Raw genomic sequence first — 48928 nt, forward strand, 5'->3', positions numbered from 1 at the left:
AGGTGGTTATTGCATCGGGGTTCCACCTCTTCCCATCTCGAACAGAGAAGTTAAGCCCGATAGCGCCGATGGTACTGCGATAGTGGGAGAGTAGGTCGCCGCCGATTTTTAAAAGGGATTGTCTAAAGTTAGGCAATCCCTTTTTTATTCGTTTAAAATCAATATAAAAATATACACTTTTTAAGACACCATCTTTGTATGTTTTTATTGCGTATATTTGAGCAATAAAAAAATTGTATCATGAACGACATTTCAATCGACGGTTATTTTCATAAATCAGAAATATCCTATTGTTTGCCACTGGTTGAGGAGCGTATAGCCAACCAAAAAGTTGACAAAACTTTTTGGCATCGCGAAGAGATAGAAGAGTGTGTCCTGCACGATTTCGATCACCAAAAACTTGAAAAAACGCTGTCATCATTAATTCCGTATAAATTTCAACCTTACACGCTATATCGCGTTGTTACGAATAGAGACAAAAACTATATGATGACGGTCTTTTACAGCGATATAACATCGGCAATTCATGCAAAAGTTCAACTTCCTGACCTTAACGAGTCGGTTGCAGAAATGAAAGCCGATGTAAAAGGGTTTAAGTTTGATTCCCATATTGAAGAAGGTAAAACCATAATAATCCTGAAAAGTATCAACTCTGCACGAAATACCGTTTTGAATAATGTTGTAGAGACGTTTCAGAAGCACAATATCTTTCCGCTATATATGGAGATATGGTACATGAAATCGCGCGACAAAGTTGTTAAATCACTCTATTTTGTTAAAACTGTTTTTGATAGTAAAATCGACAGAGCCGAAATAGATTCTCTTAAAGATGATTTTGAGAGGTATCTACATCGCTATATTAAGCCAATGAGTGTGTTTGATATTGTCGGACCGTCTATGGTTGGACCTTCAAGTTCACATACGGCAGGTGCAAACAAAATAGGTCAGATAGCACGAAATATAATTATTGCCCGCGCTAAATTTGACAATGATCCTGCGAAATTAGTTACTGTAAAATTATTGGCTTCGTTTCGTGATACAGGACCGGGGCACTATACACCATCTGCTATTGGTGGTGGTCTTTGGGGTTTAGAGCCCGATCATCCGCAGATGCTACAACATGGAGACCCGGCTTTTGTGAACGAGCACGGTATAGATTTTGGTGAATTTAAGGCCGCTTTCGGGGGATATAAACGTGGGTCAGTTGAGGAGGAGCAGAAATATGTAAACGAAAACAATAACAATATCGCCGAAATCATTGTAGAAACAACGCAAACCTCTTATACTATTACAGGATTCTCGATTGGTGGGGGTAACGTAGAGGTTAGGTATATGGATAAGCGTCTATCTTCGCCAATTAATGGCAAGGAGAATTTTTACTATTACAATCAGGAGATAATATCTCAAAATGAAGCAAAGAGACACGCTGAAGCTGTTTTAATTCCACCAATTGTTGAAGCAGAAGGCGTTGGAAAGAAAAATTATCGTATGCCCTTTAATACTTTTGAGGAGTTGAGTGCCTATATCCGTGCAGAGAAACAAGAGCTTATTGATGTTATTATCGAGGTTGAGAAAAACTTGCAGGGATCTTCCCCCGACGATATTTTAAGTAAAGCAGCAGAGTATTGGCGCATTATGAAAGCATCGGCAAAGAAAGGTGTTAGAAGTAGTGAACTGTCGCTATTGAAGCTCACAGGGAAAGATGCTTCGCGCATTAACAGATATGTTCATAAAAACCCGCTGTTCAACAATGTTTATGGACGTGCTGCAGCATACGCTGTTGCTGTTAATGAAGTGAATGCAAAATGTGGTGTTATAGTTGCCTGTCCTACAGCGGGTTCGTGCGGAATTTTGCCGGGTGTATTGCAAGCCTATTCTGAAATATCTAAACCAGACCGTAAAAAAATTAACGAAGCTATTTTAGTTTCAGGATTTATGGGAATGATTTTATTTAATGACGTAACAACAGCTGGAGCAGATTACGGCTGTCAGGCAGAGGTAGGAGTAGGCGCAGCAATGGCTGCAGCTGCATTGACTTATTTGGAAAACGGCTCATCAACTGAAATAATTCAAAGCTTTATTTTGGCAGTTAAAAACTCTCTGGGCTTGATTTGCGACCCTGTTGCAGGCTTGGTTGAGGTTCCTTGTGTTAAACGAAACGGTATCTTTACCTCTGTTGCCATTACAGCTTCAATGATGGCTTTAAGCGGAGTGCGTTCGTTTATATCTCCTGATGAGGTTGTCCTTACAATGCGCGAAGTTGGCGATAAACTTAATCGTGACTACAAAGAGACAGCCGGAGGAGGATTGGCAAAAACACGTGATGGAAAAGCAGTCGATAGAGCATTTGCTTCTGAGGTTAGACGATTCTTCGGAGAGGAGTAGTAAATTTGAAGGTAAAAGGTGCAAGGTACAAGGTAAAAGTTTTTTCCTCTTTTCCCTTGCTCCTTGTACCTTGTTCCTTAAAAACACATTGCATTATTCTTAACTTTGCCACCCGAAAACAGTTATAGATTGGACACTAAAAGCAAAAACATAAAGTTACTAGGCGAAGCCCCTATTCGCAAGGTTTTATGGAAATTTTTCCTACCTGCGTTTACAGGTGTGGTTGTCAATTCGTTATATAATATTGTTGATAGGATTTTTGTAGGACAAGGCGTTGGAGCAATGGCACTTACCGGACTTAGCGTGGTTTTTCCGATTATGATAATTATTAAGGCTTTTGGGATGCTTATAGGCGTTGGTTCGGGAGTTAGGGTATCAATATTTCTTGGGAAGAAAGATTTTGTAAGTGCAGAACGAGTACTAGGTAACTGTTTTATATTGCTGATTATCGTCTCAATAGCTTTGACCATTATAGGATTTTTAATCAAAGAACCACTTTTAGTATTTTTTGGAGCTAGCAAAGAGACTATAGAATATGCTAACGATTATCTTGATATTATACTTGTAGGAACGATCTTTAGTATACTTGGGTTTTCTCTCAACAGTGTTATACGCTCAGAGGGAAATCTCCGTGTTGCTATGAATTCAATGCTTATTAGTGCAGGAATGAACATTGTTCTAGACCCAATATTTATTTTTGGTTTTGGTATGGAAGTAAAGGGTGCGGCTTGGGCAACGGTTATCTCAGAGTTTGTGCTTTGTGTTTGGGTTCTACGACACTTTTTTAGATCAAAAAAATCAATAGTAAAACTTAAAGTTCCGAATTTTAGGCTTGACAAAAAAATCGTATATGCAATAGTCTCAATTGGTTTTTCTTCATTTGCGATACAGTTTGCTTCCAGTTTTGTACACGGTATTTACAACGTGCAGCTTATAAAATATGGTGGCGATGTTGCGGTCGGAGCCATGGGAATTATCAATAGCGTTGCAACAATTATTGTGATGTCTATTGTTGCCTTAAATATGGCTGCACAACCTATTATTGGTTATAATTATGGAGCCAAAAATTTTATTCGAATCAGGCAAACACTCTTTATATGTATTAAAGCTGCTACCTTGGTTGCAGTTGTAGGCACAATTTTTATACAGGCATTCCCTTCGATATTGATAAAAACGTTTAATGTTTCAAGTAAAGAGTTGTTGGAAATCGGAACAGAAGGTTTACGTATTTTTATGCTCGCAATGCCAATAGTTGGTTTTCAGATTATTGCGGGGAGCTATTTTCAGTCAATCGACAAGGCAGCAATATCGGCAACCGTTTCGCTGTTACGACAGGTTATTGTCTTGATACCCATTCTTTTAATTCTTCCGAATTATTGGGGACTTACAGGTGTTTGGGCTTCTGCGCCAATATCAGATATTATTGCAGCAGTAATTTCATTTGTTTTCTTGCAACGTGAAATTAAAAAACTCAACAGAGCTGTTGGCATTTCGTAATCTGAAAAGTCTATGATTTTGATTGCTGGCAAGCATTAATAGTTATAAATTACGTTTGCCTTTTCTCTTCATAAGTCTTCAAAATCACTTGTTGTTAAAATTGTTCATGGTGTGTTGAATGCCCATTAACACAAAGTTTTCTATTGCATTTACGCATATATCAAAACGTGGGGCTATTATTTCATACTCTTCTTGGCTCCACCTGCTTAAAACGTAATCGACTTGAAATCCCTTGGGGTAATCGTTTCCAATTCCTAAACGCAGGCGAGGGAAGTTATCTGTTCCGAGTGTCTCGATGATATGTTTCAGACCGTTATGTCCGGCATCGCTTCCTTTCATGCGTAGGCGGATAGTTCCTAAGGGGAGTGCGATGTCGTCTGTTATGACTAAGATGTTTTCTATTGATATATCTTCTTTTCGCATCCAGTATCTCACGGCGTTTCCGCTTAGGTTCATGTATGTTGATGGTTTCAACACTGTTACATGTCTTCCCTTTATTTTAAATGTTGATATGTCGCCGTAACGTGCAGATTGAAACGTAGTTTTGAATTTTAGCGCGAAAGCGTCAGCAACATCAAAACCCACGTTGTGTCGTGTGTTCTGATACTCTTTTCCAATATTTCCCAACCCGATAATTAAGAATTTCATCAACTAACAGTTTGATTGTTAAAAGAGTATTGTTGTTTGTATGTTTTATAAACACAACTCCCGTTTAGTTACAAATTGGTCTAACTCAATTTGTTATAAACGGGAGACGGTTGTAATATAATTTATAAGTGATTGCTATTATTCTTGTTCTTGTTCTTGTCCCTCAGTTTCAGCAGTAGTAGTACGACTAGCATAAACTTTTACTATCAGTGTTTGTTTTGGATCAAGGAATGTTAATCCTTCAACTTTAATATCAGAAACTTTTATTCCGTGTGCAACGTCAAGATTGCTGATGTCGATTTTTATTGTTGGAGGAAGGTCTTTCATTAACCCTTTAACGTAAAGTTTTCTTGTGATATGTCTAAGTTTTCCACCACGTATTACACCTACTGATGTTCCTGTAAGTTCAACCGGAAGTTTTACTTTGATTGGTTTTTTTTCGTTAACTGCAAGAAAATCAACATGAGTTATTTTGTCGGTAACTGGGTGATATTGAACATCTTGAACAATCGCAGTTGTTTTTGTACCTTCAACATCTATATCAAACAAATAAACATGTGGGCTAACAATACCTTTTTCAAAATCGAGGTATTTACCTTTGCAGTGCATGTTTTCGGTTGTACCATAAATTTCGCAAGGAACCATGTCTTGGTTGCGTAATTGTTTTGTAGAGCCTTTACCTACTTGGCTACGTTTTTGTAATTTAATTTCGTACCTGTTCATTTTAATATTTTTTTGTGTTACTCAAAACCTGTCTTTACCTGACAGAACAAGGTTTCCCATCACACTACAGAATAATTTCTGTTATTTTGGGGCTACAAAGTTAACTGTTTTTGATTTATATACTATATTATTATACAAGAAAATTTCCACTAATTGATTCGGAATTATATACTTTCGATATCGTATCTGCAAAAATATCGGCAATTGAGAGTACTTTTATTTTTGGAGATTTCTGTTTCAATGGAATTGAGTTGGTTACAATAACCTCTTTGATATCAGAGTTATCTATTTTTTCAACAGCATTGCTTGATAGAACGGCGTGTGTTGCTGCTACTCTGACAGATTTTGCACCCATTTGTTTCATAATGCTTGCAGCCCTGCAAACTGTTCCGGCGGTATCAACAAGGTCATCAACAATGACAACATTTTTGTCGGCAACTTCACCAATTACGGTAATGCTTTCAACACTATTTGCTTTGTCACGTGTTTTGTGTCCAAGAACCATTGGTGCTTCAAGAAATCTTGAGTATGCATTTGCTCGTTTTGCACCACCGATGTCGGGCGATCCTATTACCAAATTAGGTAGATTAAGGCTACGTATATACGGAACAAATACTGATGAGGCGTACAGGTGGTCAACGGGAACATTGAAGAAGCCTTGAATTTGATCGGCATGCAAATCCATTGTCATAACTCTTGAAACTCCAGCTGTGTGAAGAAGATCGGCTACAAGTTTTGCACCAATAGAAACACGTGGTTTGTCTTTTCTGTCTTGACGTGCAAATCCAAAGTAGGGTATTACTGCTATAATTTTGTACGCCGAGGCTCTTCTGGCTGCATCAATCATTAGAAGAAGTTCCATAAGATTGTCGCTTGGCGGAAATGTGGATTGCACAATGAAAACATGAGCACCACGAACTGTCTCTTCAAATGATGGTTGAAATTCCCCATCACTAAATTGCAGAATAGAGCTTTTGCCAAGAGGCAATTTGATTGATTTTGCTATCTCTTTAGCTAAGTAGGTTGACGCTTTACAGGTAAAAATTTTTATCGGAGCTTCCATTTTATTTAGAGTTTTGTTGTTAATTGTTTTATTGTCTGGTCATTATAATTTGTCTAATATGTTTTCAATATAGTTTAAAAGTTCGTTACGACCAAATTTTGCTTCTGATGATGTGGTAAAAATAGGGGGTAATATCTCCCAATTCTCGCTCAGTCTTTTTTTGTAAACTATAATATTTTTATTCAATCGGGAACTTGATAACTTGTCAATTTTGGTAAATACTATCGAAAATGGAATAGAGTTTTGTCCTAGCCATGAAATAAATTCTATATCGTTTTTAAGAGGTTCGTGGCGAGAGTCGATAAGGACAAATAGGTTTACAAGTTCATTTCGTTCCAAGATATATTCGCGTATAAATGCATCCCAATCCTTGCGTAGCGTGCGTGAAGTCTTAGCATATCCATATCCGGGCATATCCACTAAATACCACTGATCGTTGATATTAAAGTGGTTAATGGTTTGTGTTTTTCCCGGTGTTTGCGATGTTTTTGCTAATCCTGCATTGTCAGTGAGCATATTGATAAGACTTGATTTGCCAACGTTTGATCTGCCAATAAATGCAAATTCAGGTAATCCATTCGTAGGGCATTGGTTTACCGAAGTGGTTGATTGAATAAATTCTGCTTTGCGGATAATCATTTTGCTTTTACTCTCTTTCGTTATCAATAAATACTTCTAAGATAGAAACTTCGTCACTCGCAGGTTCTACTATAATGCTGTTAATTAATGCTGGAATCAATATTGTTTCTCCTATTTGCAAACTGTATGCTTCTTTATTATCATCACAATAAATGTTGCATTTGCCAGATGTGCATATATATATAACAAATGAATCTAAATATGCATAGTCTATTTCAGCAGGTCTCCCACACCTTAGCAAATTTACGGTAAAGTATGGACATTCAATCAATCTGTTAGGCTGATTTGGCTTGGTATTTACTTTAATTTTGGCACTGTCCTCTAATGAATAATCAATTGCTTCAAGTGCCAATTCTATATGCAATTCTCTTTTTTTGCCATTATTGTCTTTTCGGTTATAATCGTACAGCCTGTATGTAATATCGCTTGTTTGTTGAATTTCTGCAAACAAAACACCCTTTCCTGTAGCATGAACGCGTCCAGATTGTATATAAAACACATCGCCACGTTCTACGGTTTCATAAACTAATATCTCTTCTAAGGTATTGTTTTTAAGCCTGCTAATTAAATCTTCAGGTTTTGTTCCTTTTATTAAACCAGTAACGTTTTTGGCATCAGGCGCGGCATCAATAATGTACCACATTTCTGTTTTCCCGTATGCATTGTGTCTTTCTAATGCTATTTTGTCGTGAGGGTGGACTTGTACGGAAAGATTGTCATTGGAATCTATAAATTTAACAAGTAAAGGAAACTCGTTTCCAAATTTTTCAAATACTTTATCACCTACCAAATCGCCCATATAAACCTCGATTAGTTCGTTTAGTTCGTTGTCGGCTAAAAATCCTTCCGAAACAACACTTACATCATCTTCAACTGAACTGATTTCCCAACTTTCTCCACAATCAGATGGAGCATCTGTTTTCATTAACTGATCGCGAAGTTGTGTTCCTCCCCAAATCCGGCTTTTATATATGGGTCTGAATTTTAGGGGATAAAGTTGATTCATTTGAAAATAGCTTTATTTTAGCAGGTAAATTCATCATATAACTGATAGAATTTTACCAAAGCATTTGAAAACATACAAATATACAGAGAATTTATTTAATTGTTATTTTTAATTAATGTTATAGTATAAAGGTTGGTTTTTTGAATTTAATTCATAAGGAATATTCAAAAATTGTCAAAGAAAAGGAGCTGTCTCAGAACGAGACAGCTCCTTTACATAAAAAAACATAGAGAGAGTGTGAAAAAATAACTATGTTATGACTGTACTAAATCAATGCTGATTTTTTGATTAGCTTGAACTTCAATCTCTATTTCAATGGGTTGATAGGAGATAAGTTCAACTTTAACAGTATGTTTTCCGGGCTTAATATTAGAAATATTGAAATTTCCTTCTAAATCAGAATAATATTTTGTTCCATCAATAAAAATAGCAGCTCCCGCTAATGATTCGTGACTTTTTTTGTCGGTAATAATACCTGAAAAATTGACTGACTTGACATTATCGACAAATTCAGTAGCGTCAGTTTTTACATTTTTATCGGTTTTATTATCCTCTGCGTACACAGAAATTGATAAGAATGTAGCCGCTATAATAAAAAGAGTAGTTTTCATAAGTGTGCTTTTTTATAATTGTTTTACGCAACAAAAATGCTGTATAAGTATTACAGAATTATTACGTAAAGATTAAGTTTTTGTTAAGAAATTGTTACAAGAGATGTGTCAATATTTTTTTTCGTCTACCAGTGTACCTTTTTCATCCCACATGCGCCAAATTCCGGTTTTGTTTCCTTCGTAATAATTCATTTCATATCGTTGCATGCCTAGTTCATCCCAGATGCGCCAAGTGCCGTGTTTTTGCCCATTTTTGTATTCGGCTTCAGAAATTAATTGTCCCGAAATATCGTAATTCCTCCACAAGCCATGAAGTTTTCCTTCTCTGTATGAACGTATTTCTTTTGGTTTGCGATTTTCGAAATAAATGATATAAGTTCCTTCTGGCAAACCGTTTTTAATTTGCATTTCAAGTTTAAGAGTGTTGTTATCATAGTATTCGCGATAATCGCCATTATAGAGTTCGTTTTGTCCTCTATCGTGATAGTAGATACCTTCATTTTGATACAACTGAGGAGTTTTTTGAGCTTGCACGCTCAACACAATCAAAAATAGCGTTGTGAACAGAGTTATTTTATGCTTCATTTGTTTTTAAATTATTTTTATGCAAATAAAGGTATTTCGAGTGAAATCGAAATACCTTTTGTGTTTTATTAACAGATTATGCTAAAAATTAAAGTTGATATCCTGTCCAGCCAAAAAGGTTTGTTGGGCATCCTGTGTTACCGTCTTCAATTTTAACATTCTCATATGTAGTTCCTTCTTCTTTATTGATATCTTTACCACTGAATGGAGTTGTTAAAGAGTTAGTTAAAGAAATTACAGATGATTCTTGTCCGTCACCTTTTTTGTCTTTTAAATCAATTAAATCTTTAACTTGTCCTTGACCTTTTACTAATGCATTTTCGATATTAGCTATAGCTCCTCTACGAACTTTAATAACATCGTGCATATAGAATCCCTCTGTAGTGTTAGGCTCTAAGCGAAGGTCGACAGTCATATTTTTGATTGTAAAGTTAGCTTGATTTGGATATTCAGGATTTAATCCGTCTAAGTTACCGTCAGCTTCTACACCGCGCGGGTCACTTTCGCTACTTACGTATCCAGCTTCCCAAATACCATAAGCATTTTCTAATGTACCACAGTAGCCTTGTGTGAAGTCAAACATATCGTCATCAGAATTTACAACCAACAAGTTTTTCACGTTTACACAACCTCCGAAGAATTCGATACCGTCATCAGCTCCGTTAGGAATGTAGATGTTTTCAATTGTTGTTCCAGCACCTACACCGTTTAATGTAAGTCCATTATGCTCAACGTTTGCGCTTGAACGAGCTCCTGTGTATTCGAGTTTTAAATAGGTAATAGTACCCGAATTGTCGTTAGGATCGTTGCCACCGTAAACATAAGCAGAGTTAATTTCTGTGCTACCTACTTCGCTTGGATCGGCTAATGGAGCTTTACCATTGATAATTAATCCACCCCAGTGACCTTGTTCTGCATTAGCAATGTCGGCAGTCATAGTAACTGGTTTTTCAGCTGTACCATTAACATTAATTTTACCACCTTGTAAAACTAAAATGTAGCTTCCAAATCCTTTTCTCGCTTTAATTGTAGTTCCAGCAGGAATAGTCAATACTCCACCATCTTCAACAATAAGCGGACCTGTTAACGTGTAATTAATAGCAGCATCGAGCGTTCTGCTACTGTTTATAGCACCCGATAAGTTCTCGTCAGTAACTGTAGGAGGAGTTACAGGATCTTTTTTGTCTTTGTCATCTTTACATGCAGCAAAAATAACTGCAGCACTCATAATTAAATAAAGCAAATTTTTTTTCATTGTCATAAAAATTTAAATAGTTAATAATTATTCATATGTTAATAATTCTTCAGTTTATGGTCATATGGAACTCACATACTTTATAATCACGATTTTATGTATCAAGTTTATGTTGGCATGTTCGTTTCATATTAAAATTGATAGCTTATTCCTAAGCCAAAGTTTTGCCCTTTTTTAAATTCACTCAACACTATTTTTTCGCCTGTTGTTCCCTCACGTGATAGACGGTAAGGCGCGTCAAGTATATTTATAGCTTTAAAGTTTACCGAGAAGTTTTTGTTAAATCCGTATGATAAAACTAAATCTAACGTGGGAACTCCTTCTTCAATAATATCTCTAAATCCTTTTGTGCCAACGGTATGAACTCTATCACTGAAATAGTTAAATATTATTGATGCGATAAAATCTTTTTCACTTTTCTTGAAACTGTATGATAAATCGGCATTCATCAAGAATGGTGATGCTCCTTCCAATTGTGTTTTACGCGGTGTTGTGCTGGGTACATCGAGCATTAAATTAGTATAGATATAAGAAGCATTCACACCGAAAGAGAGACGGTTAGATTGCTCTAATAGAGTATTAAACTTATTGAAAATGTTTTTGCGAAGTTCTATTTCAATTCCCCCAACTGTGGCATTCTCGCCTATATTATCATATGTAAGAAGTCCTGCAGAGTTTCCTTGATCTACGCGTCCGATAGGATTTTGTATTTGTTTGTAAAAGGTTGTAATTGAGAATAGTTCACTGTTGGTTATGTAGAAATCCCATTTTAAATCTACGTTATAGTTGTCTGATGGCTTGATGTTAGTATTACCTTGACTTGCAAAAGATATATTTACGTATTGATAGGGAGAAATCTCTTTTGATTGAGGCAAAGTATATGTTTTGCTAACGCCTAACCTCAAGCTGTTTTTATCGTTTATATCGTATTTCAGGTTTAAACTTGGTAAGAAGTAGTTTTTATTTATTGTTTCGCTACCTGGTACGACATGAGTTACTTCATGGTCAACAGTTAAGTCGACTGCATCCATTCGCAATCCAATGTTTCCTGCCAAGCTTGCAGCTATTTGATACGATACTTCTGCAAAACCTGAGTGTATGTTTTTAAACACTTTGTAGGAGTTTGTCTCACCCTTCTCCATTTTTAGTAAGCCACTGCTTAGGTACTCTTCGTAAAACTCATCTAAATTCAGGTCTTCAATTGTGAAATTTGGTGTACCCAAAGGACTATAGTTATACTCTACCGCTTTGAATTTGTCGTTTGTAAATCTTCCAGCGTATCCTACTTGTACTGAGGAGTTTCCACTATTAAATCTGTCGTTCAGTTTTATCGACAGTCCAACCTTAGCGTTAAGATCGTTATTTTTCAGATCAGAGAAGAATCGTTTATTTCGGTTGCTTCGGGTTAAACTGTACAGATTTTCATCTACTTGTGTAAAATAGTTCTCGCGACGGTCAGGCTCTAATCCCTTTACCGTATTGTACGCTACACCCAAATTTAACTTTATGATGTCAGTTAGTTGCCAATCTGAAACTAATTGATTTACAAGCAGAAGATTGTCGTTTGTTTGTTGTCTTCTGATTATGCCAGACTCTGTGGGACTACCCTGAAAAGGTTCGTGATAAAAACCGCTAAACTCTCCTACATACTGGTCGTTAACGTGGATAAGCATAAAGTTGTAATTAACGTTATGTCGGTTTTTAATTTCATAATGGGCATTAGCCAAAGCAAGTTGGTTGACTGCCTGTGAATATTTGTCTCCCTCTTGGTCTTGAAACTTCGCTCCAATTGAGTTTGTTTTCCGTGCAATTTCTTTGGTACACGAATTACTTATTCCGTGAGAGGCTACTACGAAGATTGACAACTTGTTGCTGTTTCCTTCTTTGCTAAATAGCTTTCCTCCCGATACTCCGAAGCCGTGATTGAGCGGGAACGACACTTTTTGGGGAACTAAACTGTTTGGAAAATTGTGCTGACCTTGAGATGGTTGATCTGTGTTAGCAAATCCCAAATAGTTGGAACCGTCTTGGCGGACAAAATCTGCACCTACTGCCGCCACATTGACACCTGCCGATAAATCAACAGATAGCTTGCTCTCCTCAGCTAACTCTTTTGAGGAGATGTCAACAACTGCACCGCCCACATCGCCCACGTTAGATGCATTAAAAACCTTGTTTACTCCAATGTTTTGAATGACATCAGTTCCAAAAAACTCTAATGCAATGTTTTTATATTCAGGGTCTTCTGAAGGAATAGGGAAGCCATTAAGTAGTGTTGCGTTGTATCTGTCACCCAATCCGCGTACAAAAACGTTTTTAACACCCTCTTGTTTTGATATTCCAGAGACTTGTGCAACAGCGGCTTGTGCATCGGATATCCCCTTTCTGGAAAGTTCTCTTGCTCCAACAGTTTGAGTAACTAATAAAGCTTTCTTTTGTTCAAGCAACAAGATGTTTTCACTCTCCCGGTTAGCTTTCGCAACAACTTGTACTTCTTTAAGACTTATATCATCAGGTTCCAACAGAAAATCTACGATAGTTTCTTTATTTTTTTCAACAACAACTCCTTTTTTGATTGTCGACTGGTATGTTATGTAGGAGACAACAAGAGTATAAGTTCCTGGTGCAACATTTTGAATAATGTAGTCCCCATTTAAATCGGCAGCAGCTCCGGTAGTAGTACCTTGTATAATTACCGCAGCACCTATGAGTGATTCTTTGGTTTTTGAATCTAAAACACTCCCTTTTATACTCCCTGTTTGTGCTAAAATTTCTGTCGCGGTGACAAGAAAAAACAGGGTAATAAGAAATAACTTTTTATGCGTCACAAAAACAATTTTTAGTTTTTTTTAACGCTACAAAGTTGAAGTTTGATTGTTACAAAGCTGTTACATGAACGTTACGTTTTTGTTAGCAGTTTTTCGACTCTTCGGAATGCGCCAGTACTCTACAGTAACGATTGTTGTTGCAATTTTTTCTGTGTTTTTTGGTAAAGTGTTTATTAAAATAGCGCAATAAATATTGTATAAGTTTTACGTCAAATTTTTACTAATAACAGAATAAAAAAAGTACCTAAAAAATAATTTAAAAATAGTATTCAGATCAACTTATAACGGAGACATTGACATTGGTATCTTAAATCGTATTTTGTTTCTAAATTAAAAATACTGTTCTAAATCGAGTTTCTTATACGTCTCTTCTAAGGTGTCTTGATTATCAGTAATAACAAGCATTATGTCATTTGCAGCCAGTGCGGTCTTACCTGTTGGTACAATATATCTTTCTCCGCGTTTAATTAAAACCACAAGAGTGTTATCAGGTAAAGGTATATTCATTATTTGATTGCCATTTTCTAACATGCTTTCTGTAATATCAATTTCAGCCATAATGGTTTTTATATCTTCAGAAAGCTCAATATCAAACTCTTTCAGTTTGATTTCTTCTTTTGGATCATCGGCTAAGCCTAACCATCTTGCCACCATGGGTAATGCGGTTCCTTGTACCAATAATGATACTAATGTGCATAAAAATACAATATTAAAAATCAGTCTTGCGTGAGGAACACCTTCTGCAAGCGGTATAATTGCAAAAATTATGGGAACGGCGCCACGCAATCCAACCCAGGAAATATATGCTTTGTCTCTTACGGGTATTTTCCTAAAAGGTAATAATGTTAAGAAAACTGTCAACGGACGAGTAATAAAAATCATCGCAAAACTTATAATCAAGCCTGGTATAAGTATGGGAACAAGCTCGCTGGGATTAACCAATAGTCCAAGAGTTAAGAACATAAATAGCTGGCTCATCCATGCAAGACCATCGAAAAAATTCAGTGATGAGCGCTTGTGAACAAATCTTGAATTGCCAATTACCAAACCACTTATATAAACAGCCAAATATCCATTTCCTTTAATGTAGTAGGTGACTGAGTATATAAAAAGACAAAATGTAAAAAGCAGAATAGGATATAAAGACTCGTTATGGATTTTTACTTTGTTTATAACATATACTGCTAATCTTCCCAATACATATCCCGCAATAGCTCCAATAACTAACTGTAGAATAAGCTGTGTAATTACTAATAAGTAATTAGGTGTGGAACCCATTTTGATAAGGTCAATAAGTGTAACAACTAAAACATAAGCCATAGGGTCGTTGCTTCCACTCTCAAGTTCTAATGTTGGACGTAAGTTGTTTTTTAAATTAATTCCTTTAGATCGTAAAATTGAAAAAACTGAAGCAGAGTCAGTCGAAGACATTGTTGATGCTAATAAAAATGCTGTTGTCAAAGATATCGCCATATTTGGCAGAGTCTTATCTAATACCCACCATGATAAAATGCCGCTGAAGAAAGCCATCACAAACACACCTAAGGTAGCTAAAACAACACCTTGTCGTACTATGGGACGTATCTCTTCGAACTTAGTATCCAAACCACCGGAAAAAAGAATTATTGAGAGTGCTACTGTTCCTATTGCTTGAGCTGCCTGAATGTTTTCAAATTTTATCCCGACTCCATCTTGTCCAAATATCATGCCGACAGACAAAAATAGAAGTAGAGCAGGAATACCTAGTTTAGAACTTATTCTTCCCGACAATATGCTCACAAAAAACAGGATCGCAACGATTAGTAATACTAATTCTATTTGCATAAATATTAAAATTTTAACGCCGCAAAAATAGTATTTGTTTATTTAAAATCTAATATTTCATAACCATTATTTTACAAGTTTGTTTGCACGAATAAGGTTAAAAAACAGGTTTATTATTGAAATTTACTAGTAAATAGTTATTTTTGTGTTCTATATTTGAAAATAAAATTTTATAACACAAACCGTTTCATATTAAACACTTAAATATTATGATTAAAAAAACATTGTCATTAATTGTCGGTTTTTTACTTATTGCCGGCAGTTCTATTTTGAGAGCCGATGAAGGCATGTGGTTGCCAGTTTTGATTAACAAGCTAAATATTGGTCACATGACCGAGAAAGGCTTCAAACTGACCGCAGAGGACGTATATTCAATTAACAACGCATGTTTAAAAGATGCAATTGTAGCCCTCAACTATGGTAGCTGTACTGCAGAATTGATTTCAGAAGAAGGGTTACTATTAACAAATCACCACTGCGCTTATGATGATATTCAAAGCCATAGCAGTGTCGAACATGATTATTTGACTGATGGATTTTGGGCAATGACACGAGAGCAAGAGTTACCTAATGAAGGAAAAACAGTTTCGTTTTTAATTCGCGCTGAAGATGTTACAGAACGAATTTTAGAAAACGTAAACGATGAGATGTCGGAATCTGAAAGAACGTCGATTATTGACAGCATTTCGAAAGCTATTATCGAAGAGGTAAAAAAAGAGACTCCTGATTATCGCGCCAATGTGGGTTCGTTACTTCATGGCAATCAATTTATGTTGTTTGTTTATGAAGATTATAAAGATATCCGTTTAGTTGGTGCTCCACCAGAGTCAATAGGAAAATTTGGTGCAGATACCGATAACTGGGAGTGGCCCCGACATACTGGTGATTTTGCTCTTTATAGAGTATATGCAAATAAAGACAACCGACCAGCAGAGTATTCTAAAGATAATGTTCCATACAAACCTAAAAGTCATTTGAAAGTCTCAATAAAAGGTATTCAGGAAGGTGATTATGCAATGATTATGGGATATCCCGGTCGCACCGATCGTTATTTAACATCGTGGGGAGTTAAAAATTTAATGGAAAACTCTAACGCAATTAGAGCAAATATCCGTGGAATCAAACAAGATATATGGGCAGATGCTATGGATGCAAGCGATGAAGTTAGAATTAAGTATTCGTCGAAATACGCCGGCTCATCAAACTATTGGAAATACTCTATCGGACAAAACAGAGGCTTAAAAAACCTTGATGTTAAAGGTAAAAAAGAGAAAATTGAAGCCGATTTTGCAAAATGGGTGGAAGAAAATCCCGATAACGCAAAATACAGTGAGGCTTTAGATTTAATCAAAAACGCAATTATAGCCAATGAGCCATATAGTAAAAATTTAACCATCTTAGGAGAAACACTTCTAATGGGAACAGAGGGATATCCGATGAGTTTAAGGCTTCAATCATTGAGAAATGTTCTTGAGAAAAATCCAGATAGCACAGAACTTATTGCTCAAACTCGAAAAGATTTAAAAGAGACATACGAAAAAGTTTATGAAGATTATGAGCCCTCTTTAGATCTAAAAGTTGCAAAAGCAATGATTGAGATATGTATTAATGATTTAGAAGTTGAATATCAACCAGATTTCATTAAAAACATAACAAAAAAATATAAAGGAAATGTAGATAATTATATTTCTAAAGAGTTGTCAAAGTCAGCTATTTTTAATAAAGAAAGACTGATGAAATTTATTGAAACAGCAAAAATAAAGGACTTTGACAAAGATGCAGCATACTTAGGCGGAATGCAAACACTCGCACAATATCGTTCACTGATTGCCTCTATCAGAACAAACAGAGAATCTCAGGCTCGCGGAAACCGCCTTTTTGTTGAAGGGTTGATGAAAATGATGCCCGAGAAGACATTCGCTCCGGATGCTAACAGTACAATGCGTGTAACTTACGGAACTGTAAGTGGTTATAAGGCTCGCGATGCCGTATATTATGATTTTATCTCGTATATGGAAGGTGTTATGGAGAAGGAAAATCCAAATGATCGCGAATTTACGGTTCTACCTAAACTAAAAGAGTTATACGAAAACAAAGATTTTGGCAGATATGCTGATAAAAACGGGAAAATGCCTGTTGGATTCTTAGCAAATACCGATATTACCGGCGGAAACTCAGGAAGCCCTGTCTTAAATGCCAACGGCGAGCTTATTGGCTGTGCATTCGATGGCAACTGGGAAGCAATGAGTGGCGATATAGCTTTTGAACCCGATTTGCAAAGAACAATCTCAGTAGATATCCGTTACGTTTTGTTTATTATCGACAAATTTGCAGGGGCAAAACACTTGGTTGACGAAATGACTATAGTGGAATAGTACTAACAACAATAATAGCAAAAGGGTGGACGGTTTTAGTCTGCCCTTTTTTGTTTTGTAAAAATAGTTTTCTCTGCTTCCCAGTCCATTAATGGAAACAGCTTGTTTAGTTGCTGAATATCTTTTAATCTTGCTTCGCAAAATTTTGAATATTCGATGTCAGAAGGGTTAAAAGGTCGGTGTTGAGCGGCTTTTACAAGGTTTTCAACCTTTTTAAGCGTTTTCTTTGTCTCGGCTGTAAAGTATGTCTCTTTGAAAAAGTCAAAAACATAATTAACCGCTTGGCTTGAAGGGTGTAGCATATCTTCGTTATAAAACCTGTAGTCTCGTAAATCATCGGTAATAAGTTCATACGAAGGGAAGTAGCTGATATCGTGTTCGGAGAACTCAATTAATTGATGAATGGAAACAGTTAAAATGCTCTTGCTTAGGTGGTTCTCGACGGCACCATCTTTCCAGTGACGAACAGGACTAACAGTAAAAACAATTTTAATTTGTGGATTAAACTCAACTATTGATTTTATAAGCATTTCAAACTCATCTGTAAAATCGCAAGTGTTTAGTCTAAAGCGAATAAACTCTCTGTTAGGTATTTTATGACAATTGGCAACGATTCTACCACTCTTTTTATAACGGTAAACCCATGAAGTGCCAACAGTTATAAATAGATATTCGGCACGTTTAAGAAACAGTCTGCAATCTTCAATCGTCCTTTTAATATTCAATAGCAACTTATCTTTATCGGGGTTTGAGAATACGCTGTGATGAAGCAGGCTGTGCCATAAGCCGTTATGGTAAACCAAATCGTTGTCGTCAATCTCTATTTCTCCCAAAATAAGTCGTAAAGCAGTTTGTATTGAATAAGGATTGTAAAGAACACCAAAAGGATTCGATAAAACCTGAAATTTGTTCGTTTGCAAAATTTGGGAAATATTATCAGAAAAGCAGCTCCCAATGAAAAACATCGGTGTGCTGTAGTCAATATCGTATTTTGACTTTTCCGGCTTTATTATTGTTCTCCATTTAGAATCCATATTGTTGCAAAAATGTATTGTTAAGCCATTTTGTTATCTCTTTGGCAACCATGTTGTTATTTGCATCATGATGTAGCTCATGCAGCATTCCATCAAAAGATTTGAACTTAGATATTTGTCTAATTTTTAATCCAAACCTCATTGTTGTTTTCCAATTTGTAATAGTGTCAGAAGTTCCATGAAGCAGCAGAGTAGGAATCTTAATACTTAAAGCATTTTTACGGATATAAAACGCAGCATCCCACATTATTAAAAATGTGCCGAGTGTTATTTTTCCGTGTATAAGATTGTCTTTCTCGAAGTTGTCAAGCGCTTTTTCGTTAAATGTCAGCTGTTCTCGCATAACACCTGTTTTTAACGTCATATTTTTTAATAATGGAGATACTAATTTTGCTAACTCTATTTTCCAATTCGGCGGACGATTAATTAATCCCAACCACGGCGATGTTAATATAAGTCCATCAATTTTTGGACTTTTTTGTATTACAAAATTTGCACATATATTTCCCCCCATTGAGTGACCATATAGAATAATTGGCAGACCTTCAAACCTATTCTTGGCTAATGTGATTAAATGTTCAACAATTTTAAACGGACACTCAATAGTTCTAAAACAACCGCGTTTGCCACTTGACAACCCATGACCAGGCAAATCGGCAGTAACCCAAACCACTCCAAGATCTTCAAACTTTTCCATCCAATCCATGTATCTGCCAGAATGGTCGCCAAGACCATGTATAAGCACTATAGCAAGCTTCGGTTTTACGTTTTGTGAAGTTGCAATGCGAACATAAATTCGGTTGTTAAATAAGTTCAAATGTTTTTCGGTAAAGAGCATTTGTCTAATTTGTTTGTGGTTCTATACATTGGCGCAATACACAAAGATATTAAAAGTTTGTAAAGTTGAAAGTTATACCAATTGTAATTTTAAAATAGTCCAATCTTTTTAAAATTTTATAATGGTAAATACCGATGATACAGACACATAGTCGAAAAGAGCAATAGCGAGGTTTGGGCTATTGTATGTCCAGTCGGTATTAAAACTTGTAACTATAACTTATTGATGGCATTATTGGGAATAAACTAAACGAATAGAGTTTTCTGTTTCCATTTTTGTCATATTTGAAAAAAAGATAGTAGGTATTCAGTCTGTTGTAGGCGTTATATACTCCAAAAGACCACTTTCTTATACCATATTTTTTATTTTTTGTAAAAGAGAGGTTAACGTCCAAGCGGTGATATGCAGGTGCTCTGTAGTTGTTGCGTTCTCCGTAAACGTGGGCTTCGTCGTAAAAGTTATTATCACTATCTGTTCCGGGAGTATAATCTAAAACGTAAATCTCATATTTTGTTGAGGGCAGTGTTACAGCGTTTCCGGAGGTAAAAACCCACAAACCAGATATTTGAAACTTGTCTGAAAATTTATGACTTACTGTTATTGAGAAATCGTGTCTGTGGTCGTATTTGTACGGAAACGGTTTGCCAAAGTTTAATTTGTCAAACTGTCTTGTGTTTTTTGACAAACAGTATGATATCCAACCGGTTGTTTTTCCTGTTTTTTTATGCACTAACAGTTCTATGCCGTAGGAGTTTCCTTTTCCGTTGTTCTCAATCTTTTCCTGCCAATCGGCACTACCGGTAAAAAATGAGGAGCCTTCGCTAAACTCAATCAAGTTTTTAAATGTTTTATAGAAAGTTTCTAAACTCCACTCTATGTTCATTTCTAATTCGCCTGCCAGACCTAATGCAAATATCGACGATTTTTGCGGAGGTGCTTTTTTTGTAGCTGGCACCCACAAGTCGGTTGGTATTCCTGCATCGTGGTTGGACAGTAGATGAACGGCTTGGCTCATTTTTGAATAAGAGGCTTTTAACGACAGGTTTTCAATCAAAATAAAATTTCCTATAGCGCGTGGTTCTATCGACCAAAAAGTTTTTCCCTCTGTCGAGAACAGATTAAAGTGCGACCCAATATTGAAACTTATTCTTTCGGTTGCTAATATCTTGTCTTCTAAATAAATATAATACTCGACAGGTTTAATTGTTTTTGCACCAAAAGTTGTATCTATTGAGTTGCTGTCTGTCGTTAATAGTTTTACTTTATTCATTGTTGGAGAAAAGCGATGAAGTATTGTTTCCCCGCCAAACCTTATCTGATGTCTGTTCACAGTGTAATCTAAATCTATTTTGGCAACCAAATCATTTATCGATGATAAATAGTGGTCAGACAACCTGTCAATAGTCTTGTTAGATTGCTTTTCAATTTTATAAATATCGGAAAGTGAATTGTAAAAATAGTTGGTACTTCCCAAAGTTAAGTTGCTGAAAAGACGGTTTTTATAAATATAATTCCATCGAAATGTGGCAGAGTAATTTCCCCAATTCAAATTATTTATACCTTTAAAATTGAATGGATAATTTGTTTGAGTATCATAATCTTTTTGTGTGATACGTATTTTGTCGCGACCAGAATAGAAACTAACATATATACGATTGTTTTGATTGATAATGTGATTTACCTTTGCATTCACATCGTACAAAGCATAACCTGCTGTTGACTTGTCATCAGAGTAATAGAGGTGTTGATAGCCAAGCATTATCAAATCAAACAAACTCCGGCGCGCAGATACAATAAACGAAGTTTTGTCCTTCCATATAGGACCCTCTATCGTGAACTTGCTTGAAATAATCCCAATAGTAACATCGCCTGAATATTTCGTCATACTGCCCTCTTTCATTCTAATATCCATTACTGCCGACAATCGTCCGCCGTATCTGGCAGGAAAGCCTCCTTTGTATAGCTCTACATTTTTTATCGCATCGGTATTGAAAACTGACAGATAACCGCCAATGTGATTGACACTGTAAAGGTATATATCATCAAGTAAAATCAAGTTTTGGTCGGGGCTTCCACCACGAACATATATTCCGCTAGTTCCCTCTTTTCCGCCATGAACACCCGGCATAAGTTGAAAAGCACGAGCAATATCCACTTCGCCCATTAATGACGGAATTTCCAATATCTGTTTAACGGGGATACTCAAAACACTCATTTCAGGACTTTTTAGCCTGCTTTTATCTGCCGTTACTACAACTTCCGACAGTTCAATACCACCTACTAATTTGATATTCAGATTTTTAGATGTGTTAGGCTTAAACGAAACGGTCTGACTTTCGTATCCCACCATTCTGAAAACAAGTGTAACGCTGTCATTTTCAGGCAATGTTATGCTGTAAAATCCGAACGAATTTGTAATAACTCCCCTTTGGCTAACAAAATCATAAACCGTAACACTGGGTAATCGTTCTTTTGTTTTGCTATCTTCTACAAAACCATAAATAGTTGTCTGAGAATGAATTAAATTAACGCTAAACAGACTTATTAACAGGAAAATATATCTCATTTGTCTTATAATCATCTTCTTATTTATTGTGTCGGTTTATTGCTCTTTAAGTTTATAGATAGTTTGATTGTATGCTGCAAATATTCCGTATCCATTTTCTACATTACTGTACATTGGAACAGGCTCGCCAATATGTGTTGAGAACATTGGCTCTTCGATTATATCTCCAACTTGTTGATTGTTTTTGTGACGAAGCCAAAATTTACGATAGTTATAATAAACCGATGTGGTTGTGCGAAGTATAGCATATCTGTCATTTTCTGTTGGCGCAATAGGTTGATTAAATTTGTATCCTACAGACGCAGCTAAAAACTTATTATACATCGAGTAATCACTGCCATTAAAATGGTTGTCTGAGAAAACGTAAGTCAATGGAGAAAAATCAAGCTCACTATCGGCTCTTAGTACAGGATCGGCAAAAGTAATACCCCACTGAAAATTTATGTAGTAATGATCAGAATATTCGTTAGGGAAATATTGATCGATAAAAAAAAGTTCGTAAAAATTTCTCTTACTTTTATCGGCAATTGTTATTTCGTAGTCGTGATGTGGGTCTCCATACTCATCGTAGGTGTTTCCAGATGAATGAGTGCCGTATGTAATAAATGTTTTTTCGGGCACAGTATCGGTTGCACGTATTGTAGGATAACCCTCTAACTCAACCTCAACTGTATAGTAGTTGTTTTCGGTTGGATATACTGTTTTTGACGCATATCGTCCTTTGCTACTGTAAGTTAGGTTTTCGAGAAGCGTATCATTACAAAAGAGTTTTACGTTGGCATTATCTATATATTCAATATAATTGTCTAATATTGAGGTTGTTTTGCTAACTTTTACAGCAATAAGACTATCAGGGCAGATTAATCCATTTAAAACCAATCTTTTTTCAATGTACTGTTTTTTCATCTCTATCTCTTTTACGCACGATACCGAGAAAAAGAGTAGTAAAGCTAAAATTGTTTTTGTCCGCATATTGCAGTTTAGTTAAAGTTGAAAGTTTGCGAAGTTTAAAGTACTTTTTACATTGTTAGTTGGTTGAAAATTTCTAACAATAGAAATTTTATCAATTTCGTTTAGAGATTAGTTTTGTTACTGCTCACGAGTGCTACAACCATCAATGTTTTTACAGATAATAACGCATGTTGTTAAAAAATATTCTCGATGATTTGAGAATTTTAATTTATACCTATCGCTGGACAATTGAGGATTCCTCGGATAGAGGACGGTATTTGCAATTAGGTAGTACAAATATTAATTTTCTAAGGGTTTATTCTTTTATAAAATTTTACAATCGGTATTAAAGTTTATTGCACTTTTTGATAAATCTCCCACGCTGTTACTTCGCATGATATTAATAAATTACAAAAAAATAACCATAAAAATTCGTGTTTTATGTAAAATGTAATTATATTTGCAGCAAATTTCAAAGCGATAGATGATATTTTGGGGGGACAATAGTCCCCCTATTTGTTAGGTTTATGATAACGTCTGCACAAATTGATAGCATTGTTAGAGATAGTATCACGGGTACTGAGATATTTATTGTGGAAATAATTATCTCTTCTGGTAACAACATAGTTGTTAGATTAGATCATCCTGAAGGATTGCTAATAGATACTTGTGCACATATATCACGACAAATTGAAGCATCGTTAGATCGCGATTTAGAAGATTATTCGCTCGAAGTTACATCGGCGGGCATCGGAGAGCCGTTTAAAATTAAAAGACAATACGAAAAAGTTATCGGAAAAGAGATTGAACTCGTATTGAAGAATGGTAATAAAATGATAGAGACACTCCGTTCGGTCGAAGATGACGGAATAACAGTATCGCAAAGCAAAACAAAATATAGTAAAAGTGCTTTGAAAAAGATGCCGAAAGAGGAACGTGAAGCGATTGAAAAAGAGCAAAACAGACCTGTAAAGCTGACATGGGAAGAGATAAAGTCGGCTACGGAACACATAAGTTTTTAACGAGAATAAATATATAAACTAAAATACTGACAATTAATAATGTATGGTTTTAGCCATTTTAAAATAATAAAGTGACACCATGGAAATATTAGATTTAACCGACACCTTTTCAGAGTTCAGAGAACAAAAAAATATCGATCGTACTACTATGATGCGAGTTATAGAGGATGTGTTTCGCAACACATTAGTAAAATTATATGGCGACGACTCTAATTTTGACATAATTATAAATCCTGACCGAGGCGACTTTGAAATATGGCATAATAGAACAATCGTCGATGACGATAGTCTGACTGATCCAAATACACAAATCACTCTTAGTGAAGCCCGAAAAATTGAAGATGATTATGAAATAGGCGAGGAGGTTTCAAACGAGTTTAAATTTGAAAGTCTAGGCAGACGTGCAATTCTAGCACTTCGTCAAAACTTGGCATCAAAAATTTTGGAGATAGAGAAGGAACAAGTTTTTAATAAATATAAAGAGCGCGTTGGTGAGATAGTTACAGCTGAGGTTTATCAAGTATGGAAAAAAGAGATACTGTTGTTAGATGATGAAGGTACAGAGTTAATTCTCCCCCGTTCAGAGCAAATTCCAAGTGACTTCTTCCACAAATCGGACACAGTTAGAGCAATAGTAATAAAAGTTGAATACAAAAACGGAAATCCAAATATAGTTTTATCACGGACAGCAAATGTTTTCTTGGAAAGATTGTTCGAAATGGAGGTTCCTGAAATTTTTGATGGATTAATAACAATTAAAAAAGTAGAACGTATTCCGGGAGAACGGGCAAAAGTTGCTGTTGAGTCATATAATGACCGCATTGACCCTGTAGGAGCCTGTGTTGGAATGAAAGGTTCACGAATACGTGGAATAGTACGAGAATTAAGAAACGAAAATATTGACGTTATTAATTATACAACCAATCCAAATTTATTTATTTCCAGAGCATTAACTCCTGCAAAGGTAACATCAATCAAAATTGACGAAGAAAACAAAAGCGCAGAGGTATTTCTGCCAGCCGACCAAGTCTCTTTAGCAATAGGGCGAAATGGGGTCAATATTAAGTTGGCAGGACTTCTTACGGGGTACGAACTTGATGTGTATCGCGACGATGTTGAAGAGGGTGATGATGTTGATATTGAGGACTTTAAAGATGAGATCGAGGGCTGGATTATTGATGTTCTGAAATCAATAGGATGTGATACAGCGCAAAGCGTACTACAACTATCGCGAGAAGAGCTTATTTCAAGATCGGATCTCGAAGAAGAGACAGTTGACGAGGTACTTAGAGTTTTACGCTCTGAATTTGAGTAAATCAAAGTTTTGATGATATATTTGCAATTATTTTTTAACAAAAACAACAGGTGACAGAGCATATGGTTGAAGGGAAAAAAACACGACTTAGAGAAGTAGCCAAAGAATTTAACGTTGGCATAAATACGATTGTTCAATTTCTTGACAAAAAAGGTATACACATTGAAAGCAATCCGAATAGTCGCATTGACGAAGATGTGTATGTTATTCTGTTCAAAGAATATGCTACCGATATCAATCTAAAAAAAGAATCTGAAAGACTAAATATTTTAAATCCTGTAAAACCACAAACAGTTACTATCGATCAAGTAGGTGACACAGTAGTAGAAGAGGATACTGAGGTTAGAATAACCGATTTTACTGCGACGAAAACAGAAAGTACTAGTACTCCAGCGGAACCTGAAGAGAAAGATTTGCGACCAACAGAAAAACCAGACGTTAAAATTCTTGGCAAAATAGATCTTGATACACCCAAAAAACAAAAGCCTGAAACCAAAAAACAAGAGAAGACAGAAATAAAAGAGTCCAAAGAATCAAAAACTTCAACCAAAGCCGAAAAGAAATCTGATAAAAAGCAAGCAGAGAGCATAACGCTTGTACCTGATAAGTCGCAAGAGCCAGTAGTTGTTGATAAAATTGAACTTGATTCTAAGACCAAAGATAAAAAGGATGTAAAAAAAGCATCCAAAGATGATAAAGAAAAACTGCAACCTGCGGCTAAAAAGCCTGATGAGGCGATAAAAGGGAGCGAATCCGATACAAAAGCAGAGACCGCAAGTACCACAACCGAAAAGGAAGAGATATCCTTTATTCAGTCAAGAGTTGAGAAGTTGAGTGGTCCAAAAGTATTGGGTAGGATTGAATTACCCGAAGAAAGAAAAAGAAAACCGGGTGAAACAGCAGCAAGTTCAGAAGAATCAGGAGACGCCAAGAAAAAGAGAAGGCGTCGTAAACGTATAAAAAAAGAGATAACAGAAGTAGATAAACCGCAGGAAAGCCCTACAGCAAAATCAAGACCTGCTGAATCTGATAGAACGCAACGCGAGGCAGGAGGAGAACGTAAGAGAAGACCGCAACAGACAACAAGAAAGAAAGCTCCGGCAAAACCTGAAATCAGTGAAGATGACGTTGCAAAACAAATAAAAGATACGTTAGCGAGACTTACAACAAAGACAAAATCGAGAGCAGCAAGATATCGTCGCGAAAAGCGCGACGCAGCGCATGAAAGACAACTACATGATACAGAAGAACAAGAAGCAACAAAAAATGTTCTAAAAGTTACCGAGTTCGTATCAGTTAACGATCTCTCAACGATGATGGATGTTCCTGTAAACGAGGTAATTGCAACTTGTGTGAATATGGGGCTGTTTGTTTCAATAAATCAAAGACTAGATGCTGAAACAATGGCTCTTGTTGTTGATGAGTTCGGTTATGAAATAGAATTTGTAAGTGCCGAAGTACTCGAAGCAATTCACGATGATGAGGAGGATTCGGAAGAGGATTTGGTAACACGTCCACCAATCGTAACAGTTATGGGTCACGTTGACCATGGGAAAACATCACTACTTGACAGAATACGCGACACTAACGTAATTGCTGGCGAAGCTGGTGGTATTACCCAACATATAGGAGCTTACAGTGTTGAGCTATCAAGCGGAAGAATAATTACTTTCCTTGATACGCCAGGTCACGAAGCCTTTACTGCTATGCGTGCACGTGGTGCTCAGGTTACAGACGTTGCTATAATCACAATTGCTGCAGACGATAGCGTTATGCCTCAGACACGCGAGGCTATTAACCACGCACAGGCAGCTGGCGTACCTATAGTATTTGCAATCAATAAAATAGATAAAGAGACGGCAAACCCCGAAAAAATCAAACAGGAACTCGCTAGTATGAATATTCTTGTTGAAGATTGGGGCGGAAAATATCAATCGCAAGAGATATCGGCTAAAAAAGGAATAAACGTTAAAGAGTTGTTAGAAAAGGTGTTGGTTGAGTCAGATCTATTAGAACTAAAAGCCAACCCGAAAAGACGTGCGTCAGGAACGGTTATTGAAAGCCAGTTGGATAAGGGTCGTGGATACGTTGCAACTGTCCTTGTTCAAAACGGAACATTAAAAATCGGAGATATCGTTTTAGCAGGAACTACCTACGGACGTGTAAAAGCGATGTTTAACGAACGCGGACAAAATGTAAAAAAAGCAGGACCATCAACGCCAATTCAGATTTTAGGAATCAACGGTGCTCCGCAGGCTGGAGACAGATTCAACGTTATGCAGACAGACAGGGAAGCCAAAGAAATTGCTATGAAACGCGAGCACCTCGCGAGAGAGCAAAGCTTTAGAGCTCAAAAACATATCACTCTTGAAGAGATCGGAAGAAGAATTGCAATTGGAAACTTCCAAGAGTTGAACTTAATTGTAAAAGGTGACGTTGACGGCTCAATTGAAGCATTAAGCGACTCGTTGTTAAAGCTTTCAAATAATGAGGTACAAGTTAATGTTATTCATAAGGCTGTTGGACAAATTTCTGAATCGGACGTTTTGTTAGCAGCTGCTTCAAATGCTATAATTATTGGATTCCAGGTGCGTCCTTCAGTAGCAGCACGAAAAATGGCAGAACATGAGGAGATTGACATCAGACTCTATTCAGTTATTTATGATGCTATTAATGAAATTAAAGATGCTATTGAGGGAATGTTGGCACCAGAGGTTAAGGAGCAAATAACAGGAACAGCTGAAATTCTCGAGGTGTTTAAAATCTCTAAAGTTGGCTCCATTGCTGGTTGTATCGTGCGAGAAGGGAAAATTAAGCGTAATAACAGTGTACGAGTTATCAGAGACGGGATAGTCGTTTATACTGGTGAATTAGGCTCATTAAAACGTTTTAAAGACGATGTAAAAGAAGTAACAAGTGGCTTTGAATGCGGTATGAACGTTGAAAGGTTTAACGATATAAAAGTTGGAGACTTTATTGAAGCCTTTGAAGAGGTTGAAGTAAAAAAGAAACTTTAATAAATTAATTGAAAGTAAGATAAGGGAGAGTCTTCCCTAAAAAAATATTTTGCAAAGGGTTGAAGTTTAGGTTTCAACCCTTTGTCTATTTTTCAACCGTTATTCTGAAATCATCTATAAAAATCTTTTCTTGCGATGGGTTGTAGATGTATATTTTTATTAAATCTGCCTGCTTAATAGTGTCTGGAATAATGATGTTTTTGTTGTATTTAACCCATTTGTTAACTTCATTGATATCGCTTTTTAAATCAAATCCAACCCAGTAGGGGTTAAAATCTGTTCCATATGCTTCCATAACTAGCATTGTATTATGATTTAAGGAGGCTTGATTTAGCATGAGTTCAATAGCAATATTTTGTTTCAGGCTGTCAGGTATAACTTTTAGGGGATACTCCAATGTAATACTGAAATCGTTGCCTGCACCAGTCAGAGACGACTTTTTGCCAGAATAAGCTAATTCTGTGGTTATTGTGTGCATTTGTCCCCAAACCACATTTTTATCATCGCAGTCATTAAAGAAGTCCGTGTGGTATGTGATACTGTAATCTGCTTCTACGTAAAATTCATTGTGCCAGGTCTTTAATGCTTCAGAAACGTTTTTGGCAACTGTTTTTCTCCCCTTTTCTGCATAATGTTCTGTAGTCCAGTCTTGGTCAATAAACTGTTCATTTTCTACTGAATTCAGACTACTAACCACTTTAACACCTCTGTTCTGAAAATATTGTTCCAGAATTTTAGCGTTTTCGTTTATCATAAAAATTAAATCATCACCGACCAACTCCTTTGCTTTTTCGGTATTTTCAGCCAATAGATTAAAAAGAAGGTTCCAGCCCCTTTTTTGAGCTAGTTTAATTATCTCATTAAAATCCTTAATTCTGGGATTATTTGTGGTATCTATTTGGAAACCATAGGTTTTAATATAGGCACAAGCCAACTTGGTCTGTTCGTAGTCAATATTTCCACTACTGTCTTTTATGCCTGAATTTGCCATCCAATTATCCCATTCAATCACGTTTTGAAATTGAAAATCAAATGGTAGTTTGAATTTATCACTTTTCATTTTCTTCCTACATTGCTGTTCTCGCTCGCTCTCTGATTTAATATCATATCCTTTGAATGACAGCAAAAACCTGTTGAATAATGGTGGATACTGTTTGATAAGGACTAAGCTTTTTTGCAACGGTGTCTCAAGATTCGAATAGATCCATTCTGCATTAAAAGATCGCAGGTTTAGGGTAACAACAATGGTTTTAACCTGGTTATCGGTAGGAATATTTTCTAGCAAAACCTTATAAATACCCGCATGGCTTGCAGGTTTTGTAATGTCGTAAGTGTTTAATTTTGGAAAAAAATCTCCGATAAATGCAGAAATGGGTCTTTTATCAATATCATCTCCACGAAAAGTGATATTTGATGATTCACCTATGTAAATAATATCTGCATCATTTGGAATATCTCTAACCAAATTTATTATGTCTGAATGTTTTTGAATATCAGACTCATAGAACCATTTGCTGTAAATGAAATTTATGATTACTATGACAATAGATAGAAGAAATATTTTGAATAGTATTTTTTTACACATCTCTTACCGTTTAGAATTGGAAATAAATAAAAGGAAAATTCTCTACCCCCGCATGGACAATAATGCTGAATATAAAAATGCCGTAAATTATCCATCTGCCAATAAGTGGCATATTTGCCAACCATGAATCAAAGCGTTTATTGTAAAGCAAGATATCTGTAATAATAAAAACTATCAGCCAAAACCAAACATAACCCGGAATTATCAGTGCTTCAGTTATTTGTCCTGTACCTGAAAACAGCAGAGAGAAAATATTAATCGCTTCGCCGAAGGACTGACTCCTAAAGAATACCCATATTAAAGTAACTAAACCAAAGGTTTTAATTGATAATAGTATATGCCAAAGAGAGTACGGCTTGTGCTCTTTTTCTAACCTAAAAGTTGAATTAATAATTTTTTCAAGTATGTATAAAATACCAAACAGTGCACCCCAAATTAGAAATGTCCAGTTGGCACCATGCCAAATCCCACTAACAACGAAGACAATTAAGATGTTAATAGCCCATCTGCTTTTTTTAACCCGATTGCCTCCAAGTGGATAGTATAAATAGTCTCTAAACCAGGTTGATAGCGAAATATGCCATCGTTGCCAAAATTCAGCTATATTTTTTGCAAGGTAGGGTGTTTTAAAATTATTCATAAGATTTACACCCATTATTTTTGCACTTCCTATGGCAATAACCGAGTATCCGTAAAAGTCGCTGTAAATTTGGAAGGAGTAGAAAACCATTCCTGTTAAAATATCTAATGAAGAGTAGTTGCCCGGGGTAGCGTATATATTGTCAACAATTCCGGCTAAGTTATCTGCAATAACCATCTTTATAAACAAGCCGTAGAGAATAAGTCGCAACCCATTAGACAGGTTGTCGTAAGTAAAATCGTGCTTGGCTTTTAGTTGAGGTGTTAGTCTGGAAAAACGTTCAATAGGTCCGGCAACCAGCTGAGGGAAAAATGAGACATATAGGGCAAAATATCCTAAGTGTTTTTCAGCCTTTTGTCGTCCAAAATAAACATCTATGGAATAACTTAGAGTCTGAAAAGTATAGAACGAAATCCCGACCGGCAACAAAACATTCATTAATGGTATATTTCTGCCAAACTCTAATTTGTCAAAAAGTAGATTTATATTTTCTGCAACAAAATTGAAGTATTTGAAGAAAAAAAGTATCCCTAAGTTTGCAAAAAGATTAAATATTAAAAGTAGTAACTTTGATTTTTTATCAGGATATTTTTCCATTAAAACACCACTAAGGTACCCCACTAATGTTGATATAGCTATTAAAAATACGTACTCTACTTTCCAGCTCATGTAAAAAAAATAGCTTGCCGCAAGAAGTAAAATCCACCTAAATTTGTGAGGAAGCAGAAAGTAAATAATTACCACAATCGGTAAAAAAAGAACATACTCTATTGTATTAAAAAGCATATATTTTAAGTTTCAGTATTAGAGGTTTAATTTACTCAACCTATACAAGCGGGGTTTAGCGTTTTTTTATGAATTGAATTATAATAAATATTCCAAAGTGTTGTTAAAACTTTTACAAAGGTACTCTTTTTTCTTTCTAAAGTGTGAACTGTCTATTAGTAAAAAAAGCTGTATCGTATTAAGGAGTCTTCAGTAACTTTATGCTTAAACTTATAAATAAACGCTACCTTTGTGTTGATTTTATCGCATTATCATAGGTCATATTTCTAGTTTATGCCACTCTATACAACATCGAATAAAATAATAAACGACCCGATATATGGATTAATCTCAATGCCGGGCGGGGTTGCTTACGATATAATTAATCATCCTTGGTTTCAGCGATTACGGCGAATTAGACAAGTAGGGTTAACCAACTATGTTTATCCCGGAGCAATACACTCAAGATTTCAACACACTATTGGTTGTGTTCATTTAATGCAACTTGCTTTAGATGTACTAGAAGCCAAAGGTGTTGATATAACGCCCGAGGAAGCAGATAGTACCATTCTGGCTATTCTTTTGCACGATATAGGGCATGCACCGTTTAGCCACTCTCTTGAAAATATGCTGGTTAACAAAATGCGTCATGAGGAGTTGTCGCTTATGGCTATGACAGAGTTGAACGAATATTATAATGGAGCGTTAAGCACTGCTATAGAGATATTTACCAACAGATATCACAAGAAGTTTTTACATCAAATGGTGTCGTCTCAAATCGATATAGACAGGCTTGATTATCTCAATAGAGACAGCTTCTTTACAGGTGTAAGCGAGGGTGTAGTTTCGCACGACAGAATAATAAAAATGCTTAACGTTTTTGATGATAAACTGGTTGTCGATCAGAAAGGGATTTATAGTATCGAGAAGTTCTTGGTGGCTCGCCGTTTGATGTATTGGCAGGTTTATCTGCACAAAACGGTTATTAGCGCTGAACAAATTCTGAGAAAAATAATCAAAAGAGCAAAATATTTGATTTCTCAAGGTGAGGAGCTGTTTGCTTTCCCTGATCTACACTTTTTTCTTTCAAGTGTAGATACAATCGAAAACGGTCAATTTGAACGATTTGCAGCTGTTGATGATGATGATATTTCAGCATCAATTAAGGTTTGGGCTAAACATAGCGATACCGTTTTAAGCTATTTGTGCAACTCGCTTGTAAACAGAAGGTTGTTCAGAGTAAAGATTGATAATAAACCATTTGATATTAATGTAATTGAAGATACTCGTCAAAAAACGTCTAAATTGCTGAATATAAGCTATGAAGATACTGAATATCTTGTCGTTTCCAACACATTGTCAAACAACACGTATCAGCCATTAGACGATGAGATATCGATATTAGACAAATCGGGTAAAATTCAGAGCATTATTGATGCAAGCGATATGTTTAATCACGAAATTATGTCGAAAACCGTATTAAAGTTTTATTTTTGTTATCCAAAACAGCTTGACCAGCTAATATAACTTATAGCCTAATAAATTATAATAGTCACTATCTTAAAAATATTAATATGCAATTCACAGCCGAACAAATAGCCGCAGCCCTTGAAGGGACAGTGGATGGTAATGCCCAAGTAGCTGTAAATAACGTTTCTAAAATAGAGGAGGGCAAACCCGGAACACTTAGCTTTCTTGCAAATCCCAAGTATATAAAATATATATACGAGACAGACGCTTCAATAGTAATAGTAAATGCCGATTTTGTTCCCGAAAAACCTGTAAAGGCAACACTTATCAGGGTAAAAGATGCATATACGGCGTTTGCAACTCTTTTGAATATGTATGAGCAGGCGAAACCACGTCCGGTTGGTATCGACAAGCAAACAAGTATTGACGATAGTGCAAAACTCGGCAAAAACATTTATGTTGGTCCGTTTGCCGTTATCAGTAGAAATGCTCAGATAGCCGATGATGTGCAGATACACGCCCAGGTTTTCATAGGACCAAATGTTACGGTTGGAAAAGGAACAATCTTGTATCCGGGTGTTAAAATATACGAGAACTGTAAAATAGGTAGCAACGTTATAATACACTCAGGAACAGTTGTAGGCAGTGATGGTTTTGGGTTTGCGCCTCGTAGCCAGCAGGAGTTTATGAAAGTGCCTCAAATAGGTAGCGTTATTATTGAGGATTTTGCTGAGATTGGAGCAAATGTAACTATAGATCGCGCAACGATGGGTAATACCATTATCCGCGAGGGTGTTAAGTTAGATAATTTAATACAGGTCGCTCATAACGTTGAGATTGGAGCAAATACCGTAATTGCTGCTCAGACAGGTATTAGCGGCTCAACCAAAATTGGAAGCAACTGTATGATTGGCGGGCAAGTAGGTTTTACAGGACACATTGAAATAGCAGATGGTACAAAAATCGGGGCACAATCGGGGATTGCCAACAGTATTAAAACACAAGGTCAGTCTGTATTAGGTACGCCAGCCGCAGATTATGCTATTCAACGCCGTGCAATGATTTTAACTCAAAAGCTTCCTGAAATATGGAACAGGCTAAACAACATTGAGAGAAAAATCATGGATGAGGATTTATAAGGGAAAAGGTGCAAGGTACAAGGGGAAAGGGGTCGCTAATTCCTTTTAACTTCCCAATCCGTGATAATCTGTTCAATCCGTGTAGTCTGTGTTCAAATTCCTAATTGTAATACATTTGTCTTCAAACAGATAAAGCAAGTCAGTATAAATAAAACAGCCTTTAATTGCAGCTACGTTTGAGGCAACCACTTTGCTTTCTTTAAGTTTTATGTCGTATGAATACAGATCACCTTCGTCAATAAAGTGAACAATCTGTTTAGAAATTTGCGATTTTTCGAGACCTTTCTGGTAGTGTCTTGTTAAGTACTGTCCAAAAAAATCTAAAACCAACCAAGTACTATCTGTCATTAAAAACCAGAGCTGTTGGTCGTAGGCTACCATTTTTTTTATCTCTGAAACATGTCCGTAGTTACTGAATGAGAACGAAAGGTTGATCCTCAAGTTATTTTGCAGTTCGTATATTGTATTGGTTTGCATATCGGCAGCCCAAATTCCTCCGCTTATAGAACGGCAAACTTTAGTAATGTCGTAAATTCCCGAAATTGTTAAATCCAAAGGATCAGCAATTTCTAATAGATGTCTGTCCAAAACTGATATTTGATAAGATTCCGGGTAAAAAACCAAAACCCTTAGATTATCAGAAGCGTCAATGTAAATTATGTTGTTTGTGGCAGGTGGAGTCCATTTAGCAATAATATTTCCTTTATTGTCAAACTTTAGTATTTCTCTACTGGTATTAATCAGAATATTTCCGTGGCTGTCAACGTGCCAATCGGTATATTTCCCAGTATCTATTCTGACTTGCGAAAAAGCAGGCAGCAATCCAAAAGCCAGAATTATAGTTGTAAGTATATACTTCATTTTCAGTTAAAAGTTAAAAGCACTTTTACCTTGCTACTTGCTCCTTTTACCTTTCCTACAGGTTCATTGCCAACAGTTCGTCAATATACTTTCTATCATTTGCAAGGCTCGGCACCTTGTTTTGACCGCCAAGTTTGCCACGTTTTTTCATCCAGTCGTAGAATAAGTTTTCTCGTGCAACAATGATTTCGGGAGTTTTAATAACGCTATCCTTAAATCTTTTTGCCTCATAATCACTATTTAGCGATTTTAAAGCGTTATCTAAAATAAACGCAAACTCTTCTAAGTTGTCTGGTTGCTCCTCAAACTCTATTAACCACTGATGCCGAGCATTATTGTTGTCCATAAAAACAGGTGCAACGGTAAACTCTTTTATTTTTGATTTTGTTTTATCTGTAGCAATTTTAAGCGCGTCAAGCGCGTTGTGCACCATAAGCTCCTCGCCAAAAGCGTTTATGTATTGCTTTGTGCGTCCGGTAATTCTTATTTTATGAGGTTTTAGTGATGTAAACTCCACAGTGTCGCCAATAATATATCGCCAAAGTCCTCCGTTTGTGCTGATTACAAGAGCATAGGTAACGCCAATCTCAACCTCCCCGATAGTTAAAACGGAGCAGTTTGGTTGACCAAATTCCGATAGAGGAATAAACTCGTAAAACACACCGTAATCAAGCATTAACAGCATATCAGATGTGTTTGGATTATCCTGTATAGCGAAAAAGCCCTCGCTTGCGTTATATGTCTCCATATAGTGCATGTTCGGAGAGGGTATAAGCTCGTTATAGGCTTCTCTGTACGGAATAAAGCTAATACCACCGTGAATAAACAGCTCCAGGTTAGGCCATACTTCAAGCAGGTTGCTCTTTCCGGTTTTTTTCAGCACCTCGCGAATTAATACAAGGTTCCATGATGGAACGCCTGCAATGCTAACAACATCTGTGTTTATTGTTGACTCGACTATTCGCGCTATTTTTTCTTCAAAGTCCTCTATTAAAGCGTATTTAGCTTTTGGTACACGTGCGAAATTTGTCCAAAAAGGTGCATTATCTATTAATATTGCAGAGAGGTCAGCGTCAAAAGTTTTTTTCTTGTAACTATTTATTTTTGTGCTACCTCCCAGGGTTAAAGTCTTTCCTTTAAAGGCTTTGGTATTTGGGTAATTCTTATGATAAATTGACAAGACATCTTTTCCTCCGCGAAAATGGCAATTTTTTAAAGCATCATTAGTTACAGGTATAAACTTACTTTTGTCTCCGGTTGTTCCCGATGATTTTGCAAACCATTCTACGGTTCCGGTCCATAACAAATCTTCCTCTCCCGATCTAAGACGTTCAATCCATGGTTTAAGGTCATCATATTCCTGTATGGGGACTCTATTTTGAAAATCTTCAACAGTTTTAATTGTTGAATAATCGTAAAATTTGCCCCAAACTGTGTTTTTTGATTTCTTAATAAGGTGTTTAAATACTTTCTCTTGAGCTTTAACGGGATGTTTTCTAAACCACTCTATTTCAGCTAATCGATTGCGACCATATAGCGCAACTATTGTATTTAGTAGAGACATAATAATGTTACTTTGATACAAATATATGTAAAATCAATTAACAATTAGCAATGTGTAATTAACAATTTTCTTAGGAGCGAGGGCAGAGCCAAGCCAGTTTGAGCTATGCCGAGTGACGACAGAAAATGTAGTGAAACTGAACTATGCCAATGACTACGGCGATTTACTTAGCGAAGCCGAAGTATTGAAAGTAATTAGCAATGTGCAATTGTCAATTAAAAATGAATAATTGTTCATTGTTAATTGCTCATTGCTAATTGCCCCGTAGCTTTTTGATAGTACGTTAGTTTCGTTTTAAATTCGGTTTTTGCGTCTATTAGATTACTGTGTGCTTCTTGCCACTGTGTTTGTGATATTAATAAGTCGGTTAGTAGCTCAGCACCCAATTCGTAGCGTGTTTGACTAAGCTCAAGGTTTTCAGATGCCTGTTTAAGTGCTGTTTCACAAATTGATATTCGCATAAAAGCATCTTGTAAATCTAATTTTGCCTTTTCTGTCTCTAAACTAAGTAGTCTGCTGTTTTTTTCTAACTCTAAATTTTTGATATCGCGTTCTGCTTTTGCTGATTTAACCTTGTATACTCCTTCGCCCCAGTGGAATAGCGGTATTTTCAGAGAAGCCATAATATTAAAACCGTTGCTTTTTTGTTCCATACCCGTAATTTCAATACCTCCAATCCATGAGTAACCTGCACTTACTCCAAAAGTTGGAAGGAAGTCGGCACGGTTCATTTTTATTTGCTCGTTTTGCATATCAATCTGTTTCATCAAAAGAGAGTATTCGGGTCTTTGCGTAACATCTTCATTTCCAACCATCGATAGAGCTTCCGATGAACAATCAATAACAGTATCGGCTACAACAATATCGGTATTAAACTCGAGCCCTAACGCTTGACAAAGTGCCATTTTTGATAATGATAATCCGCTACGGGCTTTCTGCAAATCTAGTGTTGCCTGATTATGTTTTACCATAACTTTTCCAAGTTCGTTTTGATGAACTAAGCCTATGTCAACACTTTTGCGCACAAAGTTTACAAGAGAGTCGAGCATGTCTAATGCCTGGCTTGCCAGTTTAACTTTCTCGTTTACAGAAACATAAGTCCAATATGCTTTATCGGATTCAAAAATTGCATTCATCTCTTGCAGACTCAGATTTTTCTCTGCCATCTGCTTACCCAATTTTGCCATTTTGTTGCCAGTGATTATTTTCCCTCCAGCAAAGATGGGTTGTTGCAAGTTAACTCCTGCCAAATAAGCTCCTTTCAGGGTTAGCTCTAAAGGCATATAACCATATGAATTAAAAACAGGGTTACCGTCCGGACCGTAAATTGGGTGTCCCGTAATAGGGTGGTAGAAATAGTCTGGTACCAATTGTCCCGACATTGGGTCGAGTTTAAAAGTTGGAAGATATAGATCCTGTTTAAATGTATTGGTTAAATATGCCATTGTAGCAGAGGCTGATATCGAAGGCAGATACATTGTGCGAACAGCTTTCCTTTCAGCGTCAGCCTTTTCGATAGTCTTTTCAGCTATCTTCATATTGTGATTGTTCTCAATTGCTAACTCTCTGGCGCGTTCTAATGTAAGAACCTCTTGCGCTGATACTCCAATTGTTATGGATATAAGCAATATTGTATATAATATCTTGTGTCTCATGTAAATTAGTTAAAAGTTATAAGTTATAAGTAGAGACAGGGTATGCCCTGTCTGTACAATAATTTGCATGTGCTGTCGTCTGTACATAATTTTCTCAATCGTTTTCGGTTTTTTCTAAGTTTTAACACGGTAAAAAATAGCATATAATATTGGTACAAAAACTAATGTGATTAATGTTCCTACAATTAAACCGCCAATTACGGCTACTGCGAGGCTTCCGTACATTGGGTCGGTTAGCAGTGGCAACATACCTAAAACTGTAGTTGCCGAAGCCATAATAACCGGTCGTGTTCTCAAAATGGTAGCATTTACAATAGCATTGCGTGGTTGATTGCCCTCTTTAAGCTGTCGTTCAATTTCGTCTAACAGAACAATAGCGTTTTTCACTAACATACCTATCAAACCAATGGTTCCGATAATCGCCACAAACGTGTAAGGTTGCCCAGTCAAAAGAAGTCCGGAGATTACCCCAATCATTGCCATTGGAATACATAGCAATATGATAATTGGTCGCTTGAAGTCGTTAAAAAGTATTACTAAAATCAGAACTATCAGTATAATTGTTACCGGGAAAAATCTAAATATGTTATAAACTGCTGTATGTTGTAGCTCATGCTCTCCCATCCAGCGCAACGAGTAGCCTTCGGGTAACTCAATTGATTCTATCTGTTCACGAATATCGTTACGTGCAACCGCAGGGTTGTACTCACTTTTGGGTTCGCATTGTGCTTGAATGGTTCGTTTGCCATCAACACGGCGTACAATTTGTTCTTCCTTTTCAACATCGATACCCGATGTTACTGAACTCAATGGAACTGAACGTATTATCTCGTTTTTAATATCTTCCAACGATTTTATTCCAATCATTAATCCCGCTAACGTGTTTTTATCAACTGAGTTTACGTTAGGGATCATATTCCACACAGGTATATCGTCAAGTTTTTCGATACTCGAACCGTCTTTATCGGTCATTCTCAATTTTACAGCAATTGGGCGTTCGCCCTCATAAATAGTTCCCAAGGGCACCCCTTCTGTTGCAGTTAGCAGTGCCAAAGCCAAATCTTGACGTGATGTGCTGTTTCTGCGAGCTGCGTCCATTTTATATTGTGCCACTAACGATTTTCCCATGGGCTCCCAGTCAACACCAATGGTAGACTTGTCGATGTATGGGCTTTGGTGCATTATCTCCATAGCTTGGCTTGATAGTTGCCTTAATACAGCTGGGTCTGGCCCAGAAAATTCCGCTTCAACAGTATGCGAAGCTTTAACCGACAGATTATATTTTCGGAAACGAATATTTGCATCGGGATAATTGTTTCTCAAATACTCCTCGAAAATGGGTTTCATTCGGTTAAGTGTTTCGTAGTCCTCGAAATTGACTAACACTTCGCCGTAATTATCAGCAACATCGCCTATTGGACGCACTAAACAGTATCGAGTGGGAGTCATTCCTTGACTTGTGGTGATCAGCACAACTTCGTCGTATTTTAGAAAGTGTTCTGTTATTTCGTGCAAGTCTTTATGCATTCTGCTTGCTGTTGTCCCATAGGGCAACTTATATTCGATGTAAGCCTGACTATAGTTGAAGTCGGGGAAAAACGTTTTCTTTACATTTTTGATATTGTAAATAGCGACTAAAAATAGCAGTAGTGATATTGTTAATGTGGCAAATTTATGATGTAGAAAAAATGTAACAGTTTTTCTTAACCATTTATACAATGGAGTATTAAATGGGTCTGTGTTCTGTTTTTTCTCGGGAATTTTAAGAAAAATAGCCGAAAACAGAGGCACCTGCGTTAGAGCAAATACCCAACTAAGTAGCAGTGATATACACAATACAACAAACAAATCGTGAACATAGGTTCCTGCTGTGTCTTTTGACAGAACAGCTGGAAGAAATGCAAAAACTGCGATAAGCGTTGCTCCTAAAAGGGGCCAGGCTGTACGTTTGGCAGGGATAGTAAATGTGCTTTTACTGCGTCTGCCTTGCTGCTGCATTCTGACTAATATTCCGTCTATAACCACAATTGCGTTATCAACCAACATTCCCATTGCTACTATAAACGCACCAAGCGAGATACGTTGTAACGTGCCATCTGTGACATAAAGGAACGGAAATGTCGCTACTACGGTAAGAGCGAGTCCTCCGCCGATAATCAAACCACTTCGTAAACCCATGGTTATCATCAGTATCAAAACTACTGTAGCTACTGACATTATAAGGTTTATCATAAAGTCGTTTATCGCGTCTCGGACTATATCGGGCTGGAAGAATATTTTTTCAAAATCGTAGCCCGCAGGCATTTGAGCATGTAGCTCCGACATGCATTTATCGACACGTTCGCCTAAATCAATAATATTGTAGCCCGACTCCATTGATATCGAAATACCAATAGCTTGCTTGTTATTTAAGTGTAGCGTGTTTTTCATCGGATCAGGGTAGGTGCGTACAATTTCGGCGAAATCGGAGAGTTTGAAAATATCTTGGTTAAATCCTGTAATTACGATGTTTTCTAAATCTGTAATGCTGTTTGCTTTTCCGCTGACTTTCACACGTAATTGCTCATCTCCAGTAGTAAGCATTCCTGCATAAAGCGATGAGTTATAGTCGTTTATAGTTGTTATAAGCTGTAAAGGCAAAATTCCCATTTGTGCCATTTTTTCCTGCGACAATACTATTTCAACTACTTCGTTTTGCTCACCGTAGATTGCGACTTTGCGCACTCCTTCAACTTGTAGTAGATTGCGTTTGATATATTGCGCGTAATCCGACATCTCTGAAAGTGAGTAGCCGTCAGAGGTCATTGCGTAAAACATGCCGTAGACGTCTCCTATATCATCAATAACCATTGGTTCTTGTGCTCCCTTAGGAAGTTTTGGTGTCGCGTTTTTAAGTTTACGTCTCAAAAACTCCCAACGTTGCTCAATCTCCTCTTGTGGAACGGTCATTTTTAGCTCAACGTCAATCATCGAGACATTAGCGGTCGACTGTGACTTTATGCTCTCAATATCAGCTAATTCGCTTATTGCGTCTTCTAACACAGATGTTACTTGCATTTCTACTTCATGCGCAGACGCACCCGGATATACGGTCACAACTTTGGCAATCATGACTACAATTTCAGGGTCTTCTAACTTACTGATATAGCGATATGAGTACAATCCAGCTATAAATAACGCTACTATCAGAAAATAAAAAATGTTCTTTTTTCTGAATACAAGTTCCGAAATATGCATTATAATAATCCTCCGATATTTGTTTCACTAATAGGCTCTATGATTTCAACTTTCTCGTTGTCTTTGAGCGAATTAACGCCCGATACAACTATAGTTTCATCGCCCTTTAGCCCCGATTTTATACTAACTTTACCATCTCCATATATCTCTCCAATTTCGATAGCGTATTTGTTTACAATCGAATCGGATTTGTTGACAATCCATATGTTAGGCTCTTCATTATTGTAAAATATTGCGCCAAGCGGTATAACCAAGTCGTTGCTGTCGGTGCGTTTGTACTCCATTGTTATGGCTACCTCCATACCCGGAAAAACTCTTTTGTCAGATTGTGGACCTAAACCGTAGTACATTCTGTAAAGTAAACTGCTGTTGGCTTTTGCCTGATAGTTAAGTAGTTGTAATGGTATTTCTGAAGCATCATCAATATTAAGTTTGCAAGTAACTTTTTTAATCTTGTCTCGTTCGACAAAAAGTTTAGATGGAATATCGACCTCTACCTTATATGAGTTCACATCTAACAGATCAGCAATGGGCATTCCAATGTTTACAATTTCACCTTTTTGGAAATTTATGTTTTGGATATAGCCCGAGAAAGGAGCGTAGAGCTTAGTGTCGTTTAACTGATCCTTTGCACGATTTAGCTGTGCTGTGATCATCTTTTCTCCTGCTACAACTTTTTGATAATCAGCCTCAGTAACCGCGTTTTGTTTATAAAGTTCAATAACCCGACTTGTTTCGGTAGTAACCTTATTGTATTCGGCTTGAGCCACAGATAGTTGCAGTTGATAGTCGCGTGGGTCCATTTCTGCAACCAATGCCCCTTGCTTTACAAAGTCGCCTTGTTTTACATAAATTGCTTTTATCGGTCCGGCAACTCTAAATGAGAGATTTACGGCACGTGATTCCTTGATTATGCCGGAAAATTCTTTTGTCTCTGTGTCCGATGCTTTTTCAATAGCTGCAACTTTAACTTTTCGTACTATAGCGTCGTTTTCGGGCTTACTGTTACCGCAACCGTTGATAAGTACAAAAATAAATCCCAAAAGTAGTAGTTGTTTAATATTCTTCATAGTGTTTATTATTTTTTCTTGCTATTAATGAGATACAAAAAAACATTAAAATGACGTTATAACCGTTATGGTGTTTCCGAAGTGTTGAAATTCGGGAATGAAACGTACTATGAAAGGTAAAAGGAAAAGGGAGCAAGGTGAAAGTATTTTAAAGCTTTACAAGCTTTTAACTCAATTAACTATATTTGCCATATATAAATTAATTTGCCAGATGCGTGCCAGATATACCTTATTGTTAGTTGTAGCTTTAAAATTGCTGATAGCCACAAGCTCGGCGGCGCAAAGCTTGTCAAACTTAAGGTGTATAGAACTGCCCGCTTCTCAAAGCTATTTGTTTGATACAGCTACTGTTGTTCCAAATTCATTTATTATATATCAGGACGATATAATTATCTCCGATTCGCAGTTTACTTTTTCGTCAGAAACCAAACAGTTAAATATTAGTGGATTAGACTCAAATAAAACTATACGGATTTGTTATAGGGTTTTGCCTCAAGAGATTACAAAGCCCTATTTTGTAATGCAGCCACCAGAAGTAATTTCTACACGTAGTGCTTATCAATTTCAGTTTGACAACAAGCAACCCACTGATATTCAGACAACCTATACACAGCTTGACAAAAGTGGGAGCGTTAGCAGAGGTATTTCAGTTGGAAATAACCGCGATATGTCGCTAACTGGCGGGCTTAACCTGCAAATGTCGGGAAAAATTGCTCCCAATTTGTGGTTAGCAGCTTCGTTAACTGATGCCAATATTCCTATTCAGCCCGAAGGGAATACAGCGCAGTTAAGCGATTTCGACAAAGTATTTATTCAGATATACAACAATAAAATTAGTGCAACATTAGGCGATTATCAACTCTCTATACGTGAAAATCCATTTTTGAAAGTCGATAAAAAACAGCAAGGTTTTTTATTTGAAGTCAAACCACAAAAAAATGATAGTACCAAGTTTATTTACAGCGGATTATCGTCAGCATCGGTCAGTAAAGGAAAATATCATCGCCAGACACTGGTCGCTATTGAGGGCAATCAAGGACCATACAAGCTCTATGGAGCTAATAACGAGCACTTTATTATTGTAATTGCGGCATCGGAGAGAGTTTTTATTGATGGCGTTTTGTTGGAGCGCGGAGAGAATGGTGATTACATTATTGATTATAATGCTGCGGAAATAATGTTTACTCCACGTTGCCCAATCAGCAGGCAGTCAAGAATAACCGTAGAATTTGAATATAGCGACAGGACTTATGCCCGTTTTGTGGCTGCCCATGTAAGTAAATGGGAAAGTAACCGCACGCTCTTTTCCGTAGCCGTGATGTCGGAGAGCGATGCAAAAAATCAAACCTATGATGTTGATTTAAAAGACGAATGGCGAACTCTTCTCGCTGAAGTAGGCGACAATATTGATTCGGCTTTTGTGATTAATGCACACGAAGAGGAATACAATCCAGAAAGCGTTCAGTATGCGCTCCAAGATACCTCATATCAAGGTGTTGACTATCAAATATATCGATATTCGGTTAATAGGGATAGTGCACGTTATAGGGTTGGTTTTTCGTATGTTGGCGCAGGAAACGGTGATTATGTTTCAATAACCGGATATATTAACGGAAGGGTTTACAGATGGGTTGCTCCCGAAAACGGAGTTAAGCAAGGCGATTATGAGCCTATCACACTGCTTATTACACCTAAAAGCAAACAGAATATTGCTCTAAAAGCCGAACACAAATTAAAAAAGAGCACAAAGATATATTCGAATATAACTTATTCTAACTCAGATATTAATACCTTTTCAAAAAAAGATAGTTACGATAATCACGGTGTTGCATTTGTATCGGGTGTTCAGTTCGGAACCGACAGCTCACGATGGTCGAGTAGGGGCGAATATCAGTTTATACACAAGTATTTCGAGACTTTTGAACGATATCGTACCACAGAATTTGAACGCGATTGGAATATCGAAACAGCTTCAGAGCGTGCAAATGAACATATTGCCACATTTGGAGCGCGGTGGAATAATAAGCAAATTGGGGCGGTTGAATATAACGCCGAGGCTTTGGTTAGTGAAAATATTTACAAGGGAATAAAAAATAGCCTACTTGCTAATATCGATACCAAAAAAGTTATCGTAAAATCCAATTTGTCTATAGTCAACTCAGAGAGTGACTCTATTAACAGTAGGTTTGCGAAGGCAGATGTTAAAACAGGTTATCTTATAAAAAATGTTCTTTCGGGGGTAAAGTTGCAGGCGGAGGAAAACCATCGAACAGTTAACAAATTAGTGTTAGACCAATCATCATTTAGGTTTTATGATGCTGCACTGTTCTCTGAAACAAAAGGAACCAACTTATTCAAAATGAATATATCAAGCGGAATTAGAAACGATGAAAAATGTTACAACAGCAGTTTTGAGGAGCTTACAAATGTAAAATATGTGCAGTCGGAATTTGTTTTAAATATTTCACCTACACATAGTTGGGAGTTTATGGCAAATTACAAAAACATTGAGCCTCAAAATCCCGACTATTGGACAGATATTAAGCCGGAAAATACTTTAGGAGGTAGAATTACAAATCGTATCTCTTTGGCTAAGAGGGTAATATCGCTATCGAATTTTTATGAAATTGGGTCGGGTTTGGAATCCAAAAAGGAGTACGCTTACATGAAAACGGTACCCGGCGAGGGAACTCATATCTGGCGTGACCTTAATAACAACTGTATTAAAGAGTTATCGGAATTCGAACTTGCCCCGATTGCTGCTGAAGCTGACTATATCCGCTATTTTATCCCAACAGACGACTATATGAACGCATATTACTGTCGCTATCGTGGCAATATCAATATAAACCTTAACAGGTGGCAAAATAGCAACAAAAAGTTGGTTAAGATTATTGCAAAGCTATCTAACCAGGCAAATTTTCAAGTAAATCATAAAACCATCGACAACAGATTTATCTCTTACGGAAATCCTTTTTTTGTGCCAAATTCTGATTCTGTAATGTTGTCTAATCAACTATCCGGTAGAAATACACTTAGTTACGGTCGTTCAAATGCGCGTTGGGGAGCTGATTATATAATTAGCAAAACGCAGAATAAGCAAATGCTTGACAACGGATTTGAAACACGAACAAATGAGAATCAATCGGTTGTGTTGCGTGTCAACTTTTTACAATTCTTTACTGTTTTAAACGAAGCTGCAATGCAAAAGTCGGCGTACAACTCACAGGCATTTTCCTTTAAAGATTATACCATTGGCTCGTTAAGTGATGAAATTAAACTTGAAATTAATCCCAATATTGCAACTAGGTTTGAGATCAAATATAAATATGCCGATAAAAACAATGATTTGAGTTTAAACAGCGTCGAAGCCCATAATTTTACTCTATCGTTTCAATATTCAAAGGTGCAGAAAGGCAATTTTAATGTCTTAATAGGCTATGTTCATAATAATTTTTCAGGCAATGCGGAAGATCCTACAAATTTTGAGCTTTTAGAAGGTTATCAGATTGGGAAAAACCTGACTTGGCAGTTGGGATCAATTGTCAATCTCTCGAAGCATTTTCAGCTAACTTTTCAATATCACGGACGCACGTCTCCCCAAATAAAAACAATTCACACTGGAACTGTAATGGTTAAGGCTTTCTTTTAATCGTTAAATATCAATAAATTATATTAACAATTCCCTTTTTTGTGATTTTTCTTCCTGATATTGTGTATTCAGCTTGCCAAATATAAGCTCCTTTTGGCACAAGGCTTCTATTATATACGCCGTTCCACTTTCTATCAACGCTGTGAGTGAGGAAAAGAGTAGCTCCCTGTTTGTTATAGATTGTCATTGTAAATGTCTCAGGATAAAAACGGGTCACTACAGGACCAAAGGTGTCGTTAACTCCATCTCCATCAGGAACAAATGCGTTGGGCCATAGAAGATCGTCGTGAAGTGTAATGCAAACGACATTGCTAAATATTGAAAGAGTATCGTTTGTTGCCTGAATATAAAAGCAAATTCTTTCTGCTCCTCCTGCGTCTGATTCTATGATGTACCTATAAGAATTCCCAGATGTAAAACTCTCTATTAACTCCACTTGTCCATCGTCTTTAAATAGCTTATAATTAAGTCCTAAAACAGAATTAACGCTGTTCCATTGTAATATGATATCATCGCCAGTATCAGAATGCTTTAAAAGGATTGATTCTACCGCTAAACTATTGTCGTACTCGGTGCCGCAAATATCAATAATAGCTGGTTTGAAGAAATATATCTCTTTTGTTGATTTGACCGTAAATTTAGCTGTGCCTGATAAATCGGGTTTAACAGAAATACGACTATGTGGAGAGTTCAAATTGTTTTTATAAGTATAAAGAACAGCAGAGTCAGTATCTCGGTAGAATCTGTTTTTAACCTCAATGTTAAACGTTTTGCCTGAATTGTCAATTATTGAAACAGACGAATTCTTTGAAATATTGATAGTGTCGGCTGTATAGGGGCGAAAAGCAGAGGTTGAACTTCCTGTGTCCCACGTTGCCCGAACAGCTATTAAGTGAGACTCTCCTCTGATAACAGAAGTTGATCCATAATTGTTATTCCCATGGTTTCTGTTGTCAACATCAACACCGTTTGATATGCAAATAGTTGAATATTTTACATTTGTTGATCCCACATAACTACTCCATGATAAATTGAGTTCCGATTGACATAAATGATAAGCTTCGAAATCAAATGTAATATAGGAGTGAGGTAAAGACATCCCTGACAGACTATCCGTAGAACTCATTGACGCAATCGTATACAGCCAGTTTTCATTGATTACATCAACATTATTATCGATATAAGTATATGGAGATGAGGCACTAACCGTATCAATCGCTATATAGGCAAAATCTTGGACAGTTTTCCTGTAGATTACAAATCGTGTTATACTAACGTCATGTTCCACATGCCAGGCCATTCGTACTTGATTATTGGAAGCTACTGTTACAGAGTCAATCGTTGGTATAGGTATTGTTTGTGATTTCAATTTTACTGAGCTGAAAAACAGACACACCAACGAAAAGCATAATACTTTAAAAGTAAAGTCATCCCTAAGAATAGTCGTCTTAACTGTAATTAATTTGTTCATTTAGTAGGTTTTAGTCCCAAAGATATAAAAACAAGTATTAAAAAAAGATAGCTTGACGTTATAATTTGTGTACAAATAATTATTTTTGCAACGCAAAAGCCACCTTAGCTCAGTCGGTAGAGCAGGTCATTCGTAATGATCAGGTCGCGGGTTCGAGTCCCGTGGGTGGCTCTTTTGGAAAACTTAAAAAAACATATATTTGGCTTGTGGTTGGAATCAGGGTAAGGTTAGGAACTTTGTGTGTTCCCCTCCTGGTTCCAATTTTGTTTTAAGTGTATTGTTTGAGTTGCTGTTGCAACAAGTCGTAAAAAAAAGGCTGTCTATATTTTTAAGACAGCCCCCAATTATAAAAAAACTATCCTTTGTTATTGGAACCTAAGACATGAACAATCTTATGTTTATAAAGCTCTTTTAATTTATCTCTGGCTGGTCCCAAATATTTACGTGGATCAAACTCGGCAGGTTTGGTCGCCATAACTTCACGTACTGCTGCTGTCATAGCTAAACGTCCATCTGAGTCGATGTTAATTTTACATACAGACGATGTTGCTGCACGACGTAATTGATCTTCAGGTATGCCAATGGCGTCTTTCAAAGCTCCACCATATTTATTAATAGTTTTAACTAAATCTTGTGGAACTGATGATGAACCGTGTAAAACAATTGGGAATCCCGGTATTCTTCTCTCTATCTCTTCAAGTATATCAAAACGTAGTGGAGGTGGTACTAATGTTCCGTCTGCGCTACGTGTACACTGTTCCGGTGTAAATTTATTTGCTCCGTGCGATGTTCCAATTGAAATTGCCAATGAGTCAACCTTTGTTTTTTTAACAAAATCCTCAACCTCATCCGGATTGGTGTATGTATGAGTTTCTGCTTTAACATCGTCTTCAATTCCTGCTAAAACTCCCAGCTCTCCCTCAACAGTTACATCATACTTGTGTGCATAATCGACAACTTGCCTGGTCAGAGCAACGTTCTCATCATATGGGAGATGCGATCCGTCGATCATAACCGAAGAGAATCCCATTTCAATACAGCTTTTACATAACTCAAAAGTATCTCCATGGTCTAAATGTAGCACAATTGGTATATTGTGTCCAAGTTCCTTAGCATACTCAACAGCACCTTGTGCCATATATCTGAGTAAAGTTTGGTTTGCGTATTTGCGTGCGCCTGATGAGACTTGCAAAATAACGGGTGACTTTGTTTCAACACAAGCTTGAATAATAGCCTGCATTTGTTCCATATTGTTAAAATTGAAAGCGGGTATTGCATATTTCTCCGCAATTGCCTTGGCAAACATTTCTCTGCTGTTTACCAATCCTAATTCTTTGTAGCTAATCATAATGATATTGGTTTATATTGTTTGAAGATTATAATTAAAAAATGTTTGACGGAATAACTCGCTATGAAACAATACAAAATTAAGAAAAATCTTTACATATGCAAGATTAATGATTTATATTTTCTGGATACTACTCTAATAACCTTATGTTCTTTAGTATTGTATATATGATGCAACCGTTATTGAAATAACTTCAATAAAGGTTGCTGTAGTATTCCTTTTGGGTATTATAAAAAAGAGCTGTCTCACAACGAGACAGCTCTTTTTATAAGATAAATGTTGTTTTAAT

Annotated in this window: 32 protein-coding genes, 1 tRNA gene and 1 rRNA gene; 11 read left to right on the plus strand and 23 right to left on the minus strand. The window is 36.6% G+C overall.

Annotation, left to right across the window (positions count from 1 at the left end):
• Position 1: 1 nt before the first annotated feature.
• The 3 genes from rrf (at position 2) to GX311_00620 (ending at position 3882) form a co-directional block, all read left to right on the plus strand.
• Positions 2-107, plus strand: a 5S ribosomal RNA gene (gene rrf / locus GX311_00610).
• A 133-nt stretch (positions 108-240) separates the two neighbouring features.
• The gene (locus GX311_00615) at positions 241-2385 is read left to right on the plus strand and encodes a hypothetical protein (GenBank protein NLK14880.1); all 2145 of its coding nucleotides are present in this window, start codon (positions 241-243) and stop codon (positions 2383-2385) included.
• Positions 2386-2535: 150 nt separating this feature from the next.
• On the plus strand, positions 2536-3882 hold the full coding sequence (locus GX311_00620) for an MATE family efflux transporter (GenBank protein NLK14881.1): 1347 nt from the start codon (positions 2536-2538) through the stop codon (positions 3880-3882).
• An 84-nt stretch (positions 3883-3966) separates the two neighbouring features.
• Here GX311_00620 and GX311_00625 read toward each other — a convergent pair whose 3' ends face one another.
• From GX311_00625 to GX311_00670, 10 genes are all read right to left on the minus strand, one after another.
• The gene (locus GX311_00625; GenBank protein ID NLK14882.1) at positions 3967-4530 is read right to left on the minus strand and encodes an aminoacyl-tRNA hydrolase; all 564 of its coding nucleotides are present in this window, start codon (positions 4528-4530) and stop codon (positions 3967-3969) included.
• 138 nt (positions 4531-4668) lie between these two features.
• A complete protein-coding gene (locus GX311_00630) occupies positions 4669-5253 on the minus strand; it encodes a 50S ribosomal protein L25 (GenBank protein NLK14883.1) in 585 nt (194 codons plus the stop codon).
• Between the two features lie 130 nt (positions 5254-5383).
• Entirely contained in the window at positions 5384-6316 is a 933-nt protein-coding gene (locus tag GX311_00635) for a ribose-phosphate pyrophosphokinase (GenBank protein NLK14884.1), read from the minus strand.
• A gap of 42 nt (positions 6317-6358) precedes the next feature.
• Positions 6359-6955 (minus strand): YihA family ribosome biogenesis GTP-binding protein, encoded by a 597-nt coding sequence (locus GX311_00640; protein NLK14885.1) that lies wholly within the window; start codon positions 6953-6955, stop codon positions 6359-6361.
• A 7-nt stretch (positions 6956-6962) separates the two neighbouring features.
• Positions 6963-7961 (minus strand): mannose-6-phosphate isomerase, encoded by a 999-nt coding sequence (locus GX311_00645; protein NLK14886.1) that lies wholly within the window; start codon positions 7959-7961, stop codon positions 6963-6965.
• Positions 7962-8215: 254 nt separating this feature from the next.
• Positions 8216-8572, minus strand: a complete 357-nt coding sequence (locus GX311_00650) for a carboxypeptidase-like regulatory domain-containing protein (protein ID NLK14887.1) — start codon at positions 8570-8572, stop codon at positions 8216-8218.
• A 108-nt stretch (positions 8573-8680) separates the two neighbouring features.
• On the minus strand, positions 8681-9157 hold the full coding sequence (locus GX311_00655; GenBank protein NLK14888.1) for a toxin-antitoxin system YwqK family antitoxin: 477 nt from the start codon (positions 9155-9157) through the stop codon (positions 8681-8683).
• A gap of 88 nt (positions 9158-9245) precedes the next feature.
• The gene (locus GX311_00660) at positions 9246-10412 is read right to left on the minus strand and encodes a hypothetical protein (GenBank protein NLK14889.1); all 1167 of its coding nucleotides are present in this window, start codon (positions 10410-10412) and stop codon (positions 9246-9248) included.
• Positions 10413-10543: 131 nt separating this feature from the next.
• Positions 10544-13240 carry a TonB-dependent receptor gene (locus tag GX311_00665; GenBank protein ID NLK14890.1) on the minus strand — a complete coding sequence of 899 codons (2697 nt, stop codon included), beginning with the start codon at positions 13238-13240 and terminating at the stop codon, positions 10544-10546.
• 330 nt (positions 13241-13570) lie between these two features.
• Entirely contained in the window at positions 13571-15064 is a 1494-nt protein-coding gene (locus tag GX311_00670) for a potassium/proton antiporter (protein NLK14891.1), read from the minus strand.
• A 209-nt stretch (positions 15065-15273) separates the two neighbouring features.
• Between GX311_00670 and GX311_00675 the strand changes: the two genes are divergently transcribed.
• Positions 15274-17439: a S46 family peptidase gene (locus GX311_00675; GenBank protein NLK14892.1), complete on the plus strand. Its 2166-nt coding sequence runs from the start codon at positions 15274-15276 to the stop codon at positions 17437-17439.
• A 35-nt stretch (positions 17440-17474) separates the two neighbouring features.
• On the opposite strand, the gene GX311_00680 is transcribed toward GX311_00675, so the two are convergent.
• The 4 genes from GX311_00680 to GX311_00695 all read right to left on the minus strand — a co-directional run bounded on the left by GX311_00680 (position 17475) and on the right by GX311_00695 (position 22849).
• Positions 17475-18473 carry a GSCFA domain-containing protein gene (locus GX311_00680; protein NLK14893.1) on the minus strand — a complete coding sequence of 333 codons (999 nt, stop codon included), beginning with the start codon at positions 18471-18473 and terminating at the stop codon, positions 17475-17477.
• Positions 18463-19311, minus strand: a complete 849-nt coding sequence (locus tag GX311_00685) for an alpha/beta hydrolase (GenBank protein NLK14894.1) — start codon at positions 19309-19311, stop codon at positions 18463-18465. Before GX311_00685 ends, GX311_00680 begins: the two co-directional genes overlap by 11 nt.
• A gap of 199 nt (positions 19312-19510) precedes the next feature.
• Positions 19511-21892 carry a TonB-dependent receptor gene (locus tag GX311_00690; protein ID NLK14895.1) on the minus strand — a complete coding sequence of 794 codons (2382 nt, stop codon included), beginning with the start codon at positions 21890-21892 and terminating at the stop codon, positions 19511-19513.
• A 21-nt stretch (positions 21893-21913) separates the two neighbouring features.
• Positions 21914-22849 (minus strand): DUF4249 domain-containing protein, encoded by a 936-nt coding sequence (locus GX311_00695; protein NLK14896.1) that lies wholly within the window; start codon positions 22847-22849, stop codon positions 21914-21916.
• Positions 22850-23355: 506 nt separating this feature from the next.
• Between GX311_00695 and rimP the strand changes: the two genes are divergently transcribed.
• From rimP to infB, 3 genes are all read left to right on the plus strand, one after another.
• On the plus strand, positions 23356-23850 hold the full coding sequence (rimP, locus tag GX311_00700) for a ribosome assembly cofactor RimP (GenBank protein NLK14897.1): 495 nt from the start codon (positions 23356-23358) through the stop codon (positions 23848-23850).
• A gap of 79 nt (positions 23851-23929) precedes the next feature.
• Positions 23930-25165: a transcription termination/antitermination protein NusA gene (nusA, locus tag GX311_00705; GenBank protein ID NLK14898.1), complete on the plus strand. Its 1236-nt coding sequence runs from the start codon at positions 23930-23932 to the stop codon at positions 25163-25165.
• A 62-nt stretch (positions 25166-25227) separates the two neighbouring features.
• Positions 25228-28182 carry a translation initiation factor IF-2 gene (infB, locus tag GX311_00710; GenBank protein ID NLK14899.1) on the plus strand — a complete coding sequence of 985 codons (2955 nt, stop codon included), beginning with the start codon at positions 25228-25230 and terminating at the stop codon, positions 28180-28182.
• 85 nt (positions 28183-28267) lie between these two features.
• On the opposite strand, the gene GX311_00715 is transcribed toward infB, so the two are convergent.
• Entirely contained in the window at positions 28268-29767 is a 1500-nt protein-coding gene (locus GX311_00715) for a DUF4843 domain-containing protein (protein NLK14900.1), read from the minus strand.
• A gap of 10 nt (positions 29768-29777) precedes the next feature.
• Positions 29778-31193, minus strand: a complete 1416-nt coding sequence (locus GX311_00720; protein NLK14901.1) for an MBOAT family protein — start codon at positions 31191-31193, stop codon at positions 29778-29780.
• 273 nt (positions 31194-31466) lie between these two features.
• Between GX311_00720 and GX311_00725 the strand changes: the two genes are divergently transcribed.
• Together GX311_00725 and lpxD are read left to right on the plus strand one after the other, a co-directional pair.
• The gene (locus GX311_00725; protein ID NLK14902.1) at positions 31467-32699 is read left to right on the plus strand and encodes an HD domain-containing protein; all 1233 of its coding nucleotides are present in this window, start codon (positions 31467-31469) and stop codon (positions 32697-32699) included.
• 47 nt (positions 32700-32746) lie between these two features.
• Positions 32747-33781, plus strand: a complete 1035-nt coding sequence (gene lpxD / locus GX311_00730) for a UDP-3-O-(3-hydroxymyristoyl)glucosamine N-acyltransferase (protein ID NLK14903.1) — start codon at positions 32747-32749, stop codon at positions 33779-33781.
• Positions 33782-33853: 72 nt separating this feature from the next.
• Here the strand turns inward: lpxD and GX311_00735 are convergent, their stop codons facing one another.
• From GX311_00735 to GX311_00755, 5 genes are all read right to left on the minus strand, one after another.
• Complete coding sequence (locus GX311_00735; protein NLK14904.1) at positions 33854-34642, minus strand: hypothetical protein; 789 nt, start codon at positions 34640-34642, stop codon at positions 33854-33856.
• Between the two features lie 55 nt (positions 34643-34697).
• On the minus strand, positions 34698-36206 hold the full coding sequence (locus GX311_00740; protein NLK14905.1) for a GH3 auxin-responsive promoter family protein: 1509 nt from the start codon (positions 36204-36206) through the stop codon (positions 34698-34700).
• 239 nt (positions 36207-36445) lie between these two features.
• On the minus strand, positions 36446-37861 hold the full coding sequence (locus GX311_00745; GenBank protein NLK14906.1) for a TolC family protein: 1416 nt from the start codon (positions 37859-37861) through the stop codon (positions 36446-36448).
• Positions 37862-37975: 114 nt separating this feature from the next.
• Complete coding sequence (locus GX311_00750; protein NLK14907.1) at positions 37976-41098, minus strand: efflux RND transporter permease subunit; 3123 nt, start codon at positions 41096-41098, stop codon at positions 37976-37978.
• Positions 41098-42168: an efflux RND transporter periplasmic adaptor subunit gene (locus GX311_00755; protein NLK14908.1), complete on the minus strand. Its 1071-nt coding sequence runs from the start codon at positions 42166-42168 to the stop codon at positions 41098-41100. The genes GX311_00750 and GX311_00755 overlap by 1 nt, the downstream gene beginning before the upstream one ends.
• 211 nt (positions 42169-42379) lie before the next feature.
• Between GX311_00755 and GX311_00760 the strand changes: the two genes are divergently transcribed.
• Positions 42380-45820 (plus strand): hypothetical protein, encoded by a 3441-nt coding sequence (locus GX311_00760; GenBank protein ID NLK14909.1) that lies wholly within the window; start codon positions 42380-42382, stop codon positions 45818-45820.
• 10 nt (positions 45821-45830) lie between these two features.
• Here GX311_00760 and GX311_00765 read toward each other — a convergent pair whose 3' ends face one another.
• A complete protein-coding gene (locus GX311_00765) occupies positions 45831-47291 on the minus strand; it encodes a T9SS type B sorting domain-containing protein (protein ID NLK14910.1) in 1461 nt (486 codons plus the stop codon).
• 98 nt (positions 47292-47389) lie between these two features.
• On the opposite strand from GX311_00765, the gene GX311_00770 reads away from it, so the two are divergent.
• A tRNA-Thr gene (locus GX311_00770) sits at positions 47390-47462 on the plus strand.
• Between the two features lie 184 nt (positions 47463-47646).
• Here GX311_00770 and GX311_00775 read toward each other — a convergent pair.
• Positions 47647-48639: a class II fructose-1,6-bisphosphate aldolase gene (locus GX311_00775; GenBank protein NLK14911.1), complete on the minus strand. Its 993-nt coding sequence runs from the start codon at positions 48637-48639 to the stop codon at positions 47647-47649.
• Positions 48640-48928 lie beyond the last annotated feature (289 nt).

This window comes from Bacteroidales bacterium (assembly GCA_012519055.1).
In the GTDB taxonomy this organism is placed as follows: Bacteria; Bacteroidota; Bacteroidia; order Bacteroidales; family Salinivirgaceae; genus JAAYQU01.

Bases quoted from the DNA above. Each gene is read 5' to 3' on its own strand.
- GX311_00615 (NLK14880.1), top strand. From the start codon at position 241: ATGAACGACATTTCAATCGACGGTTATTTTCATAAATCAGAAATATCC.
- GX311_00625 (NLK14882.1), bottom strand. From the start codon at position 4,530: ATGAAATTCTTAATTATCGGGTTGGGAAATATTGGAAAAGAGTATCAG.
- GX311_00630 (NLK14883.1), bottom strand. From the start codon at position 5,253: ATGAACAGGTACGAAATTAAATTACAAAAACGTAGCCAAGTAGGTAAA.
- GX311_00635 (NLK14884.1), bottom strand. From the start codon at position 6,316: ATGGAAGCTCCGATAAAAATTTTTACCTGTAAAGCGTCAACCTACTTA.
- GX311_00640 (NLK14885.1), bottom strand. From the start codon at position 6,955: ATGATTATCCGCAAAGCAGAATTTATTCAATCAACCACTTCGGTAAAC.
- GX311_00645 (NLK14886.1), bottom strand. From the start codon at position 7,961: ATGAATCAACTTTATCCCCTAAAATTCAGACCCATATATAAAAGCCGG.
- GX311_00650 (NLK14887.1), bottom strand. From the start codon at position 8,572: ATGAAAACTACTCTTTTTATTATAGCGGCTACATTCTTATCAATTTCT.
- GX311_00655 (NLK14888.1), bottom strand. From the start codon at position 9,157: ATGAAGCATAAAATAACTCTGTTCACAACGCTATTTTTGATTGTGTTG.
- GX311_00660 (NLK14889.1), bottom strand. From the start codon at position 10,412: ATGAAAAAAAATTTGCTTTATTTAATTATGAGTGCTGCAGTTATTTTT.
- GX311_00670 (NLK14891.1), bottom strand. From the start codon at position 15,064: ATGCAAATAGAATTAGTATTACTAATCGTTGCGATCCTGTTTTTTGTG.
- GX311_00675 (NLK14892.1), top strand. From the start codon at position 15,274: ATGATTAAAAAAACATTGTCATTAATTGTCGGTTTTTTACTTATTGCC.
- GX311_00680 (NLK14893.1), bottom strand. From the start codon at position 18,473: ATGGATTCTAAATGGAGAACAATAATAAAGCCGGAAAAGTCAAAATAC.
- GX311_00685 (NLK14894.1), bottom strand. From the start codon at position 19,311: ATGCTCTTTACCGAAAAACATTTGAACTTATTTAACAACCGAATTTAT.
- GX311_00690 (NLK14895.1), bottom strand. From the start codon at position 21,892: ATGATTATAAGACAAATGAGATATATTTTCCTGTTAATAAGTCTGTTT.
- GX311_00695 (NLK14896.1), bottom strand. From the start codon at position 22,849: ATGCGGACAAAAACAATTTTAGCTTTACTACTCTTTTTCTCGGTATCG.
- rimP (NLK14897.1), top strand. From the start codon at position 23,356: ATGATAACGTCTGCACAAATTGATAGCATTGTTAGAGATAGTATCACG.
- nusA (NLK14898.1), top strand. From the start codon at position 23,930: ATGGAAATATTAGATTTAACCGACACCTTTTCAGAGTTCAGAGAACAA.
- infB (NLK14899.1), top strand. From the start codon at position 25,228: ATGGTTGAAGGGAAAAAAACACGACTTAGAGAAGTAGCCAAAGAATTT.
- GX311_00715 (NLK14900.1), bottom strand. From the start codon at position 29,767: ATGTGTAAAAAAATACTATTCAAAATATTTCTTCTATCTATTGTCATA.
- GX311_00720 (NLK14901.1), bottom strand. From the start codon at position 31,193: ATGCTTTTTAATACAATAGAGTATGTTCTTTTTTTACCGATTGTGGTA.
- GX311_00725 (NLK14902.1), top strand. From the start codon at position 31,467: ATGCCACTCTATACAACATCGAATAAAATAATAAACGACCCGATATAT.
- lpxD (NLK14903.1), top strand. From the start codon at position 32,747: ATGCAATTCACAGCCGAACAAATAGCCGCAGCCCTTGAAGGGACAGTG.
- GX311_00735 (NLK14904.1), bottom strand. From the start codon at position 34,642: ATGAAGTATATACTTACAACTATAATTCTGGCTTTTGGATTGCTGCCT.
- GX311_00740 (NLK14905.1), bottom strand. From the start codon at position 36,206: ATGTCTCTACTAAATACAATAGTTGCGCTATATGGTCGCAATCGATTA.
- GX311_00745 (NLK14906.1), bottom strand. From the start codon at position 37,861: ATGAGACACAAGATATTATATACAATATTGCTTATATCCATAACAATT.
- GX311_00750 (NLK14907.1), bottom strand. From the start codon at position 41,098: ATGCATATTTCGGAACTTGTATTCAGAAAAAAGAACATTTTTTATTTT.
- GX311_00755 (NLK14908.1), bottom strand. From the start codon at position 42,168: ATGAAGAATATTAAACAACTACTACTTTTGGGATTTATTTTTGTACTT.
- GX311_00760 (NLK14909.1), top strand. From the start codon at position 42,380: ATGCGTGCCAGATATACCTTATTGTTAGTTGTAGCTTTAAAATTGCTG.
- GX311_00765 (NLK14910.1), bottom strand. From the start codon at position 47,291: ATGAACAAATTAATTACAGTTAAGACGACTATTCTTAGGGATGACTTT.
- GX311_00775 (NLK14911.1), bottom strand. From the start codon at position 48,639: ATGATTAGCTACAAAGAATTAGGATTGGTAAACAGCAGAGAAATGTTT.